The sequence below is a fragment of the Vibrio sp. 10N.222.54.A3 genome, assembly GCF_041474095.1.
Taxonomy (GTDB): domain Bacteria; phylum Pseudomonadota; class Gammaproteobacteria; order Enterobacterales; family Vibrionaceae; genus Vibrio; species Vibrio crassostreae_C.
The window spans coordinates 1-57,671 of the sequence record NZ_JBFRTN010000016.1 but is presented as its reverse complement, the minus strand read 5'-3'; the positions used below and the strand labels follow the sequence as shown (position 1 = coordinate 57,671).

Genomic DNA, 57,671 nt, shown 5'->3' with positions numbered 1-57,671 from the left:
TTCACATGGCAGACACCATTGAGCAGTACATCATCAGACTGGTTATGGCGACTCGCCAACCTAAGCAATACAGTGACCAACTTGATCAATGGTTAGACATGGGTGTCAGCCCGCGTGCAACCATTGCGTTAGACCGTTGTGCCCGCGCTCACGCTTGGCTTGCAGGACGAGATTACGTCACGCCACAAGACGTTCAAGCGATGGCATTCCCTGTGTTACGCCACCGTCTACTGCGCAGCTACCACGCACAAGCTGAAGGTGTCACCGCAAACCAAGTGATCGCACACCTTATTTCATTGGTTGGCAGCGCATAGGGATACGCGCATGAATAATCAACTACCCAACCATAGTGACGGCGTCACGTTAAATCTGGATGAGCTGCTGCAATACAAAGCGCAGTCTGTTCGCTGGTTGCCTCCCGCCAAGAGCCTTTGGTCACAGCTTAACGGCCAACACGAGAGCAACCGTAAAGGTCGCGGGATGAATTTCTCTGAAGTTCGTCAATATCAAGCGGGTGATGACATACGCAGCATTGACTGGCGAGTAACCGCAAGAACAGGCAAAGCGCATACCAAACTTTTCTCTGAAGAACGAGAACAGCCTGTCATTTTATTCTTGGATCTATCAAGCAGCATGATTTTCGGCTCAACCTTGTTGCTGAAATCGGTTCAACTTGCACACTTTGCTAGCCAACTGTGCTGGCTTACTGTGGCTCAAAAAGATCGAATTGGCGCGGTGATCGATACTGGCAAAGAGGTCATTGAGATTAAGCCAAGTGCAAGCAACCATGCTCCACTGCGTATTTTGCAAAAAGTCATAGAAATCAATAATACGGCACTGACTAATCACGACAATCATAATGACACGACCTTAGAGCATGGACTGAAATCTCTGCACCAGCTTTGCCCTAAAGGAAGCGATATTATTATGCTCAGTGACTTTGTGCGTTACCAAGAAAGTGACTACTCACTTATCAGTCAAATTCGCCGACACAACAGAGTACGTCTTGTGCATTTCTACGACCCGCTAGAGCAAGGTGAAACCACCTATAAAGGCTCTAAACAGGTCACCGATGGCAGCAAAACTCAATGGTTTAATTTCTCTTCTAATAAAGAAAAGCAAAAGCTTAACCATGCTTTTTCGCTTAAGAAACAGCAGCTGCAACAGATGGGGTTATCTCTCGCGATACCTTATAGCTCGCTGTCGAGTGCGCAGTCACTCATGAGCCAGATATCAGGAGCTCAGTCATGAAACAGCCCTTAGATTTAAGTCCGGTGATTGCGCCAGACGCCCCGACTTGGTGGCCTTTGGCGTGGGGTTGGTGGGCAGTCATTATCACAGCCATTTTCCTGATTGCCTTGGTGTTTTTCATTGTAAAACGTAGAAAAAACAATCAACAGGCGAAACAAGAAGCGCTGTCTTACTTTAGTAATAGTCAGTCCCAAGATGGCTTGTCTCCGAGCAAAGCTCAAGACATCGTTCGTCAAGCAGCACTGAGCTATTTCCCTCGTGAAAAAATTGCAGGTTTGTCTGGTGATGATTGGTTGAAGTTCTTAGATGCGCAATTGGCGAAGCCGTTATTTGTAGCAAAACAATCCCAGTGGCAACAAGCGCTCTATCAAGATGTAGCCCTTATGAACGACGAACAGAAAAAGGCTCAACAACAATTAGTTAATGATTGCGAAACTTGGCTTCGTAAAGCCCTTCCTCCTAAGCGAGGTCTTTATGAGTGATTTTCTAAGCACTATGTTTCTAAGCAGGGACTTGCTAAACATCGAGTTCGTTTGGTGGTGGATGTTCTTCATCGCGCCACTGCCGTTGCTCGTTTACTTGTTCTCACCAAAGTCAGAATCAAGCCATGTCCTAAGACTTCCATTTCTGCCAGAAGACAGTAATACCAAAACACCGAGCAGTCGCTTACCAAAGGCGTTGTCCGTGATTATCTGGCTTCTGCTGGTTACGGCGAGCGCGCGCCCTGTATGGTATGGCGAACCGGTAGAGTTTCAACCGAAACATCGTGATTTGATGTTGGTTGTCGACCTCTCCTATTCGATGAGCCAAGAAGACATGCAGTTCAATGGCGAATACATCGACCGCTTGTCGGCGGTGAAACGCGTATTGAGTGACTTTATTGAGCGACGAAAAGGCGACCGAGTTGGACTGGTGTTATTTGCTGATCACGCCTACTTGCAGACCCCGCTTACGCTAGATAGAGATACGCTTTCACAACAGCTCAATCAAGCGGTGTTAAAGCTGATTGGTACTCAAACAGCGATTGGTGATGGTATTGGTCTTGCCACCAAAACCTTTGTCGATAGCGATGCGCCCCAACGTGTAATGATTCTACTCAGCGACGGCAGTAATACCGCCGGGGTATTAGACCCATTAGAAGCGGCGGATATTGCAAAGAAATACGACGCGACGATTTACACCGTGGGTGTCGGTGCAGGCGAGATGATGGTCAAAGAGTTCTTCATGACGCGCAAAGTCAATACTGCTCAAGACTTGGATGAACGTACACTAATAGAAATTGCCAAACGCACCGGCGGTCAGTACTTCCGAGCGCGTGACAGCAAAGAGTTAGCGACGATTTACGACACCATTAACCAGTTAGAGCCCGTGACGAACGCCACTAAGATCTGGCGACCGCAACAAGAGTGGTTTGTATGGCCACTGTCGGCGGCAATGTTCTTCGCATTTATGCTGTTAGCCATTAGGAGAAACAATGTCTAACTTTACTTTTATCTACCCATATTGGTTCTTGGCGCTTGTCGTGCTGCCCGCTATTTGGTGGCTGAGCAAGACACAATCTAAGCAAGGATTACTCGCGTCACACATCGCGCGATACTTGGCACCAGAATCGAGTAAGCCATCGAAAAATCGCAGTACTTACTTCGGAATTTGGTGGCTGGTCGGCGTTATTGCATTAGCTGGACCAAGCTTCGAGAAAAACGAACAGCCGAGCTTTGAAAAAACGCAGGCACGAGTTGTGATCATGGATATGTCGATGTCTATGTATGCCACCGACATTAAGCCGAATCGCTTAACTCAAGCGCGATACAAGGCTCTGGATCTGCTTTCATTGTGGAAAGAAGGGCTAACAGGCATGGTGGCGTATGCTGGGGATGCTTACACCATTAGCCCGCTAACGTCAGACATCAACACCATCAAAAACCTAGTGCCTAACCTATCGCCAGATATCATGCCTTATCAAGGTGGTGATGCCGCATCAGCCGTTAAGCTTGCGATTGATATGATGACTCGCGCGAAGATCTACCAAGGTGATTTGGTATTGATTGCTGATGACATCGATGACCAAGAGAAGAAGCAGATCGACTCCCTACTCTCTGGCAACGATTGGACATTGTCGATTCTAGCTGTAGGGAGTGAAAACGGTGCGCCAATCTCGTTACCTACGGGGTCGATGCTGCAAAGCGACTCAGGACAAACCGTGGTGGCAAGAACCAACTTGAAGAACATGCGCGAGCTTACACGCCGCTATGGTGGCACGTTCACTGAAGTTCAATTTGATAACTCAGATGTTGAACACATCGCGAGCTACCTCGACCGCGTTGCAACAACATCGGAAGTAACCAAGACCAAGAACTCACTCAACACCAGAGTGAACAACGGTTTCTGGTTACTGCCTTTGCTATTACTTCCGGCACTTGGATTATTCAGGAAAGGGGTTATTTGGTGTGCCTTAGCTGGAGTTATCTCTTTTAGCCAACCAAATACTGCGTTTGCGAACCCGTGGAAAACCGATGATCAAGTAGGCTATCAGCTGTATCAGGACGAGGACTTCCAACAAGCTGCTGAACAGTTCACCCAACAAGAGTGGAAAGGCATTGCTCAATACAAAGCCGGTGATTTCGAAGCCGCAGAGCAGACGCTGCAAGACCTTTCTGGTGAAGATGCTCGCTACAACCTTGCTAACGCCCAAGCCCAACAAGGTAAGTACGATCAAGCAATAGAAGAGTATCAACGTATTCTCGAAATCAACCCTGAGCATGCTTATGCCAAGAAGAACTTAGAGGTCGTCGAACAAGCCCAGAAGCAACAGCAACAGCAACAGCAACAGCAACAGCAACAGCAACAGCAACAGCAAGGCGATTCTGACTCCAAAGACCAGAAAGACCAAAATCAGCAAGGTCAGCAAGGTCAGCAAGGTCAGCAAGGTCAGCAAGGTCAGCAAGGTCAGCAAGGTCAGCAAAATGATTCTTCGCAAAGCTCTCAGGATCAACAACAAAGCTCCGCTGACAATGGCAAGTCACAAGATCAAAGCAGTAACCAAGATCAACGCGGTAGCCAAGACCAAAACTCATCTCAAGGCCAACCTGAAAATCACTCTGACTCTGAAAAGTCTAAACAAGACGACAAGCAAGCCGGTCAACAAAGTAAGAGTGATCAGCCGAAACAGAGTGACCAAGAAGGCGCTACACCTCAAAGTGCTAGCGCACAACAAGCTTCAAAAGAAGATGGTGAGCAAAGTGGTCAGCAAGCTGTAGCACAAACCTCAGATCAACCTCTGTCGAGCGACCCTGACATGCGAAAACTTGAGCAAGTAGAAAGCGCCCGTGACCCGAGCCAACTGCTTAAAGCGCAAATGATTTTACAAGCACGACAAAAAAGTGCTCCTAACAACCAGAACAAAAAGTGGTAACCATGCGATTTCTAAACAAGCCATTTTTATCCGTACTCCTAACATTGTTGTTGGGAGCTTTCTCGTCCTTCTCAGTATTGGCTGCAAACGCCGTGGCGAGTGTTTCACATAACAGTGTCACCAAAGATGAAGTGTTCCTTCTTAGAGTCGCAACCGATGAAAAGGTCTCTTCTGATGCTCTAGATCTAACAGCGCTCCAGCAGAATTTCTATGTCGGCACACCAAACTTTGGGTCATCGATGCGAATCGTCAATGGCAGCCGTTCGGTGTCAAGTGAATGGAACATCAGCCTTGCTCCACTGCGTTTAGGCAAGATCCAGATTCCTAGCTTCGATATTGAAGGGGCGAAAACCAAGCCAATCACCATCAATGTTGCCGTTAATAAAGCTGCGCCCACTCAACATGACATGGCTGAGTTCCAGCTTAACCTCAGCAAGAACTCGCTGTACCCACAAGAAGTGGCTGAGCTTGATGTAAAACTCATCATCAAAGCTGATCCAAGAAGGCTGCAAGATCCTAAAATAGCGCCACCGAGCTCGCAGGGCTTAGATGTGGAACCTATTGGTGAATCGAAGCAATTTCAAGATGTTCTCAATGGACAAGAGGTGACGGTAGTTCAACAGTCTTTCCGTATCTCTTCACAAAAGGCCGGACAGTTTAAGCTGAATGGACCGAAGCTGAATGGAGCCGTTGTTTACTCAACCAACAACTCCAGTACAACGCGTCTGTTCCAGCTCGACACGCCCGTTGAAATCTTAGATGTAACTGTGAAGGACGTACCAAAAGGCTACCAAGGTGAGTGGTTACCAACATCAAACTTCAAACTGATTCAACAATGGTCAGATAGCCAAGGCAATCAACTGGGAAATAGTAATGGTTTAGAAGGCGACAACCAAACCATTGAAATGGAAGCGGGTGATTCGTTAACTCGTACCATCACGATGACGGCTAGCAACTTAACGCAACACCAGCTGCCAAAACTGAATATCACCTACCCTAATTCGGTACGTGTTTATGAAGAGAAGCCGCAATTTGGCACAACTCAGTCAGGTGATTCTGTCGTTGTTTACAAGCAAGTCTTGATTCCGAAAGAGGCAGGAAACATCTCGCTTCCTGATGTGTCTCAAGCTTGGTTTAACACCGATTTGCAATCAGAACAAACAAGCAAAGCGCAGGGGCTAGAGTTAGCGGTAAAAGCAAGTGATCGCGCAACGTCAAGCACTCCACCAGTAACTGCTACGCCCGCCCAACAAGTAAGCCCGACGGTTGTTACTGTAGATAGCCCTGGGATCTGGCCTTATCTCACCGCCCTATTTGCAGCTTTGTGGCTAATCAGCTCAGCATTGGCATTCTACTTCTGGTCACGCCGCGGCGTAACGACAAAACCAACACACACTGTTGAACGTCAATCAGATACCGCAGAAGCGCTTATTGAAGCTCTAAGAACGAAAGATGGCGTGATGACCAGAACCTTATTTGAGCAATGGAAATCTGAAAATACAGATCTAAGTGATGAGACGTTACAAACCGTTGAAGCCGAACTCACCAAGCTAAACCAAAGCCTTTATGGTGAAGCCGGTTCACCAGCCCAAACATGGAGCCCTGAGCTGGCAATCAAAACGGTGAAGAAGCCCAAGAGAGTTGCGAGTAAAAAGCATAATAGTTCGCTAGAAAATCTTTAGTCGACGCTGTTCATCAAGAACAGTAAAGCACAAAGGCCGTTGATCATCTTGAGATCAACGGCCTTTATTTTAAGAAAGAGATGCTGTGACTTTTTTACGTTTTAAGGCAGAAACGATTCGATTTCTCCCTGAGTCTTTGGCTTGATACAAGGCTTTGTCTGCCTTGCCATACAGTAGGTCGAAGTCAAACTGGCGCTGATCAGAAGTTATAGAAGCATACCCGACAGACGCGGTTAGATACTGGCTAGTACTGCTTTCACAATGGAGGATCTTCGCCTCTTCAATGCACTTTCTAATCGACTCGGCACGCTGCTTCGTTTCAGAGTGATTAGTGCCGATCATCAACAACATAAACTCCTCTCCCCCAATACGACAGAAAGTCTCTTGTTCATTGTAAACATGGTTATTTAGTATCTTACCTATCGAGCGTAAAGCAGCGTCACCTTCGGTATGGCCATAAACACTGTTGTACAAACCAAAGTGGTCGAGGTCGACAAGGATCAATCCAAATGTGACTTCATATTGTGTGGCAAACGCTCCTTGATCGTCGCAGTTCAAATCTTCTAACACTTGCGACAACATACGGCGGTTTCCAAGGCGCGTCAGCGGGTCTAATTTAGAAATGATATCCAACTGTTCGTTGGCTCTTTCAAGCTCTTGAGTGCGCTTACTAACCTCTTGCTCAAGCGTTTCATTGAGCTTTTTAAGCTCCTCTTGCGCCATGGTTCTTTGCAACACCTCTGCAAGGCTAGAAGCAAAGATACGAATCACTTCGCGAAGCTGGGAAGTTAAAGGGCTGCGTGTTAACAAGTTATCTGCGGCAATAAATGCAATCGGCTCACCCGTATTGGTGGTGAGCATGGTCATTGCCGTCCAACCGACTCCAACAATATTAAAGTCATGATAGATAGGTACTGATTCTTCAAACGCAACTTGATTGGGACAAGCGCGAGCCGCTGAAACAATGTTGCGTTCCACCAGCTCTGAACGATAGTAGGACTCGTCGACAATATCGCCTTTTATATCCGTACCCCAAGTACCTTGCATGTAGCTGCAATTCTTATCGGTCAGGAAAACCGCCAATCGGTCGATGCCTAGGTGTTGAATAGCAAAGCTAACCGCAGACTTACACACCTCACTAACACTGTCGCAGCGAGACAACTCCACCATGCTCGAGTGCAGCATGCGTATGTTCTGCTCTTGGCGTTTACGAATGTATATCTGAGAGAGCAGCGAGCCAAAGGACTCAAGCATCTGCTTTTGATAATTGGTTATGGGTGAACGGTGGATGTAGTTATCCATCGCAATCCAGCCGACCGGTTTATCCCCTTCACGCAAGATAAGCATCCCATTCCAGCCCTGCCCCACCACCTTGCCTTCGGTGTAGAGTGGCGCTTGTTCAATAATGACTAAGTTGGTGTGGTTGTCAGATAGCGCCTCAATGTATTCGGCCTCAAGCTGGTGTAAATCATATTGAGTATGATGTTCACTGTTGGTTTTACCCGTTTCGTCAGTGCCGTAAGTACCACTAAAACAGCGCTTTTTCATATCAAGTAACATGAAGATCGCACGATCAAAGCCTAGGCGATCGCGTACGGCTTCTACTGATGCTTTATAGAGTGCATCTAAAGTTTCTGGATTAGAAAGCTCTAACGCCACCTGATGAACTAGCTTCATGTTCTCGACAAACAATTCACGAAGCTTAATCTCATCAAGGTATTGAGCTTCTCGTGTGTCTCTGTGTTTGATCTCAAGTGCCGCGTTCTTCTCAGCACGAATACACTGCCAGCGAGCGGCGGCAAGTTGAAGAACATCTAGATCTTGGTCGAAGGTTTGATTGATCTTTTCGGCATCGCAATTTTGAATAATTAAATAAGTTCTACAGGCAGGCGCATTGTCGAGCATCATGATGAACGACTCCCCACCGAGCACTTTTATGTGATCCCAGTTACAAGTATTGATTGCCATAGGTAAAACACCGTCTGCGGTATCAAACTGTGAAACCCAAGGCCAAAATGTAGAGGGGTAATACTCAAGAGAGGTTAATTCGCCATGACAAAACAGCGGCAACGAATCGCTTTCCGGTATCGGCTCAGCAAATATCCCTATCCCTTTTGGAGCAAGCATTTTAGCCAAGTACTCAAAAAGAGACTCTGCCAATAAACGGTGATCGCGCGTAGCAGATATTTGTTTTGCAAAGGCTTTTACAGGCACAGCTTCCGTCCATTGGCTATTGAGAATACAGCAAAAATACAGAAGCCTTGATATGCAATCAATGTAACTAAAAATGAGATGTTAAGCGGGTCGCAATTTCACTTTTTACATTATCACAAGCATGAGAAGGACGACAAAAATGGGATTTCCTGCCCAAATTTTCATCGACATTGAGGCTTTTTTAAAGGCATAAAAAAGCCCCACATAAAGTGGGGCAAAACTTCCATCGCTTATAGTTATAGTGATAATTCTGTCGATCTATTCGATTATCTAACCTGCGTATCAGTTAGCGTGCTGGTTTTGCTAATAGGCCAAACACAGCACTTAAATAATCAATTAACCAAAGTCACCGTTTACGTAACCTTTAGTACGATCATCTTTTGGTTCGCTGAAGATAACACTCGTTTCGTTGTGCTCTACAAGCTCTCCCATTAGGAAGAAAGCAGTACGGTCTGAGATACGACGCGCTTGCTGCATTGAGTGCGTTACGATAACGATAGTGAAGTCTTTCTTCAGGTCTTCCATCAATTCTTCAATCTTGTGCGTCGCGATTGGGTCAAGAGCCGATGTAGGTTCATCCATCAGGATTACATCCGGTTCCATTGCAATAGTACGAGCGATACATAGACGTTGTTGCTGACCACCAGACAAGCCAAATGCGTGTGCTTTAAGACGATCTTTTACTTCGTCCCACAGTGCTGCACTGCGCAGTGAGCTTTCTACTACTTCATCAATGTGCTTCTTGTCTTTGATACCTTGAGCACGCAAGCCGTAAGCCACGTTCTCGTAGATGCTCATTGGAAATGGGTTTGGCTTTTGGAATACCATGCCTACACGAATACGTAGGTCAGCCACATCAATATTGCCGTAGATGTTTGTACCATCCATATCCAGCTTACCTTTGATAGTAACGCCTTCAATTAGGTCATTCATGCGGTTCAAGCAACGTAGTAGCGTTGACTTACCACAACCAGATGGGCCAATCAGTGCCGTAACCTGACGAGTAGGAATTGGCAGGTTGATAGATTTAAGCGCTTGGTTGTCGCCGTAAAACAGGTCTAGGTTCTCAATATCAAATTTGTTCATGTTCGTAATCTCTAAATTCTTAAATTCGTGTCTAACTTGATGCTTTCTTTATCACGGGGGCTCTCTTTATTGATGAGCCAGCTAATGAGCTTAGTAAGTTGCCGTGTTGAAGCGTCTCGCAATCAGTTTTGTAACCATGTTGATCAAGAGAACCAGTACGATTAGGACTGTCGCCGTGCCGTAGGCTTGGTTCCACTCATCGATAGTAAATAGCTCTGTTGTCAGCTTATATAGGTGAACCGTTAGTGTACGGCCAGAATCGAATACCGACTCAGGAACACGTGCCACCATACCTGCTGTTAAGAATACAGGTGCTGATTCGCCAATTACACGACCAATACTAAGAATGACCGAAGTTAAGATACCTGGCATTGCGCTTGGTAAGATCAAACGCCAGATAGTGTAGATTTTTGAAGCGCCAAGGCCATATGAGCCTTCGCGGTAAGTTTGTGGCACTGCCATCAATGCTTCTTCTGTAGTACGAATGATTACAGGAAGAATCAGGATACTTAGCGTTAGTGCACCCGACAGAATCGAGAAGCCAAGACCAAGAATCGAAACAAAGAAGGTCATACCGAACAGACCAAAGATGATCGATGGGATACCAGCTAACGACTCAGTACAGAATCGAATCACTTTCACCAATCGGCTACCTACTTTCGCATATTCAGTTAAGTATATCGCCGTCATGATGCCCAGTGGCGCGGCTACCGCAATCGATGCGATTACCATGTAGATCGTGGCAATGATCATTGGGAAAATACCACGTTCTTCACCAGTACGAGTGTAATCGTCAGTGATGAAGTTCCAATCTACGTATTGCAGACCGTTCGATAGGATGTACCAAATAATCCAGAATAAGAAACCAACGGTTACAGCTGCAGCTGCCCAGATAAAACCTTTTAGGATGTTATCTTTGGTTTGACGTGCTTGTTTTAGTTTTACGCGATCCATATTACTTATCCTCGCCTACTTCGCTTTTTCACGGTTAAGATAAAGTAGAGCACCATTTAACATCATGATGAACACTAGAAGTACAACACCTGTTGCGTACAGTGCGTTAGCGTGAACGCCACTTGCGTAAGACATTTCAATTGCAATGTTTGCTGTTAGCGTACGAGCAGAGTCCAAAATGCCTTCTGGCATTGCTGGCGCGTTACCCATAACCATGATGATTGCCATCGTTTCGCCAAGTGCGCGGCCGATACCCAAAATCACACCAGTCATAATGCCTGAACGTGCAGCAGGAACGAGTAGCTTAAAAATCGTGTAGATTTTCGAAGCACCCAGTGCAAGTGAACCTTCTTTGTATGTACGAGGTACCGCACGAATCGAAGTTTCAGAAACCGTGATAACGGTAGGAAGAATCATGATACCCAGAACAATGATACCCGCCAGGATAGTGTTACCCGCTGGTACTTGGAAAACGTTTTGAATCATTGGAACGATAATTACTAGACCGAAGAAGCCGTAAACTACCGACGGGATACCCGCTAGAAGCTCAACTGCTGGTCGAATAATATCTGCAAGACGCTTTGGAGCAATCTCAGCAATAAAAATAGCGGTTAATACACCAACTGGCACACCAACAACTACAGCTCCAAGTGTCGAAACAATCGATGCAACAATCATGGTTGCAACACCGAATAGAGCTGGAGGTAACCAGTCAACACCCAGAACGATGCCAGAAACACCGGCCTCTTGGAATGCAGGGATACTCTCTGCAACGATAAAGTAAGCGATAACGGCTAGTGATACGATGCCGATTACAGCACTCGATAAGAACAAGCCGTGGAAGATTCTTTCTCTCCAGTCGATGCGCTTCTTAGCACGTAGACTTGGCTTGTTGATTTGAGTCGCTTCAGTATTCATAAGCTTTTCACTATTTGCGATGGTCATATATAAAATCTCAAACTTTGTGGCTCAATAAGAGCTCGAAATAAACAAAGTTGAAAGAAAAGGCTCAGCCTAAAGCAGGCTGAGCAATAATTAAGATTGAGTCAGTTAAGATTAGTTAACTGTGATGTAGCCTTTCTTACCAGCGATAGCTTGAGCTTCATCTGCAACCATCCAATCTAGGAATTGTTGAGTTTCAGCTGTTGGAGCGCCTGCTTTGTAAAGAACTAGGAATGGACGAGCAACTTTGTAAGAACCGTTCTTAACGTTGTCTACAGTCGCAGCAGCGCCGTCGATAGTTAGAGCTTGAACAGATTCGTCAACTGTACCTAGAGAGATAAAGCCGATAGCGTATGGGTTGCTTGCTACAGAAACTTTAAGTGCGCCGTTACCGTTTGCAACTTGTGCACGTTGAGAGATAGCCGATACTTTCTTATCGCCAATCTTCTTCTTAAGCTTCATGATGTCTTCGAATGCACCACGTGTACCTGATGCAGTATCACGAGTGATTGCTACGATTGGCTTGTCAGCACCGCCAACATCTTTCCAGTTAGTGATGTCGCCTTTGTAGATTGAAGTGATTTGCTCAGCAGTAAGAGCAGATACTTCGTTGTTCGGGTTAACAACAACTGCGATACCGTCACGAGCGATAACTAGCTCTTTCAGGTCAGCTGTTTTCTCTTCTTCTTTTAGGTCACGAGAAGAGATACCAAGGTCAGCACTTCCATTTTTTGCTGCTTTGATGCCTGCAGAAGAACCTGGTGCTTGAATTTCGATGAACACTGGTTCGCCTTTATTCATGTAGGTTTCTGCAAAAACTTCAACCAGTGGAGAAGCACTGTTAGAGCCAACTACAGAGATAGTTTCTTTAGCTGAAGCTGTATTCACTGTTAGAGCGCCTAGTAGTGCGATTGCACCGATAACTGTCTTTTTCATCACAAATTTCCTTTAGTGGCGTTATTGCCGTAATGTTTTGCTTGAACGAGGCCTACTTTAGAATCCGAATGTGACAGTTGTGTTTCACTTAATTGAAGCCTATATGACAACTACAAATTAATGGCTAATTTCTCTCCTACTCGACTAATTGATAGTCGCGCGCCCATCAGATGCAGTTATTGAATGCAGGTCTCACCATCGTTTTAGCACCAAAAAACTAGATTTCCCTCTCTATTTATATCCAACACTAACCAATATATTTCTCTATTTATCAATCAAGTGGCCCTAAGACGATGGATAAAAAGATGCACCTTTATCGCCATTTCGAACAATAAACAACCATCCATATCAAATACCTATCGCATATAACGAAATCAAAGCCTTTATTGATTGAATTGTCAGTCTCATTAGTTAGAATCGCCAATTAATTCTAATAATAATAATTCTCATCTATTTATTTTATTCAAAAAAAGGACATTACATGCGCCAACTTCTCAGTGGCTTATCAATCAAAATACAAATTCTTATACCCGTACTATTTTCCGTCGTTTTACTTTTAGCCGGTGTCATTATCGGTGGTGAAAAGCTAGAAAGTGCATTCAAAGATGTGTCAGTAGCAACCGACCAATTAATCTTACATAAAGAAGAACTCAGCGAAATCGTCGACAACAGCTATGGCATGCGTATCAAAGCGATTTACAGTCTATTCAATGCTGATGACGTAAAAACACTGGTTGAAACACTAAACCAAAAACGTGATCAGAATACTCGCCTACTGAATTCATTAGACACAGTGCCAGGCATGCAAGATGAAGTAGCGGCGATGAACAAAGCGATGAATCACTATGTCGACTTTTCTCGCACCACCATGCTTCCTCTATTAAGAGCGAAACACGGCGATACATCACTCTCTTCAGATTTTGAAAACCGCTACCAGATCGCAATCGACCAATACCGACACGCGGGTAATGACATGGTGCAAGCGATCAACACGCTTTCTAAAAAGTTGAATCTGCTTGCGACTCAAGAAGTCGACATCAATGGTCAGCAACACACCAGCACACTCGATACCGCAACCATTGCGCTTCTAGTGATCCTATCTGTAGCTCTAATTATCAGTTGGACGCTGGCTGGCATCATTGTTAAGCCGATCAGCAATATTCAAGCAACCATGCGCGAAGTGGCAAAAGGTAACTTGTTAGTTAAAGCAGAAGAGTATGGCGACAACGAAATCTCACGCCTAGCGCAAGACGTAAACCAGTCTGTTGAACAGCTGCGTGACACGGTAAGCTCGCTGTCTCGAATCAGTATCGAAGTGGCTTCTGCGTCGACAGAGCTAGCGGCTGTAATGACACAGTCCAGCGTTAACTCAGACCAAGAGAAACAAGAAGTAGAACAAGTTGCTTCTGCTGTAAACCAATTAGAAAGCACAGCAGCACACGTTAACGAGAACGCAGTACAAGCCGACTCAGCGTCTAAGCAAGCTGACGAAATGGCGACACACAGCATGAGCTTGTTTAATGAAAGCAACAAAGCTAACGAACAGATGGCGATTCAGCTAAGCGAAGCTGCAAATGTTGTGGGCACGCTAAAAGAGCACTCTGAACAGATTGGTAAAGTGATTGAGGTGATTCAAAGTATCTCTGAACAAACTAACCTGCTTGCGCTTAACGCAGCAATCGAAGCCGCTCGTGCAGGTGAAAGCGGTCGTGGTTTCGCAGTGGTTGCTGATGAAGTTCGAATGCTAGCGGCACGTACACAAGATTCAACCAAAGAGATCCAAACCATCATTGAAGGTTTGCAGGTTCAATCCGGTAACGCGAATGAAAGCATGAGCAGCTCATTATCTATGCTGGAACACAACCAAACTCTTGCAGGTGAAGTAAGCGCGGCGCTTTCAGGCATTGCTAACTCGGTAACGGACATGACTGAGATTAACACTCAGGTTGCCTCTGCCGCCGAAGAGCAAAGCCAAGTAACCTCAGACATCAACCGTAACATCTCAAACATCTACAGCCTAGTAAGCCAAAACGTTACCGGCATTACTCAAGCCGCTGCAGCAAGCCACGAGCTTTCTAACCTAGCAGAACAACAGAAGCAGCAGTTGGATTACTTTAAGGTATAGGCTTCAAGGTACGAAGTTCAAGGCAAACAGATTCAGGCTGTATGCTCTTTAGAACTCGCCGATAAACAAAAAGCCAGCCATCATGGCTGGTTTTTCGCTTTTAGACACTACTGACGAGATTCAGCCGCTCGAATTCTTTCAATCGCTTCTACCCTTCTAAGCTGTTCTGGTAGGAAATGTTCAGTCCTAAGTTGCGCAATCTTCTCTTGTTGTTCGGTTTTTGATAGGAATGAATCTTTCAAGACATCATTTCGTTCTGCGAAGTAGACCTCTAACGAGTCTTCAAAGGCCGCTCTTTGTTTATCAAGTGCTTCAAGTCTCTGGGTTGCTTCTTCACCGACAAGTTCGCTTCTCTTTAAGTATTTACCCTGTTCATCGAGACCTTCAGAGCTAGAGAGCTGTTGGAGTAACACCTGATTCTGGTGACTCGACTGAACATAATCAGGTTGCTCAGATAGATAGGATTCGAGTCTTTGTTGGTATTCTTCATCCTCTAATCCCTCCTGTTTCAGAAGTAACTTTTCTAAGGCGATTTCTCTCATTCTGTTGTCGTGCGTAAACAGAATACTTATCTCGCTCTCACTGAAAAACTGAGCTTGGAGGTCAAGGAGCGCTTGATTGAGTGCACGTAGATCATCAGCGGAAATGGATGTGGTACCGAACTGCACGTCCAACGATGTCAGTGCCGACTTATACTCAAGATATTTGGCAAACAGTGCTTCATCAACCACGGTTGTTGATGCTTGTTCGTGGTGTTTCGCCACGTTGTCTCGAATATCTTCAAGGGTTAATTCTGTATTACCTGACACGAAATATTCCATCATGTCTTTTGCTGATGCGTTATCGATGTCGGTATCTTGCTGAGAGGTGACTTTCAATGAGGAGACGCGTTGTTCGTCGTCAGTATGTGTATCTTGATTATTTAGATATAAAAAGACCGCCGCTGTGCTCATCAGGGCTATCGTGATTATCGACAAAATGGCGGTCTTTTTCATCATACTTCCCTTGTTTTCTTGTTAAACGGCTTTGCAGACTACAAGCCAGCCAACTTCAATCGATTGGCATGCTGACGATATAGAGTTACAGGATCTGTCTCAAACAAGTGGTGAATTCCCAATAACCCATTAATCTCATCTAGGTGGTTCATTTTGTAATCATCACCAATCACTTTGCCCAAATGCGCGCTGCATGCTCCTACTAAGCCATCATTAGGTTCGTTGAAGGCTAAGCCTAGGATTGTCATCGCTCCGTCGGTAGGATCAAGAAGGTTGGTAAAAGTGGAAGACCCTGTCCATGAATAGTAATAAACGCCGTTACTTGCTTGCCACTCACCATCGCCACACTCAGACGTCGGAACGCCCTCAGGGTAAAACTGGTTGAAGGCTAGCGAGCCTTCTGTGGTCAATGCTTCAAGAGAAGCGAGGCCGTCTTGGTCGAGATCCGATCCACCAGATAAAAGGTTAATCAGTGTCGTTAATCCACCTGCTAATTTAACCGCGATACCTTCTGTGACAGAGCCTTCAGATACGTTCCCTCGAACGAGATCAGCGACCTTAGAACCTTTATGTACACCGCCAATACTGGTCACTGAAGCAACAAGATCAGGTCGAACTGACGCAACATAACGAGCCGTAGGCCCACCGTGGCTATGACCAACCAGATTCACCTTACTTGCTCCTGTTGCAGCTAACAGCGTTTCAACTTGGCTGAGTAACTGTTCACCACGGACCTCTGAACTGTTGGTTGCAGAGACCTGAGCGACATATACGTTCGCGCCATCTTTGGTTAGGGATTCAGGTACGCCATAGAAATAGTCAACGCCCGCTAATGTATCGAAACCAAACAGACCATGTACCAACATAATGGGGTATTTCGTTTCAGTGTATCCCCTGGCTTCTAATGCTGATGCGCTCGTTCCGGCATATACGCCAAAACTGGATAGGCAGGCTATCGTCCAAATTAATATCTTTTTCAATGCTCTTTCCTTAAACAGATTAGACCTCTGATGAGTAAAAGAACCGTAGATGATGATTTTATAAAACAGAAAGTAACGACTTCATATTTGTGATGGCGAACTTGAATTAAACAGGTGCGATGAACATCAGGCAAACAGAATCAGGAGAAAAAAACATAAGCAATTGATTAAATTAACATTTAACTAAGGTTGATGAGATTGTTCTTTCAATATCCCGACTCAAATATCAATTCAACATTCTCAATAAACCAAAATTATTCGACAAATAACCGTTTGGAAACAGGTGTTTTTCAACCAAAACTCGTTGATAACTTGATGCTTATTCCATTAACGACACACCACAACCCTGAATGTATTGACGCTAATTATTGACTTTAGATATAGGTCGTACCAGTTATTTACTTATCCACTTATCCACTTATCAAGCAACAGCGTTTCTGTTTGGCTCATCTAAATATAAAAGAGAATACAGTGATGAAAAATACGGCTTTAATACTCACGTTAGCCCTGCCTTTTGGCGCTTATGCCGCTGAAGACTCAATACCAACACCTGAATCGATTACATCTGCACAAGTACTCAGTGCACAAGGCTCAGAGACCTATTCATATGTTAGATGTTGGTATCGAACCGATGCCTCTCATGACTCCCCAGCCACCGACTGGAAGTGGGCAAAGAAAGAGAATGGTGATTACTACACGATCAACGGATATTGGTGGTCTTCCGTTTCATTCAAAAACATGTTCTACAGCGATGCCCCGCAATCGGAAATTAAACAACGTTGCGAACAGACGCTCGACATCCAACATGACGCCGCTGACATCACCTACTTTGCCGCAGATAATCGCTTCTCTTACAACCACTCAATCTGGACCAACGACAACGCTTTTCAAGCCAGTAGCATCAATCGTATTGTCACCTTTGGTGATAGCCTGTCCGACACTGGTAATCTATTTAATGGCTCACAATGGGTTTTTCCGAACGCAGATTCGTGGTTTTTAGGGCACTTTTCGAATGGTTTAGTCTGGACGGAGTATTTAGCAAAAGCGAAAGATGTCCCTCTGTATAACTGGGCTGTGGGTGGCGCCGCAGGTACCAACCAATACGTGGCATTGACTGGTGTTTATGATCAAGTCACCTCTTATCTGACCTACATGAAAGTCGCCAAAAACTATCGTCCGGAAAACTCACTGTTTACTTTAGAGTTTGGCCTCAATGACTTCATGAATTACAACCGAGAAGTCGCCGATGTAAAGGCTGACTTTAGCAGCGCGCTGATCCGCTTAACAGAATCTGGTGCGAACAATATCCTGCTGTTCACCTTACCCGATGCAACCAAAGCCCCTCAATTCAAATACTCTACCGAACAAGAGATAATAAAAGTTCGTGGCAAGATCTTAGAATTCAACCAGTTCATCAAAGCTCAAGCCGAGTATTACCAAGGTATGGGGAAAAACGTGGTGTTGTTCGATGCAAGTGCGTTGTTCGCCAGCATTACCGATAACCCAGAACAACATGGCTTTCGAAACGCGAGTGATGCTTGTCTTAATATCAATCGAAGCTCAGCCGCGGACTACTTGCGAAGCCACAGCTTAACCAATGACTGTGCCACCTATGGTTCAGACAGTTATGTATTTTGGGGCGTGACACACCCAACTACAGCTACTCATAAATACATTGCCGACCACATCTTGGCGTATTCGTTCTCGACGTTCAATTTCTAACTAAATATCGAAAAGTAATGGCTGAGCCAAGGTCGAGATACAAAAAAACCGCCTAATATTGGCGGTTTTTATTTATGTCAGTTTTACTAGCAAACGCTTTAAAACTGGCTGGTGATTACTCGTCGTCCACTTTTGGTGCGACTTTCTTCTTAGGGATAAACACGGTATCACCCACGGCCACATTTTGGTGGAAGCGCTTATCGCGCTTAACTGGTTTCTTCGGCGTTTTCTTCGCTTGAGTGTTGGTCTTCTTCTTAGCAGGACCGCCTTTAGCAAACGCAGGTTTACGTGGCTTAATGCCTTTGAATTTACCTTTTAGGCCTTCAAGTACAGAGAAGGTCAAATCTTGTTGAAGGTAAAGTTCAACACGCTTGAAGCTGTCCCAGTCTTTTGGACCAACCAAAGAAATCGCATCGCCTTTGTTACCCGCACGGCCAGTACGACCTACACGGTGCACGTACTCTTCCGTATGCTTAGGCATATCAAAGTTGATAACGTGGCTCACGTTTGGAATATCAATACCACGTGAAGCAACATCGGTAGTTACCAAGATCTTGTAAACCGCACGCTCGAACTGGCTCATAATAGCATTACGTTGCGTTTGGTTTAGGTTACCACTCAGTGCTACCGCTTTAAGCTTCTTCTCGTTCAACTTATCTGTTAAACGGTCAGTATCAGCGCGTGTTGCTGTGAAGATCATTACCTGACGGTATTCAGCTTCTTCCAGTACACGGTCTAAAATCGCTTCTTTGTGATCTAGGTGATCACATAAGTAGAATTTCTGTGTGATATCTAAGTGTTGCTCGTTAGAAACACCAACAGAGATACGCTTAGGTGCGTCTAGCATTTCATTTGCAATGCCATTTACTTCAGCGTGATCTAACGTTGCAGAGAACATCAACGTTTGACGACGACGGTGTTTAGCTGCATTGGCAATGCGACGAAGTTCTGGAGCGAAACCCAGATCAAGCATACGGTCCGCTTCATCAAGGATTAGCGTTTCAACACCATCTAGGAACAATGAACGATGTTCTAGGTGGTCAGCAAGACGGCCTGGAGTCGCAACGATAAAACGAGGGTACTTACGCAGTGCTTTAACTTGGTCGTTAAAGTTCTCACCACCTAAGATAAGCGCCGCTTCATAAGACAGACCACCAAGCATGCTACGCAGTTCGCCGTAAACTTGCTTCGCTAGCTCACGAGTAGGAGCCAAAATTACACCACGAGGATCTTTAGCAGAAAACGCTTTTGTTTTTAATGCTTTATGTATCATTGGCAACACAAACGCCAATGTTTTTCCTGATCCCGTTTTTGATGAAGCCAATAGATCCTTACCAGCAATAGCAACAGGGATCGCTTTTGATTGGATCTCTGTCGCCTTCTTGAAGTCGTAATGTTTTAAGTTCTTCAGTAAGCGGTTATCTAAGCCTAAATCTTTAAAGTGCAAAGGACTCTCCAGTCATGATGGTATTGAATAAAATTAATTTAACGTGACATGATACCGCGAAAGTACTTTATAAGGATAGAGATCACAGTAAATTTATCCCTTTATCTATCTTTAGCTAGAACAACGTATGCATTGCTAGCAAAGGGATAGCTCTCCAAAAACACCTTCAAGTCGTCTCTAAATCCTTCATCTCATAAATGAGACACAACGTGATACTTAGCTAATTAACTCAAAAATTTAGCAATTTCTTTAGTTATTGTTTTTGCAGTTAAAAAATTAGTCGCTACAATCATTAATGAAGCGACTATATGATAAAGAATGTATAGCGCATCTTTTGATGATAAATAAGCAAGGAGTTCTTATGAATAAGACGTTAATCGCAGCTGCAGCATCAGTTTTCATTTTAGCCGGTTGTTCTTCAGAACCAGAAGAAGCTGCAGTGTCAGAAATGGATCAACTAACTAACCAAGTGGCTCAACTTACAAGCGAAGTTGAAGCACTTAAGAGTGACAAAGCAGCCGCAGAAATGAAGGCTCAAGAAGCAGAAGCAGCCGCTATGGCAGCGAAAGAAGAAGCGGATCGTGCTAACGAACGCATCGACAACATCGCTGAGTCTTACACTAAGTAGTTTGAGATCTAATCGCGATTAAGCTGTAGATTAAATAAGTCGCAAAAAGCAGTATATAGACAGCACCACTTCTTATCGGACGTGGTGCTTTTTTTGGGTGACACTAATGCGAGTAAACAAGATAAAACCGCCCCTTGTTGCAGAAGAGGCAATCGAATTAAAACTCAATCACAGGTGGTGCTATCTCTACAGGTACGCCGTTTTGAGCAAAGATAACCGCTTTCGCCTTTGAATTTGGCAGTTCTGCGTCTTCAAGCCACCATTTTAGTTCCACAGGGATCTGTAATGATTTCTTTGAACCATCACTTCGAGTTAATGGCTCGTGCGCTTCTACAAACACACTTCTATCAGGCTCTAATGACACCTTAATCGGCTCATTGATAATGGTGACCTGTTCACCACGGTTCACTTGCTCAAACAGCCACTCAATGTCTTTAGGTTCCATTCGGATACAACCAGAGCTAACTCGTAAACCTATCCCGAAATCTTTGTTTGTACCATGGATCAAATAGTCGCCAGCGCCATAAGCAAGCCTCAAAGCGTACTCTCCCAATGGATTTTCCGGCCCGGCAGGAACCACTCTCGGTAATTCAATGCCCTTTTCAAGATACTCGTTGCGGATTGAATTTGGTGGCGTCCATGTTGGATTCGGTCTTTTTTGGCTTATCTTGGTGATCATCTCGGGAGTATCACGCCCCACTCGACCGATGCCGACAGGGAAAACATGCACCTGATTTTTCTCAGGCTCAAAGTAATACAACCTTAGCTCAGCAAGATTGATGACAATCCCCTTTCTTGGGGTGTCAGGCAAAATCAAGCGGCTTGGAATGCTTAACACATAGCCTTCCGCGGGAAGAAAAGGATCCACCCCTTTGTTGGCTGCCATTAAAGAGAGAAAACCAATATCGTATTGCTTGGCAATGATGGCCAAGGTTTCGCCCGCCGCCACTTCATGCTGCTGGATTCTGCCCACAATGCGGCTTTCCGTTGGTGGCAATTCAAAGGTTGCAGCAGACACCCACGATGAAGCTATCCCGCTGGCAAGCAAAGTAGTTCTTACAACAAGCGACGCCGCCCTGTGGAGTCGTGTTTTCATTGACTGCAAAGGCGTCGAGTTAACGCAATACGACATACAAATCCTTGGTTTGTCTTTTATCAAAGTTTAGATTATCTCTGATCAAACGTCTCTACAACGTATTGTTGTCTCGAAACTAATAGGCAACAAGTTTATATGTAAGCCTTTTCTTCTCATTCACTTGCAATTTACCCATACAAAATCGATTGCCTTTACGCTTTCAACATATTTGGTTATCAATATTAATAAAACTATAATGGCAGACCTATTTTGTGACTAAAGTCTCATGGAGCCACGTTCTAACTCGCTAATATTGCCTCAACAAAACGAATTCAATTCAACAGAATCGGTAATTGATTAAATCCTGTTCCTATAATTACCGTTTAAACTTTGGAGAACGACCATGGCTACACCTCATATTAATGCTCAAGCTGGTGATTTCGCAGAAACAGTACTTATGCCGGGCGACCCGCTTCGCGCAAAATACATTGCAGAAACATTCCTTGATGACGTGAAGCAAGTTTGTGACGTTCGCAACATGTTTGGCTACTCAGGCACTTACAAAGGTAAGAAAGTTTCTGTAATGGGCCACGGTATGGGTATCCCATCATGCTGCATCTACGTACACGAGCTAATCGCTGAGTTCGGCGTGAAAAACGTTATTCGTGTAGGTAGCTGTGGCGCGGTACGTGACGACGTTAAACTAATGGACGTTGTTATCGGCATGGGTGCATCTACTGACTCAAAAGTAAACCGCATTCGTTTCAACAACCACGACTTCGCTGCTATCGCTGATTTCGGTCTTCTAGAAGAAGCAGTAAACCAAGCTCGTGCACAAGAAGTTCCAGTTAAAGTTGGTAACGTATTCTCTGCAGACCTTTTCTACACTCCAGAAGCTGACCTTTTCGAAAAAATGGAAAAGCTAGGCATCCTAGGTGTTGATATGGAAGCGGCTGGTATCTACGGCGTTGCTGCAGACCTTGGTGCTAAAGCACTAACTATCCTAACAGTATCTGACCACATCATCCGTGGTGAAAAACTAAGTTCTGAAGAGCGTCAAAAGTCTTTCAACGACATGATGAAAGTTGCTCTAGAGACAGCAATCAACATCTAACGATTTGATAAAAGATACATTGAAAAGCGTTACCCCGCAGCCAGGCTCGCTTGGCTGCTCAAATAATCCCGAGGGGGAGATCGTGTCTAACGACAAGCTGCCAAAAGATGCGGATGGTTTGCAACTCAACTTTTGTAAAACATTGGCGTGTGACAACTTTGGCTTGAGCGATGCAAAACGGTATGTTTTGCAACACGCGAACCCTAAGCGTCCAGCGATGGTTTGTCGTGAATGTGGAGCTTTCCCCCCCTTACTTAACAATCGTGAAGTGTTAAGCGAACTTCATCGCCTAAGACAACTTCACAGCGACGGGCTCCCTGCTTGTCGTAATGATGATTGCGATAACTTCGGCTTATCGGTTCATACCCATAAACATCTTTATCATGCCTTCGGCTACAGTGGCGACAGGCAGCGTTATCGATGCAAAGACTGCCAAACAACCTTCGTTGATAAATGGTCTGGATCCAATAAAAAACTCCAATTTCAAGAGAACCTCATGGGCTTACTGTTCATGGGCTATTCCGTACGTGAAATCTGCCGAAAATTAGAGATCAACCCAAAGACTTTCTATGATCATGTTGACCATATCGCGAGCCGTTGTCGTCGTAAATTAGCGATGATCGATGCACGATGGGTTAACCATGCGAAAGATTACGAGTTCGCATCTCACTACCAGCGTCTGCAACCACAAAGTAACAACGGTGTGGTGTGGATAGCGACGGGCGAGGCGCATTCTGGCTATATACTTTGCCAACACGTTAACTACTCTCAAAATGAAGAACCATCAGGAAACGTCGACCATAACCCTTATGATGATGTGGCACGATTTGTATCCAAAGAGCACTCTTCAGAAGCAAATCTCGAACTGCCTCAGCCCTCTGACAAACTAAAAGAGCGCATTGAACAGCAGTACCAAGTGATTCTTGCGAGAGGTAACGTTGAGGACCCTATGGGTAACCTCACCACATTTAGTTACCCTTCAAAAGGCGCTCTCATTCGACCGCCTTATACCTCTTATGCTCACTTCTTACATGTGTTGGATATGTGTAACGAAGACAAGCATGTCGCCATCTATATGCCACAAGATCCATTACTAAGATCTGCCGCTTTAAGTGTATGTTTGCCGCGCATTCAGAGTCAAAATATTGACCTCATGTATGTCGAAGAAGATTCAGGCTGGCAAGACGACCAAAGTTTTGAAAAGATCGACATCGTTCACATGAGTTGGTGGCGAGATCGCTGGGCTATTGCCAATCAGGGTGATAACCAGAAAGGTATCTGCTACCTAACCGGTAACAATCCAGAACCAAAACAGTGGTTTAACACAGCCTCAATTCAACAAACTAAGTTCTATCAACAGCGCTTTCAGTTGTTATTTGATAGCTTTATTAATGAGCCCAGACGTAAGCTTCGTCCTGGGGGCATTCTTCCATTGCTCGACATATTTAGAGCTTGGCACAATCTGTGCTACCAAGATAAGCAAGGGCTCACGGCAGCACAACGCTTAGGCGTAGGGGAGCTGCCATTAACTCTAAAGCAACTACTTTCATAGCAACAAAGCCTCTAGGTAATTATTCGGGAACTCATTGATTTTAAAGCGACAACATGAGGTAACACCCATAATTAGAAAAGATCGATGTTCCTTTGACGCTCTACGAAAGATAATTGGTGCTTATCTCAAATTACACTCTTATAATGATTGTGTTATCAATATGTTCGATAATCATGGATGTAAGTCTTGGACAAAAATCAGTACCTTCTTGAAACAGAATTAGAAAAACTCAAAACTCGTGTCGACTCTGAGCCATCGGTGATCCTAGAGATTGCCCAACAGTGCCTAGTCCGATCAGAGCAAGTTCTGTTTGAAGAGGGTGCCATCCAGTCATTAATGTTAATGGCAAGATGTAGCTGGAACCTGATGGATTACCAAAAAGGTTTAAAATACATCAAGGAAGCCTACAAGCGCCAAAGCCGATTAGATACCGACCTTTTTCTCCCTGAAATCCTCCATTTACACGCGCTCCAGTTCTGGGGACAAGCCAAGTACTATTCCGCCCAACAGTTCTGGATCAATGCTTTAGAGCAGTCCGCGTTGGTTGATGAAGTCGAAATTCAAATTGAATGCCTCATTGGCCTTGGCAATATTTGGCGGATGACCCACGAATATAAACTTGCACGTTCTACCCACCAGCTTGCCGTTAAAGTTGCTAACAACAGCCGCATTGGTTGGTTAGAGGGTAAAGCCAGAATACTGCTTGCGTGGGATTACTACCTGCTCAACAACTATGTTGAAATGCTGTCGGTATTGGACGGTGCAGAAGAAGCATTAAAAGACCATAAAGATAACACTTGGCATGCAGAGGTATGGGACTTTCGAGGCCTTGCCCTACTTGGTCTTGAACGCTTAGATGACGCGGAGCGCGCCACGGCCAAAGCGCACAATCTGGCAGTTGAACACAACCTAGTTTGGATGAAGGCGCACTCATACATCAGCCGAGCTAGATTGGAGCTCCTGAGAAAAAGACCAGAACAAGCGGCGGAATTACTGAGGCTCGCAGAACAATCCGCAAACGAGTTCGATAATGGCGAGTTGCTGAGCCAAATCTGTTACCAACAATCCTTGGTGGCGGAAGAAAACCAAGACTTCCAAGCCGCGCTCGTCGCCTTTAAAAAGTACCGTCAATATTCTATCGGCATGCTCAAAGAGCAAACGACACGTGTCGGTTTGGACAAAGCACGCAGTTCAAAACGCCAACTTGAACAGAGAGCACGAAAACTGATTAATCGTATTCGCGGTCAGCACGAGTACGATCCTGAAAAGCACCTCTCTTACGTTGTCTCTGAAACCTTTTGGTGGGAAAAGTTGGTTCTGTTCAAGACAGAGCTTAAACGTTCAAACCACAGCATCATTATGTTCCATCATGTCGATACTGATTACTTAGATGTCTGTACCGAGATTGCTCATGCTTTATGTAACCAGAATGACTTCATCGCAAGGCTAAGTTCTGAACGTGTGGCCCTTATGCTTTCCGAAAAAGGCGAAGCCGCAGAGCAAACCTTCCAAACTCTCAGCACCATGCTTGATATCTATCCATGGCATAGAAAAGGACTAAAGGGTTCGAAACCGACCGTCAGCCTCAATGATATTTTGACGTTCCCGTTCACGCTTGAACAATTAGAAGAAGACGATGCTGAGGTAATAGAATAATGGAAACTCTATTAAGCAAGATCACAGACGCTGGTTTAGACCCTTCATCAGTATCAGGTGAAGAAGCGATCATCTTCTGGAACCACATTCGTCAGCACGTTTCGACGACGCAAACAGAGCAAGCACACTGCTATATCATTAGCTCTGAGTACCGTGCTGAGTTACAACAAAATCAAACCAGCATCGAAGAGTTGAGACGAGCACTCGATCTGCTCCACCTTCCTGCCGATATCGAAGACATACTGACAGTCAAAACCAGCCTAAGTGACCGCTTAGTTGAAATCGGTGATTACACCTCAGCACTCAATGAATTCGTCAGTTCGTCGACTATCGCGGTTGAACACGGCCATATCGATGAGTATGTATTAGCCATTTTAGGCATGGGCAACCTGTGTGACTCCTATGGCGATCACAACAGAGCTCTTCGCTACTATCAAAAAATCAGCAGCATAGACCACGCGATAAGCAGTCGCTCACTTCGCCTCAAATTCAAGCTGCATATGGTAGCAAGCCTACTTCTACTCAATCGCATTACAGCAGCCAGCGATTTACTGAATGAGTGCGAAGAACTGAGTATTTTGGTCAGTGACAAGTTGCTCACAGCTCAAATACTGCTTTACCAAGCAAAGGTGCTGCGCGCTAAGAAAAAACACCATGAAGCGCTACGCTGTCTGTCTAAGATTCAATACCCAGCCAACAGCACTCAAGCAAGCTGGCTTGCAACCATGACTCGTCTAGAGCTCGCACATTGCCTAAGTGCAACCGGCAAGCAAGACTACGCGAGCATGATTTTGTCGAGCACAGACAAACGCGTGAAAGCCTACTCGTCGCCAGTACTTGCAAAACGATTCTACGATTCGCTGAGTGATGTGTGTATGAATCAAGGGCGTTTTCAAGAAGCGCTAAGCTATGAGAAAAAAGGCTACCGAATTGAAACCGATCTGATGAAGCAGATCCCGATCAGTGAACTCGGTGCAAGCCAACTACGCCGCCTGTCCCGTTTTGAATTACAACTCAAACTCATTCTCTCTGAACAAGAGAACAAAGAGCTCAAAGAGACAACGGAACAACACAAGAATGCGGTTGCTCAGCTTCAACAAGACGTATTCACCGATCCATTGACAGGGTTACACAACCGCCGCTGGTTAGATGTGAAACTGAAAGACATGCTGCTGCACGATACCTCTTTCGCGCTGATGGTTATTGATATTGACCACTTCAAGTCTATCAATGATGAACTGAGTCACTTAGTGGGCGATAAAGCGATTGTTAGTGTGTCTCAAGAGCTACGTTCATACTTTAAGTTTAGAGGCGCGTCATGTGTCAGATTTGGTGGAGAAGAGTTCCTCGTCATTCTAGAGAACACTGATCTTCCGAAGGCAGAAATGCACTCTGAAAATTATCGAGAGCGCATCTTCCAATTTGGATGGCATGAAATACTTGGGGAGCGTGGTTTGACCGTGAGTATTGGTATCACTTTGCATCGTGACGGAGAGAATACTCAACGCACCTTCTACCGTGCGGATAAAGCGCTATACCGAGCTAAAGCCAACGGCCGGAATCAAGTGTGTACAGAGTAGTGGCATATAGCTCTGTAGCTTAGGCCAACTGCTTATTGATAAAAGAACAGAGAAATACCAGCAAGGGCGGCAAGTGTGCCTATGATACTTTGCTTTGACACCTTCTCCCCTTTCAGCGCATAAATCACCAAAATAAAGACCGGGCTGGTCGCTATCAACGTTTGTGCAATCGCAGGGTTAGCATTCTTCAACGCCACTTGTTGAAGCCATAGAGCGAGAAACGTCCCGACAAAGATTGCTCCTAATAACCACAGTTTATCGAGCTTGGTCATTTCCCATAAATCTCTTTTTATCGATGAATACGGCTTCTTTTCAACGAAAGGGATAATCAGCATCACAGCAAACACGCCAATCGTCAGGCGAATCAAAGCACCTAACAATGGTGGGATATCACCCGCCACTAACGCGTAATGAGAAATAACCACACCAGATGCCTGACAGACACTCGCCACAAGCCCATAACCAATGCCACCCCACTGCGCTTTGTAATTCGATTCACCGCTCGCCGATTTTGATGGCTGGGAGACAACGAAGGTCACCGCTAGTGTTGTAATCACGACACCGAGCCAACTTTGCACTGTCAATACAGCGCCCAGGAACATTAATGCCAGCACACCAGAAAGAGGCGGGGCTAAAGATTCCAGTAACAGCGTCTTATTGGCACCGATTCTTTTCAACGCCGCAAAATAGGCGCTATCTCCAATCGCAATGCCAATCACACCTGAAATTGCCAATATCAGAAAATGGTTGGTACTCAGTTCAAACTCCGGCATCGGAATAAGAGGCATCACCAGCAACATCATCCCTGACGCCACTACACCCTTAACAATGTTCAATTGCATCGCAGAGAAGCGATGACCAAACTGTCCATAAATCCATGTCGCACACGCCCACACAATCGCAGCACCAATAGCCGCCAATTCACCTATATACATCCGTGTTTATCCTTTGTGGTTGTGCACGTCATTTAGAATCGTAGCTGTCATCATTTCAGCTAAAATACCAACCAGAAAGCCGAAATAGCCTCTTCAAACGCGATGAGATTTATAAGATTCGTCAATGGTTTTGCTCACATTAGAAGCGAACACTCATTATTTATAACTCAGCAAATCATTTTTATAACAATTACTTGGATGATAGCGTACTATATTTATAACTAACATCTAACATTACAAGGATCTGTTATGTTTTTAGACTACTTTGCACTCGGCTTACTCATTTTCGTTGCTCTAGTCATCTTTTACGGCATCATCGTTATTCACGATATCCCTTATGAAATAGCCAAAGAACGTAATCATCCTCACCAAGACGCAATTCACGTCTCAGGCTGGGTTAGCCTATTCACTTTGCACACAATTTGGCCCTTTCTATGGATTTGGGCAACATTATGGCGGAAAGACCGAGGCTGGGGCTTCGAAAAACTCGAAGAAGAGCAGCACGATATTCATCACCGAGTGGATGTTTTAATCGATCAAGTTAGCACCCTTCAAGAAGAGATCGCACAGCTCAAACAAGCAAATACTAAACAAAGCAGCACAAAAAAAGAGTCAAACAACGTTCAAGATCAGGAGGCTAAGTAATGGATTTACTACTGATAATGACCTACGCGGCACTTTGTATCACTATTTTCAAAGTATTTAATATCCCACTAAACAAATGGACAGTGCCTACCGCAGTGCTCGGTGGTGTGGTCATCGTAGGAACATTGATCCTATTAATGAACTACAACCATCCTTTCACACAACTTGGCAACCAAGTTTACTCAACGACTCCAATTGTTTCAGGCGTTAGAGGTAAAGTCATTGAGGTTCCTGTTGAGGCGAATTCTCCTTTAAAGAAAGGAGACATCCTCTTTAAAATTGACCCTATCCCTTTTGAAGCAGAAGTCGCCAAGCTCGAAGCGAAAGTAAAAGAAGCAAGCCAAGGAGCACTTGGGCTTGAATCTCAAGTTGCTGAAGCTGAAGCTGCTAAAATCAAAGCGATTGCAGAAAGAGACAAAGCGCAACGCGAATTTTCTCGTTATAAGCGTGGCTTTGAAAGTGGTGCGTTTACCGAACAACAATTGGATACTCGTAGACAAGCTTATAAGGCATCGGAAGCAGCAGTAAAAGTAGCAGAAGCAAGTCAACAACAAGCTCAGATCGCTCTAAATTCTGAAATTGGTGGCGAGAACACCGCAGTGGCAGGATTACTTGCAGACTTACGTAAGGCTCAATTCAACCTTGACCAAACGGTCGTGAGAGCACCAACGGATGGATATGTTACACAACTAGCACTGCGTCCAGGCGTAATGGCTGTACCGCTACCTCTTGCTCCTGTCATGACATTTGTCCATACGGAAGAAAAATACTACATCGCAGCATTCAGACAAAACTCATTGCAACGACTGCATCCTGGTTTCGAAGCTGAATTTTTATTCAGAGCACTACCAGGCAAGATTTTCAAAGGACGCATTGATGAAATAATCCCAGCTATTGGTGAGAGTCAAATTCAAGCGCGCGGGACACTTATTGGTACCAATGCACTTCGTACTAATGGACGCGTATTTGCTAAAATGACCATCACTGATGACCTGTCTGACTACCATTTACCTATGGGTACCGCGGTTGAAGTTGCCGTTTATTCTGACAGCTTCACCCACGTTTCAATCATGCGCAAGGTCCTTATTCGCATGAAGAGTTGGCAAAACTATCTATACCTAGACCACTAAACGGTCAAAGGTACGTGACGAACCCGCTTAACACATTGTTAAGACGAATGAAAAAGTCAGACTCGCTCTGGCTTTTTTGTTGCTGGATTAACCGTAAAATTACGCTTTTTACACGATATTTAGGTGTTCAGATGGAATTTTAGACATCTAGACACTTACCTTCCCTTATGGAAGGGTTCTACTGTATAATGCGCGCCTTATTTTTTATATTTGCCCAAAAAACGTTCTCATTGAGACGCATATTAATAATGGCGAATATTTATTCTTTATTTTGCTTTATTTTTCAGAATTCGAGGTTATCTATGAACTTTTCAGCTAAAACAGTGGTCGTTATCGCCATTGGCGCTGCACTGTACGGCATTGGTGGTTTACCTATGTTTGGTGTCCCAGTGTTTGCTAACACGACATTGAAACCAGCAATGGCAGTTCTAGCACTATTTTCTGTTTTGTTCGGCCCTATTGTTGGCTTCTTAGTTGGCTTTATCGGTCACTGGGTAACGGATCTGTTCGCAGGCTGGGGTGTGTGGTTAACTTGGGTTTTAGGCTCAGGTATCGTAGGCATGGTTATCGGCTTATTCCCGATGTTGACCAAGAACCGCCTTCAGCAAGGTGAGTTGCCTATGAAGGACTTCGCGCTGTTTGTGGTACTTGCCCTTGCCGGTAATGTGGTTGGTTACGGCTGCTCTGCATTCCTAGATACCATCCTTTATGCAGAACCGTTTACTAAAGTCTTCACTCAACTCTCTATCATTGCTGCGGGTAACACCGTTCTGATCGCTGTTGTTGGCTTACTGATCCTAAAATCAGTCGCTAAACGCAACAAACAAAGCCGTAACCTGACTGAGGCATAAGCGATAATGACTATAGCATTTTCGAACTTCTCTTTTAGATATGAGTCGCTGGATAAACCGACGCTAAAAAATATCAATCTAAGGATAGAGAAAGGAGAGAAAATCGTCATTATTGGACCAAGCGGTAGTGGTAAATCTACCCTAGGTCAATGCCTTAACGGTCTGATTCCTCATGCTATCAAAGGTGAGTTGACTGGCTCTCTAGAGATCAACGGTAAGAACATTTCTGATTTTTCTATGCACGACTATACCGAGCAGGTTGGCACAGTATTACAAGATACTGATAGCCAATTTGTCGGTTTGAGTATTGGCGAAGACATCGCGTTCGCACTGGAAAATCAGTTAGTGTCGAACATTGATATGTACCCTCTGGTTAAGTCGACAGCAAAAATGGTCGACTTAGCAGATATGCTTGATCGCTCGCCACATGATTTATCCGGCGGCCAGAAACAACGCGTGTCATTAGCGGGCATCTTAGTTGATGACGTTGACATCCTGTTGTTTGATGAACCTTTGGCTAGCCTTGACCCGAAAACGGGTAAAGCGACTATCGAAATCATCGACCAACTTCATAAAGAAACCAACAAGACTATAGTCATCATCGAGCATCGCCTTGAAGATGTACTACATCGCGATATCGATCGAGTGATCTTGATGGAGCGCGGTGAAATTGTCGCGGACATGACACCCGATGAAATCTTAGCTTCTGAACTGCTTGAAACACACGGTATTCGTGAACCACTTTATTTATCTGCTCTGAAGGCAGCGAAAGCACCTTTGACCAGTGAAGATAAGCTATCAAACCTCAAAGCTCTCGATTACAAAAGATTCCGCCCTGCGGTTCAGGCTTGGTTTGCAGAGCGCCCGACTCCAGTTGCCGAGAAGCAGTACCAACCTTTGCTTGAGGTCCACGGCCTGACTTACTCTTACGATGGTGAAAAGAACGCTCTCGAAGATGTCAGCTTTAAGATTGGTAAGGGTGAGTTCGTTTCAATCTTAGGCAAAAACGGTTCAGGCAAATCTACCATCACTAAACTCATCATGGGTGTGATCGATGCCGATTCAGGCTCTTCCTATCTAAATGGAGAAGACCTATCTGAGCTTTCTATCTTTGAAAGAAGCCAGAAAGTCGGTGTCGTGATGCAGAACCCAAATCATATGATCTCTCATCATATGATTTTTGATGAGATTGCTTTTGGTCTTCGTAACCGCAACATTGCAGAAGAGCTGATCACAGAAAAAGTAGAGCATGCTCTTGAGTTGTGTGGGCTGAGTAAGTTCCGCCACTGGCCGATCGAAGCGCTAAGCTACGGTCAGAAAAAACGCGTAACGATCGCTTCTATCTTAGTATTGGAGCCAGAGCTTCTGATCTTGGATGAACCAACAGCGGGTCAAGATTACCGCAACTACACCTCAATGCTGGCGTTTATCCAAAAGCTTAACCGCGAGTTAGGTATCACCGTCGTGATCATTTCACACGACATGCACCTTGTTCTAGAGTACACCACACGCTCAATTGTCATTGCTGACAGCAAGCTGATTGCCAATGCCGCGATGACGGAAGTATTCAGTCAGCCATCGCTGTTAGAACGCGCAAATCTTTGTACCACCAGCATTTATGAACTCGCGACTATGATGAAAATCGACGACACCAACGCATTCATGCAGTACTTCATCGACTACGAGAGAAGCGCTCAATGAACGTATCAAAAGTAAAATTCGGCATCAATTACATTGATACAAAATCACCGCTTCATGCACTTAACGGCATCACCAAATTTGCGCTCTTCTTAGCTTGGGTAACCGTGGTCTTAACTACGTTCGACCTAAGATTGATTGCACTGCTTATTGTGACTGGTTTATACCTGCTAAAGCTGACTAATGTGCCTGTACGCGTATATAAGCCTCTGTTATTGGGTACGGCGAGTGTATTGAGCCTAAATGCTTTGTTCATGTATCTGCTGGCTCCACAGCAAGGTACTGAGCTCATCGGCAGCAAAACCTTATTGCTGACATTGCCGGGTAACTACTCGTTGAGCCAAGAGACTCTGTTTTACTTGGTTACTGTGACGCTCAAATACATGAGCATGTTCCCGATAGCGTTGATTTTTGTCTTCACAACGCATCCGACTGAGTTTGCAGCTAGCCTCAACCGTATCGGTGTTCCTTACAAGATCGCCTATGCGGTCAGCTTAACACTGCGTTACTTGCCAGAAGTTAAGAAAGACTTCATCAATATCATGCATGCTCAACAGGCTCGTGGTGTAGAGCTCTCAAAGAAAGCGCCTCTAATTACTCGAATCAAAAATGTGGCTAAGGTTCTAGGCCCGCTCATTTTCTCTAGCTTGGACCGAGCAGACGAGATCTCTAACGCAATGACGTTACGAGGTTTTGGCCGACACAAAGCTCGCACTTGGTATAGCTATGCACCTTTGAAACGTATCGACTTTGTTTGTTTAGGTGTCATCGCTTTTATCGTGGTGTTAGCCATTGCGAAACGCATTCTAGAGCCGCAGTTATTTTGGTATCCGTTCTAGTCATCTGAATTAGCATAGATAAACAAAGACTTTAAATAACACACCGCTCAATAGGGCGGTGTTTTTGTTTATGCCAAAATCTGATTGATAATTGAACCAATGACACAATACTGACTATATTTAACGATAAATTGACCAGTTATTTACCCTTGGAGTTTGAGATTTAATTCATAAGCTCTTAATATACTCTTTTACAGAATGTTACAATCAATAGAGATTTGTAATGGCTCGAATTACTCAAGTACAGAAACTAGAAAATCAAAAAAACTACGATGAGATCGTACTAAACCTTTTTCTGGCTGAAGGACATGAAGCACTAACTTATGCAAGGATTGCTCAAGAGATTGGCATTAGTTTAACGACGCTTCAGGGCTATTATCCGTCGACCCGCGCTATTCGTTCAGTACTTCACGAACACATGCTATCGATCGTTATAGACGGTCTAGACTTTTCATCGGAAGCGCTTTTTATCCAATCTTGGCAAGCCGCTCTAGATAATGAGCAGTTTCGATACGTGATTAAATTGATGTTTTTCCATGCTTCGCAAATCAAGAATCCTGAGCAATTTAACCTCAGCTCGAACGGCGAATTTCGTGAAAAGATGTTGGACAGTTTCGGCAACAACTCACTTCGAATCCTTGAAATGGTAGTCGGACGCTCAATGTTCTATCTCACCAACTTCAAGTAACGCTAACCAGCTTACTGAAATAGAAAAAGGGAACCCTAGGGTTCCCTTTTTTAGACTATCAGAAAAGTGAGCAGCGATGACCTGCTCAACTTATAGACCTAATTTAGCTTGTAAAAAACGGTCGATAACGGCGGCAAACGCAGCTCAATCGATGTGTCTAGCCCTTCGCTCTCTACAGATTCAATCTCAGCAGTCTGCTTCACTTCAAAACCGCTGCCTGCATAGTCGACAGAGTCTGTATTCAACAACAATGCGTATTCACCTTTTGCAGGAACACCTAAGCGGAAATGCTCGTGAGGCACTGGCGTAAAGTTAGACACTATCAATACTCGCTCACCAGATTCACTGATGCGCTCGTGCGCAAGAATGCTCGCTTCAGCAGAGTCCTGTAGACGCCATTCAAAGCCTTTCGGATCAAAATCAAGATCGTGCATTGCAGCTTCAGAGCGGTACAGATTGTTCAGGTCTTTCGTTAAACGCTGAACACCTTGATGACGCTCGTAATCCAGCAAAAACCATTGCAGCTGGTCGTCATGGTTCCATTCAGCCGTCTGACCAAATTCTGCACCCATGAAGTTCAGCTTCTTACCTGGTTGCGCATACATGTAACCCATATAAGCACGTAGGTTTGCCGTTTGCTGCCATTCATCACCAGGCATCTTGTTGTGGATAGAACCTTTACCGTAAACCACCTCATCGTGAGACAGAGACAATACATAATTCTCACTGTGTGCGTAAACCAGTGGGAAGGTAATCGTATCGTGGTGATATTTACGGTTGATTGGGTCTTCTTGAATGTAAGACAAGCTGTCGTGCATCCAACCCATGTTCCACTTAAAGCCAAAGCCTAAGCCGCCCATAAAAGTCGGTGCTGAAACACCAGGGAAAGCCGTTGATTCTTCAGCAATCGTCATCGCATTCGGAAAGTGTTTATACACTTCTTCGTTCATCCACTTAAGGGTTGCGATAGCGTCGTAGTTTTCGTTGCCGCCATCCGCATTCGGGATCCATTGGTCATGGCTACGCGAATAGTCGAGGTACAACATCGAAGCAACCGCATCAACACGGATGCCATCAATGTGGAATTGCTCGAACCAGTACAGTGCATTAGAAACTAAGAAACGACGAACATGCTCTTTGCCTAAATCGTAAATGTACGAGTTCCAATCTTGATGCCAACCACGACGTGGATCTGGATCATGGAATAATGGCGTACCATCGAAGTTTGCTAGGCCGTGATCATCACTTGGGAAGTGAGCAGGAACCCAGTCCAGAACAACGCCAAGACCCGCTTGGTGACATTGATCGACGAAGTATTTGAAATCATCTGGAGAGCCAAAACGGCTAGTCGGTGCAAATAGACCTACAGGCTGATAGCCCCAAGAACCGTAGAATGGATGTTCTGAAACTGGCATTAGTTCAACGTGCGTGTAGCCAAGATCCGTTAGGTATGGGATCAGCTCTGCCGCAAGCTCGCGATAATTTAAGAATTCACCTTCAGCGTTACGCTTCCAAGAACCTGCATGCAATTCATAGAACGAAAGCGCTTCTTTGCGCTTTTGCGTTACCGGGCGATTTTGCCATTGAGTATCTTGCCACTGGTAACGAGCGTGATCGTAAGTTACAGATGAGAACGATGGGTATTGCTCAGAGTAGAAACCCCATGGGTCAGCTTTGTGTGGTAAGCCTTCGCCATTTGGTCCTTTTAATTCAAACTTGTATTGAGCGCCTTCTTCCAGTTCAGGAATGAATAAGCCCCACATACCGTAATCTAGGCGTTGCATTGGGTGGCGGCGACCATCCCAAGCGTTGAAGTTACCCACCAAGCTTGCCGCAGTTGCATGCGGTGCGTACACCAAGAAACGCGTACCTGAAATCGTCTGTCCATCACGCTCTAGCGTAATAAACTGAGCCCCCATGTGATGATACATATCTTTCGGTGTATGAAGATCTTCATAACTCGCGTACAGATCGTGGTACTGGTAAGGATCATCGATGATCTGTTCTACGCCAGCCCAATCAACCGCAAGCTTATAGTGAGTAAAACGTAAGTCTCTCTCTTGCTTAAGAATGAAACCACTTTCACCCTCTCGCGCTAACTCAATACGAGGTTCCTTTCCAACAATCAACTCGACTTTATCTGCCCCAGGAATCCACACACGTAATGCACCTTGCTCAGAAGGTAGGTATGGCCCTAAAAACGCGAATGGGTCTGTGAAACAAGCCTGTGATAGTTGGGTATATATTTGTTTTTGCTTTGAAATCGAACTTAGTTCCAAAACGTTTCTCCCTAACCAAACATCCAAAAAACATAATACAAAAATGCCCGCTATTAGTGCGGGCAATATAACGACGGTTTATTCTACCAGATGAGCATTCATTATTGAGTGACCGAGGTTGTAGTTTCGTACGGCGTAAGCAAAAAACCACCTAATTTCAAGTCACTCACGTCATTACTTACCGGCTTTTTCTCGAACGTCAGTCAGCTTAGAAGCGATACGATTAACGCCTTCGTGAGCAAATATTTCGTCCAAGTTCATTGATAGTTTACGACGCCAGTTAGGGTATTCATCAACCGTGCCAGGAATGTTTACTGGCTTGTCCATCTCTAGCCAATCTTCTAGCTGAACGCTCAGTAGTGTTGAACCACCAGCCGCTACGTGCAGTTGAAGTGCCTCAGCAAGGTAAGAGTCCATCGGTACTTGGCTCGCATCGCGGCCCACACCTTCTGGTAGGAAACCATGCCATGCTACTGAATCTAAGATACCTTGCTTGCACTCTAGGCGGTCATCGAACAAGGTTTCTAATTGTTCTGCATCTGGGTATAAGCCAATCTCTTGGCCCATTTTCAGGTCATCACAGTGCCAGAAGCCACGAAGCGTTGGCATATCGTGAGTACACAGTGCCGCCATCGATTGTGATGCGTAGTGTTTTGGTGAGATGAAACCACCGTCATCTTCTGATGTTTCGAAGAAGAACACTTTGTAAGAGTGCACGCCAGCATCTGCAAGGATGTCGACAATCTCATCCGGTACCGTTCCTAAATCTTCACCGATAACGCTACATTGGTAACGGTGAGATTCAAGCGCCAGAATAGACAGCATATCTTGTACTGGGTAGTAGATGTACGCGCCCTTAGTTGCGTTCTCACCCTTTGGAATCCACCACAAGCGCAGTAGACCTAAAACGTGGTCGATACGCAGTGCACCACAGTGCTTCATGTTCGCACGAAGTAGCTTGATGTAAGCGTCGTAGCTTGTTTCTTGAAGCACTTCTGGGTTTAACGGAGGTAGACCCCAGTTCTGACCCAAAGGACCAAGAATATCAGGTGGAGCACCAATGCTCGCATCCATCACTAGGTTGCCTTCGTCAGCCCAAGTCTCGCTGCCTGAATCTGCAACACCTACCGCTAAGTCACGGTACAGGCCAACAGCCATGCCCTTCTCTTCTGCAAGAGACTGTGCATCGTTGATCTGGCAATCTGCTAGCCATTGCAGGTACATGTACAGATGAACGTTTTCTAAGTTCTCTTTGATGTATTTCTGTGTCGCTGGGCTGTCGAATGTACGGTACTTCTCAGGGAATACCGGCCATCCCCACATGCCAGAATCTTCTGCATGCAGTTCACCATGTAGAGCATCAAACGCCGCTTGATGCATCAGGCTATCGCCACCCTCTTCTACGAAGGCTAAGAACGCTTGTGCACGGTCGCTGTTTTTGTCTAGATGACGAGTCTTAAATTCTGCGAATAGCAGAGGCAAGATGCTCATCTTAAGCTCAGACACTTCGGTGTAGTTTACCCAGTGTGCTTCACGCGCTTTTTGTAGACGCTGTTGGAACTCTGCGCTGCCGACTGTTTGTTGTGCTTCTGCACTTAGTGCAAATTCAGGAACTGAACTCACATCAATGTATAAGATGTTCAACCAGCGACGAGAAGATGGGCTATATGGGCTCGCACCTTCAGGATTAGCAGGGAACAATGAGTGAATTGGGTTTAGACCAACGAAGTCACCACCGCGAGATGCGATATCAGCAACCAATTGTTTTAGATCACCGAAGTCACCAATACCCCAGTTGTGCTGAGTTCTTAGTGTGTAAAGTTGAACACTTGGTCCCCAAAGCTTTTTGCCTTGCTCGATTGGTGACTGCTTGAAACACGCTTTTGGCGTAATAATCAGTGTCATCTCGTAAGGCTTCTTACGGCGCTTACGGCTCACAATGAGCTTGTGATAACCCCATGCCAAATCACTTGGCAATGCAAACACTAAAGGGCCACCCTCGGCACGCTCGTCACGAACGACTTGAGATTGAAGATAGCCTTCAAGTACCTCTCCTTGCTCGGTTTCTAAGCGCCAGCTGAACTCACTTTCACGAGCACTTACACCTAGATTAAGCGCCACTTCTACTGGCTCACCGTCACGCAAGACAAGAACTGGGTCTAGTACATCTTTTTTGTGTTTTCTTTCTGCTGACTTAAGCAGTGCATCATCGCTGCTTGTATCGTAGCCCAACGAAGCCAATAGAGACGTGATCGTCTCGTCTGATACTTGTGCTTCATCGCCCCACGCACTAACGTAACTGTCGGCAATGTTTGCCATTTCTGCGACTTGTTTTAATACGGTCTGTTCTTTCATCGCTCTCTCCGAAAACGTTCTGACGCTTTCTATTTTGTAGGGTTGTTAATTTAATTTTTACTAATCAATTAGCTTGTGACAATCGGTTTGTAAGCAGCTTGTTTATAAACGAAACCTTTAAGCCTTTCGTTTGCTCACAAGCTAATTGAGCCAAGGCAGAAACTGCCTTGGCTACTTTGGAAGTATTAACGGTTAACCGCTTCAAGTTTCCAGATGTTGTTCACGTAGTCGCGGATAGAGCGGTCTGATGTGAACTTACCAACCAATGCTGTGTTAAGAATTGCTTTCTTAGCCCAACCTGCTTGGTCTTTGTATTGCGTGCCCATGTCTTCGTGCGCTTTCACGTAAGATGCGAAGTCAGCAAGACATAGGTAAGGGTCACCACCGTCTAGCAGGCTATCAAACGTTGCACGTAGAAGGCCTGGTTGACCTGGAGTGAACTCATCGCCAGTCAGTAGGTCTAGAGATGCTTTCAGTAGTGGGTCTGCATTGTAGTAGTCGTATGGGTTGTAGCCTTGAGCTTTCAGAGCTTGAACACCATCAACGTCTAGGCCGAAGATGTAGATGTTTTCATCACCCACTTCTTCACGAATCTCAACGTTTGCACCATCCATCGTACCGATAGTTAGCGCGCCGTTTAGAGCCATCTTCATGTTGCCCGTACCAGATGCTTCTTTACCCGCTAGTGAGATTTGCTGAGAAACGTCTGCTGCAGGGATGATGATTTCAGCCATGCTTACACGGTAGTCAGGAATGAATACCACTTTCAGTTTGTTACCGATGCGAGGGTCGTTGTTGATCTTCTCTGCAATCTTGTTAACCGCGAAGATGATCTCTTTCGCTAGGTGGTAACCCGGTGCTGCTTTCGCTGCGAAGAAACATACGCGTGGCTCACACTCGAAACCAGGTTCGTTAAGAATACGGTGGTACAGAGATAGAATGTGTAGCAAATCTAGGTGCTGACGCTTGTATTCGTGAAGACGTTTGATTTGAACGTCAAAGATAGCGTTAGTATCTAGCTCGATACCCATGTTCTCTTGAACCCAATCAGCTAGGCGCTGTTTGTTTTCTTTCTTAACAGCCATGAATTCTTTTTGGAATTTCGCGTCTGTTGCAAACTTAGCGATGCCTTCTAGCTGCTCAAGTTTTGCTGGCCATTCAGTGCCGATCTTACCCGTGATTAGCGTAGATAGACCTGGGTTACAGAACTTCAACCAACGACGTGGCGTGATGCCGTTCGTTACGTTAGTCAGTTTACCTGGGAAGATTTCGTTGAACTCAGGGAACAAGTCTTTCTTAACCAGTTGTGAGTGAAGCGCAGCTACACCGTTTACTTTGTAAGAACCAATCACACATAGGTTTGCCATGCGAACCATGCGGTGGAAACCTTCTTGGATGATAGAAAGCTTCGCTTGCTTCTCACCGTCACCAGGCCACATCTTGCGAACTTCTTGCATGAAGCGGTGGTTGATTTCAAAAATGATTTCCATGTGACGTGGAAGAAGACGGTTGATCAGTGATTCAGACCAAGTCTCTAGTGCTTCAGGAAGTAGTGTGTGGTTCGTGTATGCGAACGTATGAGCACTGATTTCCCATGCTTGGTCCCAAGATAGACCTTTCTCGTCAATCAAGATGCGCATTAGCTCAGGAATCGCAATCGTTGGGTGCGTATCGTTAAGCTGAATCGTTTCTTGCTTAGGCAGATCTTCTAGAGAGAAACCTGCTGCTTCGTGACGACGTAGAATATCGCGAACCGATGCTGCTGAGTGGAAGTACTGCTGCATTAGGCGCAGAGTCTTGCCTTTCTCGTGGTTGTCGTTCGGATAAAGTACTTTAGTGATGTTACCTGCATCGATTAGCGAGTGTTGCGCTTCGAAGTAGTCACCGTTGTTAAAGCTTGCTAGTGAGAATGGTGCAATTGCCTGACATTCCCAAAGACGCAATGGGTAAACCGTGTTTGACTCGTAACCTACGATAGGTAGATCCCAAGGCATTGCTTTCACTTCCATACCTGGAACCCAAGTACGTACTTCTTTACCGTCGATGAATTCAACTTCTACATGACCGTAAAAACCAATGTGTTGTGCTAGTTCTGGACGAGCCACTTCCCATGGGTAACCTTCAACACCGCGCCATGCGTCAGGTGCTTCTTGTTGGCGACCGTCTTGGAAAGACTGCTTGAATAAACCGTATTCGTAGTGAAGACCGTAGCCTACTGTTGGGTATTCTTGAGCGGCACAAGAATCCATGAAACAAGCAGCTAGACGACCAAGACCACCATTACCTAGTGATGGGTCACGTTCTTCTTCTAGAAGGTCAGTTAGGTTTTGACCTAGCTCTTCCATTGCATGAGTGATCTGTTCGTATAGACCCATGCTGATCAGGTTGTTACCTGTTAGACGGCCAATCAAAAACTCAAGTGATAGGTAGTTAACGCTCTTCGCGTTCTTAATTTTTTCGTCATTTTCAGTTTCTAACAGATCAAATGTTGTGAGTTCTGCTAGCGCACGCCCCATTGCTAGGTACCATGCGCGGCTATCTGCGTTTTCAATCGTTGTTGCGTAGGTTGCAGATAAATGTTTCTTAACACTCTCTTGGAATGACACTTTATCGAAAGTTTTTTGCTGAGTTGGTTTCATTTCAGAAATCTCGCTTTTAATAGTTCTAATTCATCTGTGACATATCGTGCATGGTCACCATAAACTAAACATCCTCCCGCTAATGCAACTGACTAGGAGTAGATGGGAGGGCGTAGGGGGCGTACCGACTTAGGGTTAGTGATCTGACTCTCATGTTCTGACTGCGAACAAAAACTTGGAGTGACTAAGATCACAAGCTCCCGTTCGATAACTTAACTTCAATTGATGTGACTTTTATTTAACCCATTTAAAGTCATTGCCAAATCTGAGTTTCAGATCACGAAAATAATTTCCAACTCTCATCTTTTGCATTGATTCCCGTGTAGGGATGAACGAAGTCACATTCACAAAGCAACCCGCAACGTGAGCAAAGTCTCAAATAAAGGGCGTAGACACCCAAAAACATGCAGGAGTGCAAGGTTTCTGAGGAGGATCGTAGTCGGTAACGTTTGGCTTCACGTAATATGAGTAAAGACTTAAGTAATTAGGCTCATGTCATTGGAGTGCACTCAACGATAGATTGGGATATTCCAGAACATAGCCACGGAATAGGTGTAAAACTTCGATATGTGGATCCCTTCGAAACTGACTCGTCCCGGCCGCTTACATAATGCAATCCTACGACCTAGGGTTCTCGATCTGCTTCACAATGCAGATTGCTATAAGCTTGTGTTGTTCCGCTCTCCAGCGGGCTACGGCAAAACCACCATGGCTGCACAATGGTTGGTAGATAAACCCAATGTGGGTTGGTACAGCATTGATGATAGCGACAACGATGCCTTCCGCTTTATCAACTACCTACTTCAATCACTTAATAAAGCGACTCAAAATGCCTGTCCGAATGCCCAAAAGCTGGCAGAAAAACGACAGTTTTCATCGCTGCATTCTTTATTAAGTGAAGTATTTGCCGAGATGTCGGAATTCCATCACGAGTGCTTTCTGGTGTTGGATGACTATCACTTGGTCAACAATGACGACATCCACGAAGCCATGCGCTTCTTCCTCAAACACATGCCCGATAACCTAACGTTGGTTGTCACCAGTCGTGGTACGCCACCACTTGGTACAGCAAACCTGCGCGTTCGTGACTTAATGATCGAATTAGGTAATGACTCGTTGGCGTTTGATACCGAAGAAACCACACGCTTTTTCAACCAACGCGTAGCCGACGGCATTGATGACACCACGGCAGATAGCATTTGTAGTTATGTAGAAGGTTGGCCTTCTGCACTACAACTTATCGCGCTACAAGCACAACACCAAAAACGCACTCTTGCACAGTCCGCAGAGTCATTCTCTCACTTTAACCATGCCCACCTTTGGGATTACTTGGTTGAAGAAGTATTCGATCTACTGGATAAAGAAACCCGACAGTTCTTGATGCAGTGTTCAGTACTTGATCATTTCAATGACGAATTAGTCTGCGCGCTTACACAGCGTGAAGACGCACTGGGTATGATCGAATCACTCAACCGATTTGGCTTATTCATCTACCCGCTTGAAGGCGAGAAAAACTGGTACCGATTCCACAATCTATTTGGTGAATTCCTCGCACATGAGCGCCAAGCTCGAATTCCTCAGCAAGAAGCAGAACTGCATCGAAGTGCTGCAAAAGCGTGGATCAAGCAAAACACACCACACCAAGCACTACGTCACGCACAGCGCGCTGAAGATCCAGAACTGATCATTCAAATCCTGACTGAGCACGGTTGGCCGATGTTCAACCAAGGTGAGCTTTCGTCACTAGAGATGGCGATCAAGCAACTGACTACCGACCAACTTTACAGTGAGCCAAAGCTTTCGATGTTGCGTGCTTGGCTTGCACAAAGTCAGCACCGTTATGACCAAGTGGGTACTTTGTTGGAAGAGGCTGAGACTCAATATCAAGCTCGAAACATTGAACTCGATACTCAGCAGCAAGGCCAATACAACGCCTTACGCGCACAAGTTGCCATCAACAGCAATGAGCCTGAGAAAGCATTGGAATTGGCTGAGCTTTCGTTGAGTCAGTTGAACACCACCGTTTATCGTAGCCGCATTGTCGCAACCTCGGTTGTGGGCGAAGTGAATCACGTAATGGGTAACCTAAGCCGTGCGCTACCGATGATGCAACAAACAGAAAAACTGGCACGTCAGTATCAGGTTTACCATCAGGCCCTGTGGGCGATTCTGCAACAAAGCGAAATCTTGATTGCTCAAGGTTATGTTCAAGCTGCATTTGAGCTACAAGACAGTGCATTCAAATTGATTGAAGAACATCAGCTGCAATACGTACCTCTGCACGAATTCTTGCTGCGTGTTCGCGCTCAGATCTTCTGGTGTTGGAACCGACTAGATGAAGCGGAAGAGTGTTGCTACAAAGGCTTAGATATCCTTGGTCACCACTCTCCGAGTAAACACCTGCACAGCTATTCTATGTTGGCTCGTATTTCATTGAGCCGTGGTGAGATTGATAAAGCGTCGAAATTTATCGACCAGATTCAGCACCTATTGCGTCAATCGACTTACCACGTAGATTGGACGGCAAATGCTTCTCTTTCTTTGATTCTGTTCTGGCAAGTAAAAGGCGATAAAGAAGCTATCCGTGATTGGCTGAGTGTGGCTGTTCGACCTGAATCGGCAAGTAACCACTTCTGCCAACTTCAGTGGCGAAACATCGTTCGTGCTCACATCATCCTTGAGCAATATGAAGACGCAGAAGAAGCGCTGACCTTCCTTAAGAGTGAAGCCCAGCGTTCGCACCTGATTACAGACACCAACCGCAACTTGATCGTTGAAGCCGTGTTACGTACACAAATTAACGATGAAGACAGCGCACGAATACTACTCGAAGAAGCGCTTCATATGACTAACCAAACCGGTATGGTCGGTAACTTCTTGGTAGACGGTGGGACTATCGGGCATATCTTGGATAAGTTGAGCAACAAGCCAGGCTTAGGTGATTTAGAACGTCACCGCGCACAACAAATCATGAAAGATATTTCCGCGACCCAACGCAGCCGCTCGGTTCACTTCGATGAAGACTTTGTTGAGAACTTGGTTAATCACCCGAACATTCCTGAGCTTGTGCGTACTAGCCCACTCACCCAGCGTGAATGGCAAGTACTTGGTCTGATCTACTCAGGATTCAGTAATGAGCAGATCGCTCAAGAACTCGATGTAGCGGGTACCACAATCAAGACTCACATCCGTAACCTTTACCAAAAGCTCAACATTGCTAACCGTAAAGAAGCAATCAGCACAGCGGAGAACTTGCTGCAGTTGATGGGGTACTAAAACGGATTCGAGATTCGAGATTGATTCGAGATTGATTCGAGAAAACATAAGCTAGTCACCGATGGTGGCTGGCTTTTTTTTCATCTGAAGTTTAGAACCTAAAAATGTAGGAATGGGAAAAGTAAAAAGACGATCACCAAACGACAGGCAAAAAAATAGCCAACCGCAATAATCGCGATTGGCTCTATATATTTGTGAACAAATCATAAGTTCACTAACAACGTCAGTTGGCTAGGTGACCCTCGGCTTAAGAAGGGTCAATGTATATAATGCAGTTAGCGTGCCAACTTTTATTCGACGTTTTATAAGCCCTGCACCGCATAAAAACCATGAATTTGTCATGCGAATTGCAAAGTGCATTTGCATATTGCAACCAAGATGCAATATCGATAAGGGATCAGTTTCATCTCTGCTCTTAATGACAAATCACTAAGTGGTTGTTATCTAAATGTTAGGCAAATATTCACTTCAACTTATTGCCTTACAATTAATAGAGTAATAAAAGCCCTTCCCCAAAAGCATATTCATACTTTTTTTACACTAAAGTTTGTATACTGCACAAAATCATCCTCAACTCTATGAAGCAATGAACTACTTAAGTACTTTTTTCAAAGGCATGGCTATGGGCGCAGCAGACGTTGTTCCTGGCGTGTCGGGCGGAACCATCGCATTCATCACTGGTATCTACGATACGCTGCTAGAAAGCATTCGCAGAATTAACCCTAGCGTACTTGGCTTATGGAAACGCGAAGGCTTCAAAGCCGCGTTTAATCACATCAATGGTTTCTTCCTAATTTCACTGTTCGCGGGCGTATTCACGAGCATTGCGACATTCGCAAAATTGATTTCTTGGTTATTAGTCACCCACCCTGTTCCACTGTGGTCTTTCTTCTTCGGCCTGATCTTGGTCTCGGTTTTCCATATTCTTAAGCAAGTAGAGAAACGCGATATGATTCGCTTCGTGTTTTTGCTGCTTGGCGTTGCTTTCGCTTATAGCATTACCGTGCTTAAGCCGCTGCAAATGGAACCAACCAGCATCAATGTTCTGATTGCAGGTGCGATTGCGATCTGCGCGATGATTTTACCGGGTATTTCAGGCAGCTTTATCCTGCTTCTAATTGGCATGTATGGCCCAGTACTTGGCGCCGTTAAATCGTTTCAAATCGATGTGCTTGCCCTATTCCTTGGCGGCTGTGTGATTGGTCTACTGACTTTCTCACATGTACTGTCTTGGCTATTGCGTTCATTCCGCGACTTCACGCTTGTGTTCTTAACCGGTTTGATGATCGGTACGCTTCCTAAGATTTGGCCGTGGAAAGAGACCATCAGCTGGCGCACAAACTCAAAAGGTGAACAAGTTCCTCTGATTCAAGAAAACCTATCGCCGTTTGATTTTGAAGCCGTAACCTCTCAGCCTTCTCAGTTGGTGTTGGCAATTGTGATGATGCTTGTAGCCATTGCCTTAGTTCTAGGGCTAGAGAAATTTGCAGAGCGTAACGCTGACTAATCATCCGGCGTACTTCTGGAACATGTTCAGAACGGATAGAACTTAGAAATACTAAGTTCACCTCTCTATTAAGCAGACAAAAGCGAAGCCAATGGCTTCGCTTTTTTAGTTCTACCATACGCACAAAATTGCTTTTTGATACAAGCACGTATTGAGGGGTATGATAACATCGCCGCTCTTATAAAATTAGATGAGAACACGACATGCACTCTGCATTAAAGGTTGCTGCTGTTGGGATCGCTCTCGTGGCAGGCTTTTATGGGCCGCAAGCAATTCAGCAATTTAAATCAGCGATGGAGCAAGCCTCTGCTGACGTTAACTTAGATGATTACTGCATGCTTTCAACCACATCGTGTGAGCAAAATGCGGTTGCGATGACACTCGATAGTGAAACGGCTCAGCCACTCGTTCCAAGCAAAATCAAAGTAGTTTGGGAAGGCGCAGCTTCTGACACATTAATGCTGTCGCTTATTGGCTTAGAAATGGAAATGGGATCTGCTCGTTTTCAATTAAAGAGCATTGGCAATAATACCTATGAAGGTGATGTGATTTTACCTGTATGCACTTTAGATAAGATGACATGGATCGGTGAGCTCACCGATGGTGTCGATACTGTAAACCCTGCAATAAGGATGGCAAGATGAGTAGAAATTGGTCGTTAGCATTGGTTGTTGCTTTCGTACTTGGCTTTGGTATCAAAAGTTATCTTGATGGGCAAAACGAAACTCAAGAAAAACACGCTGCAAAACAAGAGTTCTCCGCAACGACTCTTTTCGGCAAGGACAACCAGCCAACGGAAATCTTTGACCAAACCGATGACAGAATTCGTATCGTTTACTTCGGTTTCACACGTTGCCCAGATGTGTGCCCAACTTCTCTAGCTATGTTAGCCGGTGCACTTAACCAAGTTTCTGATGAAGCAAAAGCCAAGATGCGCCCGATGTTTGTATCTCTTGACCCTGAGCGTGATGCAGCAGAAGCCTCATACGAATACGCACAATACTTCCACCCAATGATGGAAGGGTTAAGTGGCCCGTTAGATGTGACAACAACGCTTGCACATAACTACGGTGTTATTTTCAGAAAGACCAAGCTTGAAGGTTCAGAGTTGGAATATACCCTTGACCACAGCTCATATTTTTATTTTTTAAAGCCCGACGGTACCTTGATTACCAAAGTACCGCACACGTTGACGCCAGCGCCAATTGTTGAGGCTATCAACAAGCTGACGCAATAAAACGTAAAAACAAAGAACTTACTCAATAAAGTTCAAAAAAAGTCAGGTCCCAGACCAAAAACATAAAAATTAAGGACAACAACATGAAGTTAAAAGCACTTGCTCTAGCAGGCTTATTGCTCACTCCCTTTGCTCACGCCAATAGCGATATTATGGTTCATGACGCGTACGCTCGTGCAACCCCGCCTTCAGCAGTGAACAGCGCGGTATTCACGACTCTGATGAACCACAGTGACAAAGATCGCGCTATTGTTTCTGCGACTACACCCGCAGCAGGCAAAGTAGAGCTTCATGATGTTATCGTTGATGGCGACGTAATGAAGATGCGCCAAGTTCATGAGATCACAATTCCTGCGAATGGTGAAGCGGTACTTAAACCTGGCAGCCTGCACATTATGTTGTTCGACCTAAAAGATGGTCTAAAAGAAGGTGAGCAGATCGAGATGACTCTGACCTTCGCTAACGGTGAAACGCAAACCTTTGAAGCGCCAGTTAAGAAAGTAATGAGCGGCATGAAAAAGATGAATCACGATCATCACTAATCGGATTCACAATCAATGAAATAAATTAAGCCACGATGACTTCTCGCCATCGTGGCTTTTTGCTAAACTGAGCTCGCTTTTTATTCAAAGCCTGACCACATTAATAACCAAGGAGAATAGAAGATGATTGTAATGAACACACTAAAACTGGCAGTAAAAGTAACGCGTTAATTTGTTTGGTTAATCAAACTTAAACACCGAGCTACCAACTTATCGTCATCCATTGACGACCGCACACTTTTACCCGGTTTACACTTGCTCGCACATGATCAAGGCATGCACATGACGCATGAATCAATCCGGGGTCCTATCTATTTGAATTCGACCCAAACTCTAAAGCATTTTTGACGTTTCGACGCTTTTAAATTCATACCATCAAAGCTCGCACGTCTGGGTAAATAGACATGAATTCACAAAACGCATTTTCTCATCCAATGTCACTTCAACAACTTGGATGGCAACCTGTATTCCAACAACAACTGACACTTGAAGATTACGACCATTCAGTGATCGCCCGTATTACCGCACACCATCGCAGCGGCTACACATTGGCGTCAGAACAAGGCGAAATCGTTCTACCTATCCATCAAAACCAACCGGCAATGACCGTTGGCGACTGGGTAATATTGAACTCTGAACTGCAATTCGATCGCTTACTAGAACGCCAATCGCTCTTTAGCCGAAAAGCTGCGGGCAGTCGTGTGGCTGAACAATATATTTCAGCCAATATCGACACAGTGTTTATCGTGGTTTCATTGAACAACGACTTTAATCTGAGTCGCATTGAACGCTACCTGGCACTCGCAAATGAAGCACAAGTTGAAGCGGTTATCGTCCTGACGAAGAAAGACTTGTGTGACGACTACGAAGACAAAGTACAACAGGTACAAAGCTTAGACCCGATGCTGATGATCGAAGCGGTCAACAGCCTAGATCAAGACTCAACCCAAGTACTTTCACCTTGGTGTAAAATCGGCAAGACCGTCGCGCTAATGGGCTCTTCTGGTGTGGGTAAGTCGACTTTGGTTAACTCATTGCTAGGTGAAGCATCGCAGGCAACTGGTGGTATTCGTGAAGACGACAGTAAAGGTCGTCATACAACCACATCACGATCACTCCACTTGCTCGCATCAGGTGGCTTGCTTCTCGACACTCCAGGAATGCGAGAGCTACAACTTGCAGACTGCGCTGAAGGCGTGAGTGAAACTTTTTCAGACGTCGAAGAGTTAGCAATGCACTGCCGCTTCTCTGATTGTCATCATGAATCAGAGCCGGGATGCAAGATAAGGGCTGCCATTGAGAGTGGTGAACTGTCTGAAAGACGATTTACTAACTATCAAAAGCTACTGAGAGAGCAAGCAAGAAACGGCGCTTCTCTTGCAGAGCAACGCGCTAACAATAAGCAGCTTTCCAAAATGTACCGAAACGTACAGTCAGAAAGCCGCAATATTAAGAAAGGCTCAGCTTAAGCAGTTGGATATTGACGGTAATCTGAGTTAATCGCTCAACGCTGAGCTGAAACACCGAGCCCCACGTGTCAATCGCGTGGGGCTTTATCTACAAATTCCCCTCCTAATCAACAAGGGATATTAAGATATCGTCTGCTTCCGAAAGTAAAAATTCACCATTTATAATAGTTGGAATTTTTCTTAGCGAGTTAATCATCACGTTAATGATTCTCTTTATCCAGTTCAATATAATTCGCCCTTGAACAATAAAGTTAAAATACGATTAATCGCGTCACTTTTACTATCAGATTGACTGAATATAACGAACATAAAGTATCGAATACCGGACAAGTATAATCACCTTCAGAAGAAAATTTCATTTCAAACCACCTTCCAAGGAGATAGAAAATGCTTCGTCTAACCACCATATTATTAACGCTTCCTCTAGCTGCCTGCTCTACAATAAATACTGACTTCGAAAAGCAAACCGATTTCTCAATGTACAAAACCTATGATTTCAGCTCGCCCGGGACTGCGAAAGAAGAGAAGAACAAAATACCGATTAGTATCGACTCAATCAGGATTGAAAGTGCGATCATTAAAGAAATGAGCCGCACAGGGGTTTCATTTGTAGAGGACGGAGGCGACCTATACGTCCGCTACCAACTTCAGCAAGCATCTGAACTTGTGTCTTCCGGCTCGTCATTTGGTATTGGCTATGGTTGGAACAATTTCCGTGGGGGAATGTCCACTCCACAAAATTATCACCAACAGACGTACGGACAATTGGTTGTAGAACTGATCGATGATAAAACCAACATCGTTGTATGGACCGCGAATTCAAGCCGGAAATTGACTCGCTCAATGAGTTCTAAGGAACGTGAAGAGCTGATTTACGAGGAGATCGCTGAAATGTTTCAACAGTACCCTTCGTACAAATGATTGAAAACTTCTAGGTGATAACTTCTTCAAATATCGGCCATTGAATGTGCAGATAGAGGAAGCCTAGGCATTAGAGGAAGAAGGCACCAAAGCCACTAATGCAATAGATCAAAGCTGCATCATATTGTTATATACCCTCAACCTTAAAGCTAACGCTGTAACTCACGTCCGAGTGACGAGTTTCACTCCAATCACGTTAGGAGCTCCATTTTCGTCTATATATAGACGAGACGTTTAAGGGGATGCCTAACGTACTCAAATGCTCTTTATGTACCAGACTCGACTCTAAAACAGGATCGTGAAACATAATTGTCAGCGAGGGCAAAAGCGGCTATTCAGCTTGATTAGCAAACCTAGAATATTCAAACGCGATAGCATTTAACAACTGAGGTAAGTCTTTAATATTTTGTTTATTAATTTCGATATAATCATCAACGAAGTGGTCTTTTTCTTCGGCTGCCTTATTAATAGAACAACCTAATAATAGAATACAACTTAGCGCTAAAAGGGTTAGCTTCTGCATTTACAATGCCTTGATTAGTTTTAGGTAAGGGATGAGGATAGAAGTGGTAAAAAGCTCGAAAGGCGCTCAATAAATCGACATTCACTTTTATTGAGCATGAACCTTCTCGTAGTTCCATTTCAATCATATTTACTCAATCATTTAACTGTTATTGCGTCTTATCAATCCAATATTTCACCATTACCGAAAACTCTTGGTACCTATCTTGATAACAAAAATGACCACTGTCTTTGAATACGGTTAACTCAGCATTCGACATGCGTTTAGCTAAACGTTCTCCATTGTCGACGTAAAGAATTGCATCGTTTTCTCCCCAAAATATCTGAGTGGGTAACTCTATTTTATCGAGCAATGGATCAACCGTTGCTAGACTTTTTGGGTAATCTTTAAACCATTGCATGACGGCAGGAATTCGATTGCGATAAGAAGCAATATAGTCGGAAATCTCTTCTTGATTGGGGCGATAGTTCGTATAGCAAACCTTGATACAGCCTTGAACTAAAGAGCCAGCCCCTGTCACTTTAAAAACAGTGCGCCAAAACGATGAGTCGACCATTTTTCGGATGGCGCTTGCATTTGACGAAGGATTAATTGCTGGGCCATCGCCTATCAATAAACTTTTGACATCATTGTCATATGTGCCCACATAGTAAACGATCGCGGGCATACCAACGTCAGGCCCCAATAAATGTGGTTCTTGAATATCCAAATGATTTAAGAATTCTTTTAAAAAGTCGCCTTGAGCCTTGAAAGACATGTATTCAATCCCGCCCGCACTGCCGCCGAACCCAGGCATATCGTAAGCATATAGGTTGTAGTGTTCAGCCAACCCTGTCCAAATAGGGGCATACGCAAGAATGCTTTGAGGAAAAGGGGAAAGCATCACAAGAGTCGGTTTACCAATCGCTTCAGAATGTGCGTATCGAATATCGACACCATTTATCTTGGTTCGCTTTATTGGCATGGATGGTGTCGTTTCAAATGTTGGGAACATTGGATAGTCGTTTTTTCTTCGCAACTGCTCCAAGCTTTTATATTCAGAAGTCAATAACATCAGTGCCGATGCGTTAATACGATCAAACACGCTAATTTTTTCTATCTTAGGAGTATGTGTCATTAATTAATCTCTATTTAATTCTCTGAAGTTAAAAGACGCTGAAACCATGATTAAAAATTTCCATCCAATTTATTTCTGGTTCTCAAAAAATAGTATTGGGGTTTACTCAACTCAGTATTTACAGCTATCAATAATTGTAGTTAACACCATTATTACTAATATTATCGCCACTACTTTATCGATATATTTGATGTTAACTAACATCGTTGGGGTCTGTTAAAACTCGTTAAATTACGTCATTTATGCTATGTTTATGACCTAATTCACAGAGGTTTGGATGGATCAATGACTATCAACACAACTTACTTTATAAGGGTAAATAGCCTGATGAATTTGTATTACAACGTATGTAATCAATATTATTCAGATCCAATCTCCCCACAGACAATTCCCCAATCCGCGTTTAATCACACAATGAACCTGTTGCCCATTTCTGAGGTATTTCAGCTTTATGAAGAACTCGAATGCTATACAAAAAATCCAAACTTTATGCTCGAGGCTGTGCGCCATTTCCGGGTCGAAGACTTGGGCGGATTAGGCCAATGGATGTTCTCTGGTCATGACTTAATGTCGACGATAAGAAAGGTAAATTACGGCATGGGGTGTATTCAATCCGGTGCTTTTTGGGTTGCTGCACCTGCGGGGTCTATCATCAAGTGGACTTACAACAATCAGTATGATGCAGAACACTTAGACGTTCATGACAGTATTAGAGTCGCTGTTTTGATGTCAAAAATATTGAAAAAATACCTTGGGGCAGACTTTGCTCCGATGCGCGTACTACTTTCAGGAGAGCGTGCGGATGAGAAACTATATCAAGATTATTTTGGCTGTGATGTCGCGTGGAATCATCATCAAACAGAGATCTGGTTTCATTCCAGCTTACGCTTGGCAAACCTGGCTGATAATCAAGATACCAAGCAAACCTTTTCGCTGAATTTTGAGGATTTGGACCGATGTTTAGACATGCCCGATCCTAGCGATGACACTAAGTTAGTTTATGAAGCCATCAACTACTCATGTCATTTTGGTTTACCGACACTCGAAAGAGTATCGAACCTGTTGGGCCTATCAATTCAGCAGTTTCAACGTAGATTCCATAAATATGGCCACAACTTTACCGAAATGTGTGGTTTTGTCTTAAGCAACAAAGCGGTCAAAATGCTAAGCCAATCAATACCAGTCGAAGAAGTTGCAAGCAGTTTAGGGTATAACCATCTCGATAGCTTTACGCATATGTTTAAGAAGCATCGAGGCATGACACCCAAGCAATATCTCAAATCATTGGAATAAAATAAAACATCCGCAGAGTGTCTCTACTTGCGGATGAGAAAGGTTGCATCACCTCGCTAGATGGCTTGGATACTGATCTCGACACGGCGATTGCAGGCTCTTCCGTCTTCGGTTGCATTGTCACAAATAGGGTAACGTTCACCAAGGCCGCTGGTACTGATTCGTCCACCTTTCACTTTTTGATTCACTAAGTAAGCTTTTACTGAATCAGCACGTTTCTCAGACAACTGCTGATTAGAAGCATCATTGCCAGTACTGTCGGTATAGCCTTTGATCTGCAAATACGAATCTGGGTACTCGACCAATATTCTCGCAACACCATTCAATGAATTGTATACCGTCGCTTCAAGTAGGTATTCACCAGAGCGAAAACCGATGCCGTTTTCCATCACCAACACTAACTCATTTTCACCAACACGCTTTACTTGAACGCCTGAATCTAGCAACTCCTGACGCAAAGCTTCCTCTTGTTTATCCAGTGAGTAGCCGACTCCTCCACCGATGAGACCGCCAGCCGTTGCCCCAATTAACGCTCTCTTTTTCCGTTCTTTTGAATTATCTCCAGACAGGAGACCAATCGCAGCACCAGACAAAGAACCAATCGCAGTCCCTTTTGTTGTGGAATTCGTTTCCATCTCACCAGTCGTTGCGTCCTGACGTTGAGTCGCCTGACAGCCCACCAAGCTCGTTAATAGCAACAGAGAGATAATAGGTTTAATGCATCTTTTTATTTCAGAAGATATGAATAGCATAAATATATTCCAGTTAAATTTAGACTTTCGATTAAATATTCACTGAATAGCAAACATATTAAAATTACAGACCACGACTGTGGCCCGTAATTTCATTAATAATCTTATTTTGAATAATTCGGAATTAAATAACCGAATTAACTCTGGTTCTAGCTCTAGAAAGAGTAGAAGTAATAGAGCTGCGACTTCATACGTAAAATGATTCCACGTATTACGTCAAGAAACGCCATAAGCTCTGTTGGCTTTTCTCCACTGATCCAAGCTAAACCAACCGCCCCGACTGGTACGCTATAACCCTCAGGCTCAAAGACTTTCAACCTAACAAAATGATGTTTATTTTGTAGGTTCTTACCTGTTGTAGAGCGAACATTCTGGTCAAAGCCAAGCAAGTTACTTTGCGCTTCGCCGGTTGCTTCAATAATACCTTCAACCTCTGCCGTGAATATTTTCCCTGGATAAACTGGCGTTGTAAATTCAGCCAATTGACCCGGTTTAACATTTCTAATCGCTTGATGATTCACTCTCATCAATACGTATTTCTCGTTGGTGTACATCTGCAATCGTGGAACTCTAGAAACAAGCTGACCTTCACGAAGAATAAAGTTAGTCACAAAGCCATCAGCGGGTGCATAAATCTTGGTGCTATCAAGATCCCATTTTGCTTTATTCACCTTCTGAATTGTTTCGTTAAAGTCTGACTGACGGGATTCAACCGAGAGTTCCGCTTTGGTTATTTGTAGCTTGGCTTTCTCTACATCAGATTTCTTTTTGCTCAGCTGTGACTCAAGCTTGGCCACAGTGTACACAGCAGAATCGGCGACCGTTTGCTGGTTATCAATCATGCTTTCAGTGATCGTATTACGCACGACTCGGTTTTGTTCAAGATAACGCTTCAACGTTCTTTTCTGTAAGTCTCTATTTGACTGAGCAGCTGAAAGCTCACTTTGTGTCATTTCAAAATCATGTAACGCTGCCTGATAGCTGGATTCAGCGATTTTTACTTCTTCAGCCGCAGTGCTAACCGCTACGTTTGCCGAGTCGCGCGAAATCTTCGCTTGTTCATAAGCAATTTGATAAGGCTCGTTTTCAATCTCATAGATTAACTGCCCTTTCTCAATGCGTTGGTTCGGGGTGATATAAATCTGATCGACCTTGCCCGAGACATTGGTTGAGGTTGGGCGAAGCTGAATGTGAGGAGACTGCACCACAGAGCCTCCCGACAAATCCATTGGTGTATAGTTAATTAATCCTACCCACACAAATAACAACCAACCACTGCCTCCTAGATAAGCGAATGCTTTAGTCCCTGTGTTCCAAGGCATGCCAACAAGTCTTAATAAATAGATGAACAAACACCAAACCGCTAAACCTTCTAACATTTAGACATCCTCTGATTGATTAACTTGAGCCGGAGAATTCCATAAATCACGCAGTCGGATAATGGCTTTTTCAAAATCTACAAAAGCAATGATAATGGCGAGCACCCACACCCAGTGCCAAATGAAGCCAATCCAAGTGAGCGCGGTAATCAACCCTATCTGATGGTGGTCAGTCTTATGAGCCTTTTGAATAGGGATCTCGTGAAGCTTCCAAAAACCGAACAGGCCAGCCGCTATGGTGCTGATCAGCACGATAGCGGCTGCTATATGTAAAACGGTATCTGCAGAGGTCTCTACATAAGGGATACTGATTAAACTCATTGCTCATACTCTTGTAAATTAAGACCAACACAGGATATATGCCACCCACTTACAACGGCAATTTTAGATAAATTACGTCATATAAAATAACATGTTGATATAAATCATCAGATAAGGTGTGCGGTATATCAAAGTAGCAAGGTATTAAGTTCAGTAGCCTGACGCTATTAAGGAGAGCTGATGAGATTCACAGCTAACGCTGCTTAAGTAGGTGGGAATGCCGATAGAAAGATTAGATGACGACAAAACATGGCAAGTCATGCACCAACGTAGATTAAGCAAAGCAGGTGATGTCTATGATGTCTGTTGAAGTGGCTTTTTTACCTATACAAGTTTAGGCAGCTATTTCCGAACACAATGTTTTTATCAGTAATGGTTTACACACCATAAATACTAGAACATTAAGCCAATGGAACATTATTCAGCAGATTTATACCTCAACAAAAGCACAAAGATTTAACATTTAGCTCCAAAAGCACCACATGGCGCAAACAATCACCCTAAAAGTAAACTATTCCTAGACACCCTCTTAGATCCCGCTAATATGACCGCCCATTCCACTAGTGTATAGTCGGATTTGGTACAACTTTATAAAAAGATACATCACTATAATAAATTAACAATTGCAGGTATTTTATGCAAAATCACAACATGCTCGCCCGCATCGCTCGTGGAAATCTCGTTCTACAGATCCTTGCTGGTATTGTTTTCGGTGTCGTTCTCGCCATGGTTTCTCCTTCAGCTGCTCAAGATGCAGGCCTACTAGGTAGTCTGTTTGTTGGTGCTCTGAAAGCTGTTGCCCCAATTTTAGTATTCATTCTTGTTGCAGCTTCTATCGCAAACCAAAAGAAAGGTCAGCATACTCATATGCGTCCAATCATTGTGCTTTACCTGATTGGTACGTTCTCTGCTGCACTAACAGCAGTAGTATTGAGCTTCATGTTCCCAACCACGTTGACTCTGGTTGCTGGTGCTGAAGGTGCTAACCCTCCTCAAGGTATTGCTGAAGTTCTTCATACCCTTCTATTCAAGCTTGTCGATAACCCAGTTAGCGCGCTAATGAACGCGAACTACATCGGTATTCTAGCTTGGGCAATCGGTCTTGGCCTTGCACTGCACCACGCATCTGCAACAACCAAAGCGGTTTTCGAAGACCTAAGCCACAGTGTTTCACACATTGTTCGCTTCATTATCCGTCTTGCACCATTCGGTATCTTCGGTCTTGTTTCGACTACGTTCGCAACAACAGGCTTCGATGCACTGGCAAGCTACGGTCAACTGCTAGCAGTTCTTCTAAGCTCAATGCTGATCATTGCACTTGTGGTTAACCCACTGCTTGTATTTGCAAAAACAAAACAGAACCCATACCCACTTGTACTGCAATGTATTCGTGAATCTGGTGTAACGGCATTCTTCACTCGTTCAAGTGCTGCAAACATCCCAGTGAACATGAACCTTTGTAAGAAGCTAAACCTAGACGAAGATACTTACTCTGTATCTATCCCTCTAGGTGCAACGATCAACATGGCGGGTGCTGCAATTACCATCACTGTGTTAACACTTGCTGCTGTACACACTATGGGTATTGAGATTGATATCTTCACTGCGATTCTACTAAGCCTTGTTGCTGCAATTTCAGCATGTGGCGCATCGGGTGTTGCTGGCGGTTCACTACTGCTTATCCCACTAGCATGTGGCCTATTTGGTATTTCTAACGATGTAGCGATGCAGGTTGTAGCGGTTGGTTTCATTATCGGTGTGATTCAAGATTCAGCTGAAACAGCGCTTAACAGCTCAACAGACGTCGTGTTCACTGCGGCTGTATGTAAAGCTGAGCAAAACAACGCTTAATAAGCTCTTAGGTATTCGGCTTTCGCTCTAAGCTCTAAGCTCTAAAAGCGAATGGCAATCGAGTAGGAGGAGG

Annotated in this window: 46 protein-coding genes (1 of these 46 running past the window's edge); 28 read left to right on the top strand and 18 right to left on the bottom strand. The window is 44.5% G+C overall.

The features are described 5' to 3' along the window. The 6 genes in view from AB4507_RS04620 to AB4507_RS04595 are tightly spaced (at most 10 nt apart) and all read left to right on the top strand, a layout consistent with a single transcriptional unit that may run on beyond the window. On the top strand, positions 1-314 hold the 3' portion of the coding sequence (locus AB4507_RS04620; RefSeq protein ID WP_017064262.1) for a MoxR family ATPase. Its footprint begins 643 nt before the window's first position; only the last 314 of its 957 coding nucleotides appear in the window; the start codon falls outside the window, past its left edge; its stop codon occupies positions 312-314. 10 nt (positions 315-324) lie between these two features. After that, a complete protein-coding gene (locus tag AB4507_RS04615) occupies positions 325-1,251 on the top strand; it encodes a DUF58 domain-containing protein (protein WP_017060044.1) in 927 nt (308 codons plus the stop codon). Beyond that, positions 1,248-1,733: a DUF4381 domain-containing protein gene (locus AB4507_RS04610; protein WP_372182304.1), complete on the top strand. Its 486-nt coding sequence runs from the start codon at positions 1,248-1,250 to the stop codon at positions 1,731-1,733. Before AB4507_RS04615 ends, AB4507_RS04610 begins: the two co-directional genes overlap by 4 nt. After that, entirely contained in the window at positions 1,726-2,733 is a 1,008-nt protein-coding gene (locus AB4507_RS04605; protein ID WP_136978419.1) for a VWA domain-containing protein, read from the top strand. Before AB4507_RS04610 ends, AB4507_RS04605 begins: the two co-directional genes overlap by 8 nt. Beyond that, positions 2,726-4,663 carry a VWA domain-containing protein gene (locus AB4507_RS04600; protein ID WP_372182303.1) on the top strand — a complete coding sequence of 646 codons (1,938 nt, stop codon included), beginning with the start codon at positions 2,726-2,728 and terminating at the stop codon, positions 4,661-4,663. The genes AB4507_RS04605 and AB4507_RS04600 overlap by 8 nt, the downstream gene beginning before the upstream one ends. A 2-nt stretch (positions 4,664-4,665) precedes the next feature. Beyond that, the gene (locus AB4507_RS04595) at positions 4,666-6,345 is read left to right on the top strand and encodes a BatD family protein (RefSeq protein WP_372182302.1); all 1,680 of its coding nucleotides are present in this window, start codon (positions 4,666-4,668) and stop codon (positions 6,343-6,345) included. A gap of 69 nt (positions 6,346-6,414) precedes the next feature. On the opposite strand, the gene AB4507_RS04590 is transcribed toward AB4507_RS04595, so the two are convergent. From AB4507_RS04590 to AB4507_RS04570, 5 genes are all read right to left on the bottom strand, one after another. Beyond that, positions 6,415-8,559, bottom strand: coding sequence for a GGDEF domain-containing protein (locus AB4507_RS04590; protein WP_372158877.1), 2,145 nt, complete (start codon positions 8,557-8,559; stop codon positions 6,415-6,417). Between the two features lie 336 nt (positions 8,560-8,895). Further along, entirely contained in the window at positions 8,896-9,645 is a 750-nt protein-coding gene (gene pstB / locus AB4507_RS04585) for a phosphate ABC transporter ATP-binding protein PstB (protein ID WP_004732036.1), read from the bottom strand. Between the two features lie 90 nt (positions 9,646-9,735). Next, entirely contained in the window at positions 9,736-10,599 is an 864-nt protein-coding gene (gene pstA / locus AB4507_RS04580) for a phosphate ABC transporter permease PstA (RefSeq protein ID WP_017064256.1), read from the bottom strand. A 15-nt stretch (positions 10,600-10,614) separates the two neighbouring features. Continuing rightward, the gene (pstC, locus tag AB4507_RS04575) at positions 10,615-11,544 is read right to left on the bottom strand and encodes a phosphate ABC transporter permease subunit PstC (RefSeq protein ID WP_017064255.1); all 930 of its coding nucleotides are present in this window, start codon (positions 11,542-11,544) and stop codon (positions 10,615-10,617) included. Between the two features lie 111 nt (positions 11,545-11,655). Further along, positions 11,656-12,477, bottom strand: coding sequence for a phosphate ABC transporter substrate-binding protein (locus AB4507_RS04570; RefSeq protein ID WP_017064254.1), 822 nt, complete (start codon positions 12,475-12,477; stop codon positions 11,656-11,658). A 481-nt stretch (positions 12,478-12,958) separates the two neighbouring features. Here AB4507_RS04570 and AB4507_RS04565 point away from each other — a divergent pair, with 481 nt between their 5' ends. Next, the gene (locus AB4507_RS04565; RefSeq protein ID WP_372074474.1) at positions 12,959-14,602 is read left to right on the top strand and encodes a methyl-accepting chemotaxis protein; all 1,644 of its coding nucleotides are present in this window, start codon (positions 12,959-12,961) and stop codon (positions 14,600-14,602) included. Between the two features lie 107 nt (positions 14,603-14,709). On the opposite strand, the gene AB4507_RS04560 is transcribed toward AB4507_RS04565, so the two are convergent. Continuing rightward, complete coding sequence (locus AB4507_RS04560) at positions 14,710-15,597, bottom strand: lipase secretion chaperone (RefSeq protein WP_372074472.1); 888 nt, start codon at positions 15,595-15,597, stop codon at positions 14,710-14,712. 38 nt (positions 15,598-15,635) lie between these two features. Continuing rightward, positions 15,636-16,577, bottom strand: coding sequence for a lipase family alpha/beta hydrolase (locus AB4507_RS04555; RefSeq protein WP_372125133.1), 942 nt, complete (start codon positions 16,575-16,577; stop codon positions 15,636-15,638). A gap of 474 nt (positions 16,578-17,051) precedes the next feature. Between AB4507_RS04555 and AB4507_RS04550 the strand changes: the two genes are divergently transcribed. Next, positions 17,052-18,299, top strand: a complete 1,248-nt coding sequence (locus AB4507_RS04550) for an SGNH/GDSL hydrolase family protein (protein ID WP_372074510.1) — start codon at positions 17,052-17,054, stop codon at positions 18,297-18,299. Positions 18,300-18,414: 115 nt separating this feature from the next. Here AB4507_RS04550 and AB4507_RS04545 read toward each other — a convergent pair whose 3' ends face one another. Continuing rightward, positions 18,415-19,746 carry a DEAD/DEAH box helicase gene (locus AB4507_RS04545; protein ID WP_372182301.1) on the bottom strand — a complete coding sequence of 444 codons (1,332 nt, stop codon included), beginning with the start codon at positions 19,744-19,746 and terminating at the stop codon, positions 18,415-18,417. 361 nt (positions 19,747-20,107) lie between these two features. On the opposite strand from AB4507_RS04545, the gene AB4507_RS04540 reads away from it, so the two are divergent. Beyond that, entirely contained in the window at positions 20,108-20,374 is a 267-nt protein-coding gene (locus AB4507_RS04540) for an Lpp/OprI family alanine-zipper lipoprotein (RefSeq protein ID WP_017061882.1), read from the top strand. A 157-nt stretch (positions 20,375-20,531) separates the two neighbouring features. Here the strand turns inward: AB4507_RS04540 and AB4507_RS04535 are convergent, their stop codons facing one another. Next, positions 20,532-21,506 carry a L,D-transpeptidase family protein gene (locus AB4507_RS04535; protein WP_029235199.1) on the bottom strand — a complete coding sequence of 325 codons (975 nt, stop codon included), beginning with the start codon at positions 21,504-21,506 and terminating at the stop codon, positions 20,532-20,534. Positions 21,507-21,852: 346 nt separating this feature from the next. Between AB4507_RS04535 and deoD the strand changes: the two genes are divergently transcribed. The 4 genes from deoD to AB4507_RS04515 all read left to right on the top strand — a co-directional run bounded on the left by deoD (position 21,853) and on the right by AB4507_RS04515 (position 27,351). Continuing rightward, entirely contained in the window at positions 21,853-22,563 is a 711-nt protein-coding gene (deoD, locus tag AB4507_RS04530; RefSeq protein ID WP_372182300.1) for a purine-nucleoside phosphorylase, read from the top strand. Positions 22,564-22,645: 82 nt separating this feature from the next. Next, the gene (locus AB4507_RS04525) at positions 22,646-24,115 is read left to right on the top strand and encodes a lactate dehydrogenase (protein WP_017061879.1); all 1,470 of its coding nucleotides are present in this window, start codon (positions 22,646-22,648) and stop codon (positions 24,113-24,115) included. Between the two features lie 186 nt (positions 24,116-24,301). Then, positions 24,302-25,771, top strand: a complete 1,470-nt coding sequence (locus tag AB4507_RS04520; protein WP_017061878.1) for a hypothetical protein — start codon at positions 24,302-24,304, stop codon at positions 25,769-25,771. Further along, positions 25,771-27,351: a diguanylate cyclase domain-containing protein gene (locus tag AB4507_RS04515; RefSeq protein WP_372057063.1), complete on the top strand. Its 1,581-nt coding sequence runs from the start codon at positions 25,771-25,773 to the stop codon at positions 27,349-27,351. Before AB4507_RS04520 ends, AB4507_RS04515 begins: the two co-directional genes overlap by 1 nt. 32 nt (positions 27,352-27,383) lie before the next feature. On the opposite strand, the gene AB4507_RS04510 is transcribed toward AB4507_RS04515, so the two are convergent. Next, positions 27,384-28,286 carry a DMT family transporter gene (locus AB4507_RS04510; protein WP_372182299.1) on the bottom strand — a complete coding sequence of 301 codons (903 nt, stop codon included), beginning with the start codon at positions 28,284-28,286 and terminating at the stop codon, positions 27,384-27,386. Positions 28,287-28,535: 249 nt separating this feature from the next. Here AB4507_RS04510 and AB4507_RS04505 point away from each other — a divergent pair, with 249 nt between their 5' ends. The 6 genes from AB4507_RS04505 (at position 28,536) to AB4507_RS04480 (ending at position 34,137) form a co-directional block, all read left to right on the top strand. After that, positions 28,536-28,931, top strand: coding sequence for a DUF3302 domain-containing protein (locus AB4507_RS04505; protein ID WP_017061875.1), 396 nt, complete (start codon positions 28,536-28,538; stop codon positions 28,929-28,931). Then, a complete protein-coding gene (locus AB4507_RS04500; protein WP_017061874.1) occupies positions 28,931-30,061 on the top strand; it encodes an HlyD family secretion protein in 1,131 nt (376 codons plus the stop codon). The genes AB4507_RS04505 and AB4507_RS04500 overlap by 1 nt, the downstream gene beginning before the upstream one ends. A gap of 302 nt (positions 30,062-30,363) precedes the next feature. Further along, a complete protein-coding gene (locus AB4507_RS04495) occupies positions 30,364-30,912 on the top strand; it encodes an ECF-type riboflavin transporter substrate-binding protein (protein ID WP_017066579.1) in 549 nt (182 codons plus the stop codon). A gap of 6 nt (positions 30,913-30,918) precedes the next feature. Further along, entirely contained in the window at positions 30,919-32,613 is a 1,695-nt protein-coding gene (locus tag AB4507_RS04490) for an ABC transporter ATP-binding protein (RefSeq protein WP_372182298.1), read from the top strand. Further along, positions 32,610-33,449 carry an energy-coupling factor transporter transmembrane protein EcfT gene (locus tag AB4507_RS04485; RefSeq protein WP_017064241.1) on the top strand — a complete coding sequence of 280 codons (840 nt, stop codon included), beginning with the start codon at positions 32,610-32,612 and terminating at the stop codon, positions 33,447-33,449. The genes AB4507_RS04490 and AB4507_RS04485 overlap by 4 nt, the downstream gene beginning before the upstream one ends. Before the next feature lie 223 nt (positions 33,450-33,672). Further along, a complete protein-coding gene (locus AB4507_RS04480; RefSeq protein WP_372182296.1) occupies positions 33,673-34,137 on the top strand; it encodes a TetR/AcrR family transcriptional regulator in 465 nt (154 codons plus the stop codon). A 98-nt stretch (positions 34,138-34,235) separates the two neighbouring features. Here AB4507_RS04480 and glgB read toward each other — a convergent pair whose 3' ends face one another. The 3 genes from glgB to AB4507_RS04465 form a co-directional block, all read right to left on the bottom strand. Then, a complete protein-coding gene (glgB, locus tag AB4507_RS04475) occupies positions 34,236-36,416 on the bottom strand; it encodes a 1,4-alpha-glucan branching protein GlgB (RefSeq protein ID WP_017067442.1) in 2,181 nt (726 codons plus the stop codon). Between the two features lie 174 nt (positions 36,417-36,590). Continuing rightward, positions 36,591-38,771 (bottom strand): 4-alpha-glucanotransferase, encoded by a 2,181-nt coding sequence (malQ, locus tag AB4507_RS04470; protein ID WP_019821657.1) that lies wholly within the window; start codon positions 38,769-38,771, stop codon positions 36,591-36,593. 185 nt (positions 38,772-38,956) lie between these two features. Then, positions 38,957-41,410 (bottom strand): glycogen/starch/alpha-glucan phosphorylase, encoded by a 2,454-nt coding sequence (locus AB4507_RS04465; protein ID WP_069597239.1) that lies wholly within the window; start codon positions 41,408-41,410, stop codon positions 38,957-38,959. A 567-nt stretch (positions 41,411-41,977) separates the two neighbouring features. On the opposite strand from AB4507_RS04465, the gene malT reads away from it, so the two are divergent. From malT to AB4507_RS04430, 7 genes are all read left to right on the top strand, one after another. Beyond that, positions 41,978-44,686 (top strand): HTH-type transcriptional regulator MalT, encoded by a 2,709-nt coding sequence (gene malT / locus AB4507_RS04460; RefSeq protein ID WP_017061867.1) that lies wholly within the window; start codon positions 41,978-41,980, stop codon positions 44,684-44,686. Between the two features lie 586 nt (positions 44,687-45,272). Then, positions 45,273-46,193, top strand: coding sequence for a DUF368 domain-containing protein (locus AB4507_RS04455; RefSeq protein WP_372182294.1), 921 nt, complete (start codon positions 45,273-45,275; stop codon positions 46,191-46,193). 203 nt (positions 46,194-46,396) lie between these two features. Continuing rightward, complete coding sequence (locus AB4507_RS04450; RefSeq protein WP_285953842.1) at positions 46,397-46,837, top strand: hypothetical protein; 441 nt, start codon at positions 46,397-46,399, stop codon at positions 46,835-46,837. Further along, on the top strand, positions 46,834-47,430 hold the full coding sequence (locus tag AB4507_RS04445; protein WP_372182293.1) for an SCO family protein: 597 nt from the start codon (positions 46,834-46,836) through the stop codon (positions 47,428-47,430). Before AB4507_RS04450 ends, AB4507_RS04445 begins: the two co-directional genes overlap by 4 nt. Before the next feature lie 83 nt (positions 47,431-47,513). Continuing rightward, positions 47,514-47,972, top strand: coding sequence for a copper chaperone PCu(A)C (locus AB4507_RS04440; RefSeq protein WP_146491016.1), 459 nt, complete (start codon positions 47,514-47,516; stop codon positions 47,970-47,972). 404 nt (positions 47,973-48,376) lie between these two features. Then, entirely contained in the window at positions 48,377-49,441 is a 1,065-nt protein-coding gene (rsgA, locus tag AB4507_RS04435) for a ribosome small subunit-dependent GTPase A (RefSeq protein WP_372182291.1), read from the top strand. 387 nt (positions 49,442-49,828) lie between these two features. Continuing rightward, positions 49,829-50,362 carry a DUF4136 domain-containing protein gene (locus AB4507_RS04430; protein ID WP_137001434.1) on the top strand — a complete coding sequence of 178 codons (534 nt, stop codon included), beginning with the start codon at positions 49,829-49,831 and terminating at the stop codon, positions 50,360-50,362. A gap of 331 nt (positions 50,363-50,693) precedes the next feature. On the opposite strand, the gene AB4507_RS04425 is transcribed toward AB4507_RS04430, so the two are convergent. Continuing rightward, positions 50,694-50,885: a hypothetical protein gene (locus tag AB4507_RS04425; RefSeq protein WP_017072403.1), complete on the bottom strand. Its 192-nt coding sequence runs from the start codon at positions 50,883-50,885 to the stop codon at positions 50,694-50,696. A gap of 148 nt (positions 50,886-51,033) precedes the next feature. After that, on the bottom strand, positions 51,034-52,002 hold the full coding sequence (locus AB4507_RS04420; RefSeq protein WP_372182289.1) for an alpha/beta fold hydrolase: 969 nt from the start codon (positions 52,000-52,002) through the stop codon (positions 51,034-51,036). A gap of 285 nt (positions 52,003-52,287) precedes the next feature. Here AB4507_RS04420 and AB4507_RS04415 point away from each other — a divergent pair, with 285 nt between their 5' ends. Continuing rightward, a complete protein-coding gene (locus AB4507_RS04415; protein ID WP_017072401.1) occupies positions 52,288-53,295 on the top strand; it encodes an AraC family transcriptional regulator in 1,008 nt (335 codons plus the stop codon). A 56-nt stretch (positions 53,296-53,351) separates the two neighbouring features. On the opposite strand, the gene AB4507_RS04410 is transcribed toward AB4507_RS04415, so the two are convergent. From AB4507_RS04410 to AB4507_RS04400, 3 genes are all read right to left on the bottom strand, one after another. Beyond that, the gene (locus AB4507_RS04410) at positions 53,352-54,014 is read right to left on the bottom strand and encodes an OmpA family protein (protein ID WP_029235518.1); all 663 of its coding nucleotides are present in this window, start codon (positions 54,012-54,014) and stop codon (positions 53,352-53,354) included. A gap of 188 nt (positions 54,015-54,202) precedes the next feature. Next, the gene (locus tag AB4507_RS04405) at positions 54,203-55,426 is read right to left on the bottom strand and encodes an HlyD family secretion protein (RefSeq protein WP_372135978.1); all 1,224 of its coding nucleotides are present in this window, start codon (positions 55,424-55,426) and stop codon (positions 54,203-54,205) included. Beyond that, positions 55,427-55,747: a hypothetical protein gene (locus tag AB4507_RS04400; protein ID WP_017072398.1), complete on the bottom strand. Its 321-nt coding sequence runs from the start codon at positions 55,745-55,747 to the stop codon at positions 55,427-55,429. A 636-nt stretch (positions 55,748-56,383) separates the two neighbouring features. Between AB4507_RS04400 and sstT the strand changes: the two genes are divergently transcribed. Beyond that, on the top strand, positions 56,384-57,598 hold the full coding sequence (gene sstT / locus AB4507_RS04395; protein ID WP_372182288.1) for a serine/threonine transporter SstT: 1,215 nt from the start codon (positions 56,384-56,386) through the stop codon (positions 57,596-57,598). The last annotated feature ends 73 nt before the right edge of the window (positions 57,599-57,671 follow it).

Coding starts and splice junctions, on each gene's coding strand:
- AB4507_RS04615 (WP_017060044.1), top strand. CDS start 325: ATGAATAATCAACTACCCAACCATAGTGACGGCGTCACGTTAAATCTG.
- AB4507_RS04610 (WP_372182304.1), top strand. CDS start 1,248: ATGAAACAGCCCTTAGATTTAAGTCCGGTGATTGCGCCAGACGCCCCG.
- AB4507_RS04605 (WP_136978419.1), top strand. CDS start 1,726: ATGAGTGATTTTCTAAGCACTATGTTTCTAAGCAGGGACTTGCTAAAC.
- AB4507_RS04600 (WP_372182303.1), top strand. CDS start 2,726: ATGTCTAACTTTACTTTTATCTACCCATATTGGTTCTTGGCGCTTGTC.
- AB4507_RS04595 (WP_372182302.1), top strand. CDS start 4,666: ATGCGATTTCTAAACAAGCCATTTTTATCCGTACTCCTAACATTGTTG.
- pstB (WP_004732036.1), bottom strand. CDS start 9,645: ATGAACAAATTTGATATTGAGAACCTAGACCTGTTTTACGGCGACAAC.
- pstA (WP_017064256.1), bottom strand. CDS start 10,599: ATGGATCGCGTAAAACTAAAACAAGCACGTCAAACCAAAGATAACATC.
- pstC (WP_017064255.1), bottom strand. CDS start 11,544: ATGACCATCGCAAATAGTGAAAAGCTTATGAATACTGAAGCGACTCAA.
- AB4507_RS04570 (WP_017064254.1), bottom strand. CDS start 12,477: ATGAAAAAGACAGTTATCGGTGCAATCGCACTACTAGGCGCTCTAACA.
- AB4507_RS04565 (WP_372074474.1), top strand. CDS start 12,959: ATGCGCCAACTTCTCAGTGGCTTATCAATCAAAATACAAATTCTTATA.
- AB4507_RS04560 (WP_372074472.1), bottom strand. CDS start 15,597: ATGAAAAAGACCGCCATTTTGTCGATAATCACGATAGCCCTGATGAGC.
- AB4507_RS04550 (WP_372074510.1), top strand. CDS start 17,052: ATGAAAAATACGGCTTTAATACTCACGTTAGCCCTGCCTTTTGGCGCT.
- AB4507_RS04540 (WP_017061882.1), top strand. CDS start 20,108: ATGAATAAGACGTTAATCGCAGCTGCAGCATCAGTTTTCATTTTAGCC.
- AB4507_RS04535 (WP_029235199.1), bottom strand. CDS start 21,506: ATGTCGTATTGCGTTAACTCGACGCCTTTGCAGTCAATGAAAACACGA.
- deoD (WP_372182300.1), top strand. CDS start 21,853: ATGGCTACACCTCATATTAATGCTCAAGCTGGTGATTTCGCAGAAACA.
- AB4507_RS04515 (WP_372057063.1), top strand. CDS start 25,771: ATGGAAACTCTATTAAGCAAGATCACAGACGCTGGTTTAGACCCTTCA.
- AB4507_RS04510 (WP_372182299.1), bottom strand. CDS start 28,286: ATGTATATAGGTGAATTGGCGGCTATTGGTGCTGCGATTGTGTGGGCG.
- AB4507_RS04505 (WP_017061875.1), top strand. CDS start 28,536: ATGTTTTTAGACTACTTTGCACTCGGCTTACTCATTTTCGTTGCTCTA.
- AB4507_RS04500 (WP_017061874.1), top strand. CDS start 28,931: ATGGATTTACTACTGATAATGACCTACGCGGCACTTTGTATCACTATT.
- AB4507_RS04495 (WP_017066579.1), top strand. CDS start 30,364: ATGAACTTTTCAGCTAAAACAGTGGTCGTTATCGCCATTGGCGCTGCA.
- AB4507_RS04490 (WP_372182298.1), top strand. CDS start 30,919: ATGACTATAGCATTTTCGAACTTCTCTTTTAGATATGAGTCGCTGGAT.
- AB4507_RS04485 (WP_017064241.1), top strand. CDS start 32,610: ATGAACGTATCAAAAGTAAAATTCGGCATCAATTACATTGATACAAAA.
- AB4507_RS04480 (WP_372182296.1), top strand. CDS start 33,673: ATGGCTCGAATTACTCAAGTACAGAAACTAGAAAATCAAAAAAACTAC.
- malQ (WP_019821657.1), bottom strand. CDS start 38,771: ATGAAAGAACAGACCGTATTAAAACAAGTCGCAGAAATGGCAAACATT.
- AB4507_RS04465 (WP_069597239.1), bottom strand. CDS start 41,410: ATGAAACCAACTCAGCAAAAAACTTTCGATAAAGTGTCATTCCAAGAG.
- malT (WP_017061867.1), top strand. CDS start 41,978: ATGTGGATCCCTTCGAAACTGACTCGTCCCGGCCGCTTACATAATGCA.
- AB4507_RS04455 (WP_372182294.1), top strand. CDS start 45,273: ATGAACTACTTAAGTACTTTTTTCAAAGGCATGGCTATGGGCGCAGCA.
- AB4507_RS04450 (WP_285953842.1), top strand. CDS start 46,397: ATGCACTCTGCATTAAAGGTTGCTGCTGTTGGGATCGCTCTCGTGGCA.
- AB4507_RS04445 (WP_372182293.1), top strand. CDS start 46,834: ATGAGTAGAAATTGGTCGTTAGCATTGGTTGTTGCTTTCGTACTTGGC.
- AB4507_RS04440 (WP_146491016.1), top strand. CDS start 47,514: ATGAAGTTAAAAGCACTTGCTCTAGCAGGCTTATTGCTCACTCCCTTT.
- rsgA (WP_372182291.1), top strand. CDS start 48,377: ATGAATTCACAAAACGCATTTTCTCATCCAATGTCACTTCAACAACTT.
- AB4507_RS04430 (WP_137001434.1), top strand. CDS start 49,829: ATGCTTCGTCTAACCACCATATTATTAACGCTTCCTCTAGCTGCCTGC.
- AB4507_RS04425 (WP_017072403.1), bottom strand. CDS start 50,885: ATGCAGAAGCTAACCCTTTTAGCGCTAAGTTGTATTCTATTATTAGGT.
- AB4507_RS04420 (WP_372182289.1), bottom strand. CDS start 52,002: ATGACACATACTCCTAAGATAGAAAAAATTAGCGTGTTTGATCGTATT.
- AB4507_RS04415 (WP_017072401.1), top strand. CDS start 52,288: ATGACTATCAACACAACTTACTTTATAAGGGTAAATAGCCTGATGAAT.
- AB4507_RS04405 (WP_372135978.1), bottom strand. CDS start 55,426: ATGTTAGAAGGTTTAGCGGTTTGGTGTTTGTTCATCTATTTATTAAGA.
- AB4507_RS04400 (WP_017072398.1), bottom strand. CDS start 55,747: ATGAGTTTAATCAGTATCCCTTATGTAGAGACCTCTGCAGATACCGTT.
- sstT (WP_372182288.1), top strand. CDS start 56,384: ATGCAAAATCACAACATGCTCGCCCGCATCGCTCGTGGAAATCTCGTT.